The following is a 57,671-nucleotide window of genomic DNA, read 5'->3' as shown; positions in this document are numbered from 1 at the left end:
TGCTCGGGGTGCAGCTGGTACTCCTCCGACAGCGCGACCCCGATCCGCTCCGGCCGCAGCAGCGCGGCGATCTTGGCCCGGTCCTCCAGGTCGGGGCAGGCGGGATAGCCGAGGGAGTAACGGCAGCCCTGGTACTCGGTGCGCAGGATTCCCGCGAGGTCCGCCGGCTCCGAGGCGCCACCGATGCCCCACTCCGCCCGCACCCGTGCGTGCCAGTACTCGGCCAGGGCTTCCGCCAACTGCACGGACAGGCCGTGCAGTTCGAGGTAGTCGCGGTACGAGTCGGCGGCGAACAGTTTCGCCGTCTCCTCCCCTATGCGGGAGCCCACGGTGACGATCTGGAGAGCGATGACGTCGGTCTCGCCGGAGTCCTCGGCCCGGTGGTAGTCGGCCAGACAGAGGTGCCGGCCCCGTTCCTGCCGGGGGAAGGAGAAGCGGGTCCGTTCGCTCCCGTCCTCGTCCAGGACGATCAGGTCGTCGCCCTTGGACACGCACGGGAAGTAGCCGTAGACCACGGCCGCCTCCACCAGCCGGTCGGTCTGGATGCGGTCCAGCCAGCCGCGCAGCCGCGCCCGGCCCTCCGACTCGATCAGCTCCTTGTCCTTCAGACCCCACTGGCCCTTGAACAGCGCACCCTCGTCCAACCACGCGGCATACTCGCCCAGTTGGACGCCCTTGACGACCTTCGTCCCGAGGAACGGCGGCTTGGGTACGGGGTTGTCGGCGGCCACCTCGGAACGGCCCCCGGGAAGCGGCGCCTCGACGCGCGGAGTCGCGGTGGCGTTGGCGACCCGCCGCTGCTTCAGCTCCGGCAGTACGGCTCCGGGCACGCCCCGCTTCACCGCCATGAGCGCGTCCATCAACCGCAGGCCCTCGAAGGCGTCCCGCGCGTAACGGACCTCACCGTCGTACAGCTCGTGCAGGTCCTGCTCGACATACGCCCTGGTCAGCGCCGCACCGCCCAGGATCACCGGGTACCTGGCGGCCAGCCCGCGCCCGTTCAGCTCCTCCAGGTTCTCCTTCATGATCACCGTGGACTTGACCAGCAGGCCCGACATCCCGATCACATCGGCCCGGTGTTCCTCCGCGGCCTCCAGGATCGCCGAAACCGGCTGCTTGATCCCGATGTTGACCACGTTGTAGCCGTTGTTCGACAGGATGATGTCGACCAGGTTCTTTCCGATGTCGTGGACGTCACCGCGCACGGTCGCGAGGACGATCGTGCCCTTCCCGTCCTCCGCATCGGACTTCTCCATGTGCGGCTCCAGATACGCCACCGCGGTCTTCATCACCTCCGCCGACTGGAGCACGAACGGCAGCTGCATCTGCCCCGAGCCGAACAGCTCCCCGACCGTCTTCATGCCGTCCAGCAGCACCTCGTTGACGATCTCCAGAGCCCCCCGCCCCACCAGCGCCGCATCCAGATCCGCCTCAAGCCCTGCCCGCTCCCCGTCCACGATCCGCCGCTTCAGGCGCTCCTCCAGCGGCAGGGCGAGGAGCTCCTCCGCCCTCGACGCCTTCGCCGAGGCGGAGCTCACGCCGTCGAAGAGCGCGAGCAGCTGCTCCAGCGGGTCGTAGCCGTCCCGCCGCCGGTCGTACACCAGGTCAAGGGCGGCCTCGCGCTGCTCCTCCGGGATCCGGGCCACCGGCAGGATCTTCGACGCGTGCACGATCGCCGAGTCCAGACCGGCCTTCACGCACTCGTCCAGGAACACCGAGTTGAGCACCGCACGGGCGGCCGGATTGAGCCCGAAGGAGATGTTCGAAAGCCCAAGTGTCGTCTGCACATCCGGGTGACGGCGCTTGAGCTCCCGGATCGCCTCGATCGTCGCGATGCCGTCGCCCCGTGACTCCTCCTGGCCCGTCGCCAGCGTGAACGTCAGGCAGTCCACCAGGATCGAGGACTCCGCGATCCCGTAGGCGCCGGTCAGATCGGCGATCAAGCGCTCCGCGATCTCGACCTTCTTCTCCGCCGTCCGGGCCTGGCCCTCCTCGTCGATCGTCAGCGCGATCAGCGCGGCGCCGTGCTCGCGCGCCAGGGACGCGATCCGCCCGAAGCGGGTCTCGGGCCCGTCGCCGTCCTCGTAGTTGACCGAGTTGAGCACCGCCCGGCCGCCCAGCAGCTCCAGACCGGCCCGCAGCACCTCCGGTTCGGTGGAGTCGAGCACGATCGGCAGGGTCGACGCGGTGGCGAGCCGGCCCGCGATCTCCCGCATGTCGGCGACGCCGTCCCGGCCCACGTAGTCCACGCAGAGGTCGAGCAGGTGGGAGCCGTCACGGATCTGGTCGCGGGCGATCTCGACGCACGCCTGCCAGTCGCCGGCGATCATGGCCTCGCGGAACTTCTTCGAACCGTTGGCGTTCGTCCGCTCGCCGATCGCCAGGTACGAGGTGTCCTGTCGGAACGGCACCGCCTGGTAGAGGGACCCGGCCGCCGCCTCCGGCCGCGGGGCGCGCGGGGCCAGGGCTCGGCCCTGTACCCGCTCGACCACCGCACGCAGATGCTCCGGGGTCGTACCGCAGCAGCCGCCCACGAGCGCGATGCCGTACTCGCGGGTGAAGGTGTCGTGGGCGTCCGCGAGCTGCTCCGGCGACAGCGGGTAGTGGGCGCCGTCCTTGCCGAGCACGGGGAGTCCGGCATTCGGCATGCAGGACAGGCCCACCCCGGCGTGCCGGGCGAGATGGCGCAGATGTTCGCTCATCTCGGCCGGGCCGGTGGCGCAGTTGAGGCCGATGAAGTCCACGCCCAGCGGCTCCAGAGCCGTCAGTGCCGCCCCGATCTCGGAGCCGAGCAGCATCGTGCCCGTGGTCTCCACCGTCACCTGGGCGAAGACCGGCAGGTCCAGGCCGCCCCCCGCCTCGGCCAGGGCCTGCTTGCAGCCGAGGACCGCGGCCTTGGTCTGGAGCAGATCCTGCGACGTCTCCACGAGCAGCGCGTCCGCGCCGCCCGCGATCAGACCGGCCGCGTTCTGCCGGTAGCCCTCGCGGATCACGTCGAACGTGGTGTGGCCGAGGGTCGGCAGCTTGGTGCCGGGGCCGATCGAGCCGAGCACCCAGCGGGTCCGCCCGTCCCGCGCCGTGAACGCGTCCGCGGCCTCGCGGGCGATCCGGGCGCCCGCCTCGGACAGTTCGGCGATCCGTTCCGTGATCCCGTACTCGCCGAGTGCCGCGTGGTTGGCGCCGAAGGTGTTGGTCTCGACGCAGTCGACGCCGACCGCGAAGTAGGCCTCGTGGACCGCCCGTACGATGTCGGGCCGGGTCACGTTGAGGATCTCGTTGCAGCCCTCCAGGTCCTGGAAGTCCGCCGGGCTCGGGTCCTGCGCCTGGAGCATGGTGCCCATCGCTCCGTCGGCCACCACGACCCGGGTCGCCAGGGCCTCGCGCAGCGCCTCCGGTGCGCGTCCCATCAGCCGCCCACCTCCGCGGACCCCGCGTCGCCGGTGATCCCGCTGATCCCGGTGATCCCGCTGATCCCCGTGAGACCCGGGGCGATCTCATCGGCCGGACCGGTGCCGTACGCGGCGGCGAGGCGGTCGAGCAGGGCCTGCGCCGACAGCGGGTACTCCTGGGTGCCGACCGACTCCAGGACCGTGGTGGCCAGGGCACAGCCGAGGCGCGCCGAGCGCTCCAGCGGCCAGTCGCGGGCGATCCCGGCGAGGAAGCCGGCCCGGAAGGCGTCGCCGACGCCGGTCGGGTCGGCGACCGAGGCCGCCGGGACGGCCGGCACGCTGAGCACGGGCTGCCCGGCGCTGCCGATGGCGACGCCGTCGGCGGCGAGCGTGGTGACCCAGGTGCCGACCCGGTCGAGCACCTCCGCCTCCGTCCAGCCGGTCTTCTCCAACAGCAGCGCCGTCTCGTACTCGTTGGTGAACAGGAAGCGCGCCCCGTCGACGAGCTCGCGCACCTGCTCGCCGTCGAGGCGGGCCAGCTGCTGCGAGGGGTCGGCGGCGAACGGCACCCCGAGCTCACGGCACGCCCGCACGTGCCGCAGCATCGCGTCCGGGTCGTCCGGCGAGACGAGGACCAGGTCGAGCGGCCCGGTCCTCGCGATGACCTCCCGCAGGTCGATCTCGCGGGCCTCGGCCATCGCTCCGGCGTAGAAGGTGGCGATCTGGTTCTGGTCCAGGTCCGTGGTGCACACGAAACGGGCGGTGTGCAGGGTGTCGCTGATGCGGACGTGGTCGACGACCACGCCGTGCTGCTTCAGCCACACCTGGTAGTCGGCGAAGTCGAGGCCCGCCGCGCCGACCAGGACGGGCGCGAGCCCGAGCCGGGCCAGGCCGAAGGCGATGTTGGCCGCGACCCCGCCGCGCCGTACCTCCATGGCGTCGGCGAGGAAGGACAGCGAGACGTTCTCCAGGCGGTCGGCGAGCAACTGGTCGGCGAACCGGCCGGGGAAGGTCAGCAGATGGTCGGTGGCGATCGAGCCGGTGACAGCGATACGCACCGGGCTACCTCCAGTCGGGGAAGATCAGGCAGGGACGGGCGGAGTCGGGCGGGGGCGTGTGAGGGCCGGAGACGGTGGTCAGACGGCACGCGCCGCGGCGGCCAGCTTCTGGGCGCGGTCGGTGCGCTCCCAGGTGAACTCCGGCAGCTCGCGGCCGAAGTGCCCGTACGCGGCGGTCTTCGCGTAGACCGGCCGCTTCAGGTCCAGATCGCGGATGATCGCGGCCGGGCGCAGGTCGAAGACCTCCAGGACCGCGCGCTGGATCCGGTCGAGCGGGACGCTCTCGGTGCCGAAGGTCTCCACGAAGAGGCCGACCGGCTCGGCCTTGCCGATGGCGTACGCGACCTGCACCTCGCAGCGCTTGGCGAGCCCGGCCGCGACGACGTTCTTGGCCACCCAGCGCATGGCGTACGCCGCCGAGCGGTCGACCTTCGACGGGTCCTTGCCCGAGAAGGCGCCGCCGCCGTGCCGCGCCATGCCGCCGTACGTGTCGACGATGATCTTGCGGCCGGTCAGACCGGCGTCGCCCATGGGACCGCCGATCTCGAAGCGCCCGGTCGGGTTCACCAGGAGGCGGTAGCCGGCCGACTCGATCGACAGGTCCTGGAGCACCGGCTCCACCACCAGCTCGCGGATGTCGGGGGCGAGCAGCGAGTCCAGGCCGATGCCCGGCGCGTGCTGCGAGGACACCACGACCGTGTCGAGGCGGACGGCGCGGTCGCCGTCGTACTCGATGGTGACCTGCGTCTTCCCGTCCGGGCGCAGATACGGCAGCGTGCCGTCGTGCCGCACCTCGGCGAGGCGGCGGGAGAGCCGGTGCGCGAGGGAGATCGGCAGCGGCATCAGCTCGGGCGTGTCGTCGCACGCGTACCCGAACATCAGGCCCTGGTCGCCTGCGCCCTGGGCGTCCAGCGCGTCGGCGGCCCCCTCGACCCGGGCCTCGAAGGCGGAGTCGACGCCCTGCGCGATGTCGGGCGACTGCGCGCCGATGGACACCGACACACCGCAGGAGGCGCCGTCGAAGCCCTTGGCGGAGGAGTCGTAACCGATGTCCAGGACGGTCTCGCGGACCAGGGTCGCGATGTCGGCGTACGCGGTCGTGGTGACCTCGCCGGCGACATGCACCTGACCGGTGGTGATGAGGGTCTCCACGGCGACCCGCGAGGCGGGGTCCTGGGCGAGCAGCGCGTCGAGGATCGTGTCGCTGATCCGGTCGGCGATCTTGTCGGGGTGGCCCTCGGTGACCGACTCCGAGGTGAACAGACGACGTGTCACGGCAGATGCTCCTTGGGTGTCGGGAATCAGTCGGGAATCAGTCGGGAATCAGCGGGCGGGGACGCCGGCGGGCCGGAGCCGGTGCACGACCTGCGTGAGGCGCATCTCTCCGCCGGTGCGGTACGGCTGGAGGCGGCGCCGGTTGTCGACGTGCGCGGCGCTCGTCTCGAACGCGCGGAAGGCGGGCTCGTCGGTCCAGTCGGTGATGACCCAGTAGACGCCGGTGTCCTCCACGTCCCGGATCAGGGTCTGGCCGAGGTTGGCGGGCTCGGCGGCGATCCGCCGGCCGATGTCGAGCCAGGTGCTCTCGAACTCCCGCTCCGTGCCGGGGCGGATCTCCATCCTGAGCAGCACCCGGAAGGGCGGGCGCGGCCCGGCGCCGTGGTCGTCCATGGCGAACTCCTCGCTCGGTACGGTGACGTGGTCCGGGCACCGTTCCAACACCGCATCGAGGAAGGCTCAAGGCCCGAGCCAGCCCGCACCGCGATCCCCGCCCCCGTCCGTCACCAGCCGAGCACCTGGTCGCCCCGCCGGAACGTGCCGCTGGGGCCGCCGTCCGGCAGCAGCGCCGCGTCCGCGACGTCCACCGCGGCCTCCTCGGCGCTGCGCCGGCCGCCCGGCATCATCCGGGTCCGGGTCGGGCCCGGGTTGACGGCGTTGACAAGGACGCCCGTGCCCTCCGTGGCGGTCGCGAGCAGCTGCGTGAGCCCGTTGAGGCCCGCCTTGGACACCGCGTAACCGGGGCTTCCGGTGAACAGACCGTTGCTGAACGAGCCGGTGCCGCTCGACACGAACACCACCCGGCCCCACCCCCGTTCGACCATCGCGGGCACGAAGGCCTGCGCCACCCGCCACGAGCCGAGCAGATTCACTTCCAGGGTCCGCTCCACCACCTCCACCGGCACCGACAGCGGATCGCCGGCGCCGTCCTCCAGGAGCACCCCGGCGTTGCCGACCAGGACGTCCACCGGACCGACGGCGTCGCGGGCCCGCGCGATGCTCTCCGGGTCGGTCACGTCGAGCGCGCAGGCCCGCGCGTCCGGGCCGAGTTCACGGGCGGTGCCGGCCGCCGCGCGGGCGTCCCGGGCCGTCACCACCACCCGCAGCCCCCTGCCGAGCAGTTCGGCGGCCACCGCCCGGCCGAGCCCCCGGTTGGCCCCGGTGACGAGTGCCACGCGCCGATCCGTCATCACGTCTCTCCCCTCGACTGGCCAGTCCCAGATCCCCGGATGCTGCCGCCCAGGGCTCGACTGCCGCTGGTGCCAAGGGAGTTGACGTAGGAGATGGCGAGGTGGCCGCGGGCTCCAGCGGGCTTCGAGGCGGGTCATGAACCATCCACGCGTCCCGTCATCAGAAGAAAGGACTTCGTCGGTGACGACTCACACTTCCCTTTCGGATGCGTCCAGCCCCGAGGGTCTCATCCGGCTCGGTACCGCCTTCTGCGACGCCAAGATCCTGCTCAGCGCGTTGGAGCTGGACCTCTTCTCGACGCTCGCCGCGAAGCCCCGCACGCTCCCGGAGCTGTCCGACGCCGTCGGTCTGCACCCGCGCGGCGCCCGCGACTTCGTCACGGCGCTCGTCACGCTCGGCGTACTGGAGGCGGACGGCGAGCTCTACCGCAACAGCCCGGCCGCCGACCGCTTCCTCGACCGCGGCAAGAACTCCTACGCCGGCGGCTTCCTGGAGCGGGCCAACAACATGCTCTACCCGGCCTGGACCCAGCTCACCGACGCCCTGCGCACCGGCGAGCCCCAGGTCAAGGGCAAGGACGGCGACATCGTGGCGCAGATGGCCGACAGCCGTGAGCACCTCGACCAGTTCCTCACCATGATGGACTCCCTCAACAGCCAGGTCGCGCCCAAGCTGGCCGCGGCCTTCGACTGGGCGGGCCGCACCGACTTCGTGGACGTCGGCGGCGCCCGCGGCAACCTGTCCGCGCTGCTCATCGCCGAGCACCCGCACCTCACCGCCCGGGTCTTCGACCTGCCGCACGTCGCGCCCGCCTTCGACGACCACATGAAGAAGCTGGGCACCCAGGACCGGATCTCCTTCACCGGCGGCGACTTCTTCGCCGACCCGATGCCCTCCGGCCAGGTCCTCGTCATGGGCCATGTCCTCCACAACTGGTCCGCCGAGCAGCGCCTCGGTCTGATCCGCAAGGCCTACGAGGCGGTCGAGCCGGGCGGCGCGCTGCTCGTGTACGACCGGATGGTCGACGAGCGGCCGGCCGACCTGGTCAACCTGCTGATCAGCCTCGACATGCTGCTCGTCACCCACGGCGGCTCCGAGTACTCCGTCGAGGAGTGCCGCGGCTGGATGACCGAGGTGGGCTTCGCCCGCACCGAGGCGAAGGTGCTCAGCAACACCGACTCGCTGGTCATCGGCCACAAGGAAGGGTGACCCCGCCATGCGACTGGGGATCAACCTCGTTCCCGAGGACTGCGCCCGCACCGCGCAGGAGGCCGAGCGGCTCGGCTTCGACGTCGCCGCGGCCCCCGAAGGCTTCCGCTCCGACGCGATCTCGGTGCTCGGCTGGGTGGCCGCGCGGACCAGCCGGATCGGCCTGCTGTCCACGGTCATCCAGATCCCGGCGCGGACCCCGGTCGCCATGGCGCTCGCGGCGGCGACCCTCGACGGCCTGTCCGGCGGCCGGTTCCGGCTCGGCCTCGGCATCTCCAACAGCCATGTCACCGAGGGCTGGCACGGCACCCCGTTCGCCCGGCCGCTCGCCAGGACCCGGGAGTACGTGGAGATCGTGCGCCGCACCCTGGCGCAGGAGCCGGTGACGTACGAGGGACGGCACTTCGCCCTGCCGCTGCCGGGCAGCGAGGCCGGGCCCTTCCGGCACCCGGGTCCGGTCCGCGCGGACCTGCCGGTCTATCTGGCCGCGGTCGGCATCCGCAGCCTGGAGCTGACCGGGGAGATCGCCGACGGCTGGGTGGGCGTGTTCTGCACACCCGACCACGCCAAGCGGGCGCTCGACGCGATCGGCACCGGCCGCCGCCGGGCGGGCAAGGGCCTGGACGGCTTCGACGCCTTCCTGTCCGCCCCGGCGGCGGTCGGCGACGACGTCGAGGCCGCCGCCGCGCCGATCCGGCCGTACGTCGCCCGGTTCATGAGCCTCGGCGACCGGGAGAGCAACTTCTACTTCAGGCTCGCCACCCAGCTCGGGTACGGGAAGGCGGCGGAGGAGGTGCAGGACCGGTTCGTGTCCGGTGACGCGGCGGGCGCGGCGCGGGCCGTGCCGCTGGAGTTCATCGACTCCACCTCGCTCCTCGGCACACCCGCCCGGATCGCCCGCAAGCTCACCGAGTACGCGGCCGCCGGGGTCACCACGCTCGGCATCTCGCCGTACGCGGACACGACGGAGGCGCGGATCGCGGTCATGGAGACGGTGGCCCGGGCGCACCGCGAGGCGGGCCTGCCGGACGCCGTCCCGGCCGGTCCGACCGCCGGTCCGACCGCCGGTTCGCCGGTACGGGAGGGGTGAGGCGTCCGATGCGCGTGCTGTTCGTCAGCTGGGCCTGGCCGACCCACTTCTATCCCATGGTGCCGCTCGCCTGGGCCCTCCGGGCGGCCGGCCACGAGGTACGGGTGGCCGCCCCGCCCGGCATCGCGGCGCAGGTCACCGCCGCCGGACTGCCGTACGCGCAGGTCGGCCGGGACCTCGACGCGGTGGCCCGGATCCGCGACTACATTCCGGGCCGGAACCCCGGCCCGGCGGGCCGCGGGCCGCGCGCGGTGACGCTGTTCGCCGAGCTCGCCGAGGCCATGGCGGACGACCTGGTGACCTTCGCCCGGGCCTGGCGACCCGACCTGGTGGTGCACGAGCCCACCGCGTACGCCGGGCCGCTCGCCGCCGCGGCCTGCGGCGCCCGTGCGGTACGGCTGCCCTGGGGCGCCGACCTGATGCACCGGCAGGCCACCCAGGAGGCCGAGGAGCACGCGCTCGCCCCGCTGTACGCGCGCTTCGGCCTCTGCGGCCCGGCATCCGCGCCCGGGGGGCTCACCGTGGACCTCTGCCCGCCCGCCATGCAGGTGCCGGAGGAGTCCCGGCCGGGCCCGCTCGACCGGCTGCCGATGCGCTATGTCCCGTACAACGGCGCCGGCCGGACACCCCTGCCGCTGCCGCCCGCGGAACGCCGGCGGCCCCGGGTCTGCGTCACCTGGGGCACCACGGTCGGCCGGCTCGACCCCTCGATGATGCTCGCGGGCGAGGTCGTCGCCGCCCTCGACGCGCTCGACGTCGGGATCCTGGTGGCGGTCGCCGCCGAGCAGCGCCCGCTGCTCGGCGAACTGCCCGCCCGGGCCAAGGTCCTGGAGTCGGTCCCGCTGCACTGCGTCCTGCCGCACTGCGACCTGGTCGTCGCCCACGGCGGTGCCGGCACCATCCTGACCGGCCTCGCCGCCGGTCTGCCGCAACTGGTCGTGCCGCAGCTGATCGACCACGGCTTCAACGCGCAGCGGTTCACCGCCACCGGCGCCGGGCTCTCCCTCACCCGGGACGAGGCCGGCCCGGAGGGGCTGCGGGCCGCCGTCCTGGAACTCCTCGATCAGCCCTCGTACCGGAAGGCGGCCGAGGAGATCCGGGACGACAACGCCCGCCGCCCGAGCCCGGCCCGGGTCGCCGAGCAACTCGCCGCGTTCGCCGAAGGAGGCCGGCCGTGCTGATCGGCGTCGGACTGCCCGCCACCGTCCCCGGCACCGCGGGGGAGCGGATCACCGACTGGGCCCAGCGGGCCGAGCAGCACGGCTTCTCCACCCTCGGCGTGCTCGACCGGCTGGTGTACGACAACTACGACCCGCTGGTCGCGCTCACCGCGGCCGCCGCCGTCACCCGCCGGATCGGCCTCGCCACCACGGTGCTCACCGCCCCGTACCGCAACAACACCCCGCTGCTCGCCAAGCAGGCCGCCTCCCTCGACCGGATCAGCGGCGGGCGCCTCACCCTGGGGCTCGCCGCGGGCAACCGCGACGACGACTTCACCGTCTCGGGAGTCGACCCGGCCGCGCGCGGCAAGCTGCTCGACACCATGCTCGCCGAGCTGAAGGAGACCTGGAGCGGGGGAGCGCCGAGCGGCGTCGGTCCCGCCCCGCAGGGGGAGCTGCCGCTGGTCCTCGGCGGCACCTCCGCCGCCGCCTTCCGCAGGACGGCGGAGTACGGCCGGGGCTGGATCGCCGGCGGCAGCTCGCCCAGCGGCTACCGGGCCAACGCCGACCAGGTCGAGGCGGCCTGGCGGCGGCACGGCCGCACCGGCCGGCCCCATCTGATGACCCTGCTCTACTTCTCGCTCGGCCCGCGCGCGGACTGGCTGGCCCAGCGCTATCTGATGGACTACTACGCCTTCTCGGGCCGCGCCGAGTCGATCGTGACGATGGCGCTCACCGAACCGTCCCGGCTGCGGGCGGCGGTGACGGCCTATCAGGACGCGGGCTGTGACGAGATCGTCCTGATGCCCTGCGACGCGGGACCCGACCAGCTCGACCGCCTCGCCGACGCCGTGCTCTAGGGCCTGTCCGGACCTGTCCGGAAAGTCCCGGGCGCGCCGCCCCACCGGACGCCGTTCCGCTCGCGGAGCGGCGTCCGGTCGTGCTGACCACGCTCACCGTTCACAAGGAGGAGCCATGACCGCCGAGAGTTCCGCCGCGAGCCCTGCCGCGAGCCCCGGGCTGACGTTCCCGCTGCCCGTGCCCGACCCGCTGGAGCCCGCCCCCGCCTACGCCGAGCTGCGCGGCACCGAGCCCGTCGCGCCGGTGACGCTGCCGACCGGGCACCGTGCCTGGCTGGTGACCCGTTACGAGCTGGTACGGCAGGTCCTCGCCGACCCGCGGTTCAGCAAGGCGGCGCTGACCGAGCCCGACGCGCCCCGGCTGCTGCCGGTCGCCAAGGGCTCCAAGTCGCTGTTCACCATGGACCCGCCCGAGCACACCCGCCTGCGCAAGCTGGTCGCCCGTGCCTTCACCGCCCGGCACATCGAGCGGATGCGCCCGCACGTCCAGGAGATCACCGGCCGGCTGCTCGACACCATGGCCGCCGGCGGCGCGCCCGCCGATCTGATCGCGCACCTGGCGCAGCCGCTGCCGATCACCGTCATCTGCGAGCTGCTCGGGGTGCCGCTCGCCGACCAGGACCGGTTCCGGGTCTGGTCGGACGTGATGCTGTCGATCTCGGCGCACTCGCCGGACGCCGTGATGGAGGCCCGGCGCGGCCTCAACGGCTACCTCGGCGAGCTGATCGCGGCCAAGGCGAAGGAGCCCGCCGACGATCTGCTCACCCATCTCATCGAGGCCCGCGAGGAGGACGGCGACCGGCTGTCCGAGGAGGAGCTGCTCGCCTTCGGCCACACCCTGCTCGTCGCCGGCTACCACGCCACCACCGGCGAACTGGTCGGCGCGCTGATCACCCTGCTGCGCGACCCGGAGCTGTGGGCCCGCCTGGTCGCCGACCGCTCGCTGGTGCCGGGCGCCGTCGAGGAGCTGCTCCGCTTCTCGGTGGCGGGCGGCGGCGCCGGCGCGATGCGGATCGCCAAGGAGGACATCGAGCTCGGCGGGGTCGTGATCCCCAAGGGCGACGCGGTCCTTCCGGCGATCACCTCGGCCAACCGGGACGAGGAGGTCTTCGAGAGCCCCGAGCGGGTCGACCTGGCGCGGCAGAACAACCCGCACCTCACCTTCGGGCACGGTCTGCACCACTGCCTGGGCGCCCAGCTCGGCCGGATGGAGCTGCAACTGTCCCTGGAGGGCCTGCTCGACCGCTTCCCCGGACTGCGCCTCGCGGTGCCGACCGGGGAGCTGCGCTGGGTGGCCGGGATGGCCTTCCGCCGGCCGGCGGAGCTCCCGGTCGCCTGGTGACACGGCCCGGAAGGGCCCGTACGACACGAACCCGTACGACGCGAACCCGTACGACACGAAGAAGCTCCCCCGTCCCGGCCCGGACGGGGGAGCTTCCTCGTGTCGTACGGGCGCTCAGACCGCGAGGTCGAGCCCGTAGGCCGAGATCCACTCGTCGAGGTGCAGGGCCATGTCGATCTCGATCCGGGTGAGCCCGGCCGCGGCCGTCGCGTCCCGGCGCACGTCCTCGACGATCGTCGGGTTGAGCAGCGGAAGCACCGCCGAGTCCCCGCCGGCCACCAGCTTGGCGAACCGCTCCTGGACGTAGCGGTCGTAGGCGGCGTCGTTGGAGATCGGATAGCCCGTCTTGGGCCGGTTGAGCACCGCCTCCGGCAGCAGGTCCTTCGCCGCCGCCCGCAGCAGGCTCTTCCACTGCCCGTCGAAGGTCTTGAACTCGAACGGCGCGTTGAACACGTAGTCCTGCAGCCGGTGGTCGCAGAACGGCACCCGCACCTCAAGGCCCACGGCCATGCTCAGCCGGTCCTTGCGGTCGAGCAGGGTGCGCATGAAGCGGGTCAGGAAGAAGTACGTCGACTCCCGGAACTGCCGCGCCCGGCCGCTCTCCCCGGGCATCCGCGGCACCGCGGCCGCGGCCTGCCGGTACTGCTCCGCCTGGTAGCCGCGCACGTCGACCCGGGTGGTGACCGGGCCGAACAGGGCCGGCATGCCGAGGTTGTGCGCCAGGCTCCACGGCAGGGTGCCCGGCTGCCCGTACTCGGGGTGGTGGAACCACGGGTAGCCGCCGAACAGCTCGTCCGCCGACTCGCCGGTCAGCGCCACCGTGGACTGCCCGCGGATCGCCCGGAAGAGGAGATACAGCGAGATGTCCATGGAGCCGGGGCCCGCGATGAGCACCGGCCAGTCGAGCGCGTGGACCACCGCCCGGCGGGTCGGGGCGTCGATCATCTCCGCGTTGCCGAGCAGGATGTGCCGGTGGTCGGCGCCGACATGGTCGACGACCTGCCGGACGTACGGCGAGTCCGCCGTCGGATGGGTCAGGTCGGGCTCGAAGTTGTCGAGGTAGCCGACGAAGTCCACGTCGAAGGAGCGGACCTTGCCGCTGCCGTCCTGCTGCTTGGCGAGCGCCGCGAGCGCGGTCAGGGTGGAGGAGTCGAGACCGCCCGACAGCATCGTGCAGAGCGGCACGTCCGAGACGATCTGCCGGGTGACGATGTCTTCGAGCAGCTCACGCACCGTACGGATGGTGGTGGGCAGGTCGTCGGTGTGCTCGTGCGCCTCCAACCGCCAGTAACGGCGCAGCCGGTGCCCGTCGCGGGAGACCCGCAGCACATGCCCCGGGGCCAGCTCCGGCATCCCGGAGATCACCCCGGCACCCGGCGCCTTCACCCCGCCGAACAGCTCGCGCAGCCCGTCGGCGTCGACGGTGCGGCTCGCCCGCGGATGCGCCAGGATCGCCTTCGGCTCGGAGCCGAAGAGCACCCCGCCGCCCGGAAGCAGCTGGTAGTACAGCGGCTTGATGCCGACGCGGTCGCGCACCAGGAGCAGCTCCTCGCTGCGCGCGTCCCAGATCGCGAAGGCGAACATGCCGTTGAGCCGGTCGACGAAGGACTCGCCCCACTCCAGATAGGAGCGCAGGACCACCTCGGTGTCACTGCGGGTGCGGAAGCGGTGCCCCTTGAGGACGAGCTCCTCGCGCAGCTCGCGGAAGTTGTACACCTCGCCCGCGTACGTGAGGGCGGCCTGCACCCGGCCGCCCTCCTCGGCGACCATGGGCTGCGCCCCGCCCTCCAGGTCGATGATGGCGAGCCTGCGGTGGCCCAGTGCGGCGTGCGGAGCGATCCACACGTCGCCGGCGTCGGGGCCGCGCAGGGTCATGGTCGCCGTCATCTCCCGGACGACGGCGGCCTCCTGACGCAGATCGGCTGTGAAGTCCACCCAGCCGGCGATGCCACACATGCCAGCACTCTCCTTCGCTTCGTCCCGGCCGTGGCCGGTCAGCCGTCGACACCGAACCGGGTGCCGACCGCCGTGGACTGGACTTCCATCAGGACCGTGCCGCCGGCGTCGAGGGCCTGCCCCGTGCCGGTCGAGGTGAAGGTGCCGTCCGCGCCGAACCGCCCCGTGTGCCGGATCCGCAGTTCGCTCAGCAGCCCGCCGTCGGCATCCGGCCGCAGGCCCCGGGTCACGTACACGAAGCTGTCGTCGTCGGCCCACTCCCAGGTGCCGATGCCGGTGTGGGTGTGCCGGTGGGTCTGCAGGATCAGCTGCCCGTCGGCGCCGAACGAGTAGTGCGCGTGCTCGACGTCGGGCACGCCCTCGATGGTGACGACCACCGACCAGCTGCCGACCGGCGAGGGCCGCCGGTCCTTCCGGTGCCGGTCTCGGGCCTCGTCGTGCGCCGCGGCGGCGGCCGGGGCGGCGGCGCCGACGGCGAGCGCCGAGCCGAGGAAGCCGGCTCTTCTCAGCAGGGAACGGCGGGTGCTGCGCTGGGGATTCATGGTCTTACCTCTCTCGGTTCTCGTTGCTCTCGTCGTACGGCCGCCTCCGGGGCGGCGGCGACCGGCCGGCCGGTCGCCAGGTCGGTCAGGGTGATCGCCTCGGCCGGGCAGGCCTCCACGACGTCGATCAGCTCCGGGTCGGGGTCCACCGGACCGGCCGCCGGCCGGGTGCGGTGGTCCTCGCCCACGGAGAAGTACCGGGGCGCCGCCGCGGCGCAGATCCCGCTGCGGCGGCAGGTCTTCTGCACGGTGATCCGCCACTGCTCGCTCATCGCCGCCCCCACGTCACCAGGTCACCGGCAGATTGACGAGCGCGCGGGCGGTGAGCCCGGTCTTCCAGGTCAGCCAGTCGGCCGGCACCGCCAGCCTCAGCGTGTCCGGCACCCGCTCGATCAGCGTGCGCAGCGCGATCTGCATCTCCAGACGGGCCAGCTGGGCGCCCAGGCAGTGGTGGATGCCGTAGCCGAAGGAGAGATGCACGTTCGGGGTGCGCTCGACGTCGAAGCGCTCCGGCTCCGCGAAGACCTCGGCGTCGTGGTTGGCGGAGCCGAGCGCGGCGATCACCGCCTCGCCCTTCCTGATCGCGGTCTCGCCGATGGTCAGGTCCTCGGTGGCGACCCGCAGCTGGGTGCCGGTGAAGACGAACGGGTTGAACCGCAGCAGCTCCTCGACCGCGCCCGGGATCAACTCAGGCTTGTTGCGCAGCAGTTCCAGCTGGTCGGGGTGGTGCAGGAGGGTGAAGAGCGCGGTGCCGAGCGAGTTGGCGGTGGACTGGTGTCCGACCGTCATCAGGATCATCGCGAAGTCGAGCAGCTCGTCCTCGGACAGCTGCTGTCCCTCGTCCCGGGCGTGCACGAGCACACTCAGGAGGTCGTCGGCCGGCTCCTCGCGGCGCTGCTCGATCAGCCCGCGCAGATAGCCGATGATCTCGCCGCGGGCCTCCTTGACCTCCTCGACGCTGTGGCCGCCGAGGCTGAAGATGACCTCGCTCCAGGCGTGCAGCCGGTCCACGTGCTCGTACGGCACGCCGAGCAGCTCGAAGATCACCTTGATGGGCAGGCTGAGCGCGTAGCAGGACATCAGGTCGACCGGCCGCGGGGCGACCAGGACCAGACGGATCTGCTCCTCGGCGAGCTGCTCGATCCGGGGGCGCAGCGCCTCGACCCGGCGGGCGGTGAACGCCTGCATCACCAGGCGGCGCAGCCGCGAGTGGTCGGGGGCGTCCATGCCGAGGATGGTCTTCGGACCGGGGGTGGTGTTGCCCATCCGGGGCGCTTCCGGCGCCTCGGCGGCGGCCCGGCTGAGCCGCGGGTCGACCAGGGCGGCGCGCACGTCGGCGTAACGCGTCAGGAGCCAGGCCCGGTCGCCGGTGGGAAGGGTCACCCGGGCCACCGGGGCCTGCTCGCGCAGCCGGCGGAACTCCTCCGGCGGCTCGAACGTGTCCGGCGCCGGGAAGGGGAAGGCCGGCGGTGCCTCGTCGATCGACATCGGTATCCCTTCAGGGTGGTGCACGGATCGGTGTGGTGCATGGAGATGCACGCGCGGGCAGCCCCTCCGCCGCGGGATCGCGGAGGTGCCGCCCGTGACGCGTGGGCTGGGAGAAGCGGCCTTACTTCTTGCGGCCGATCACGAGGATGTCGTTGGTGTCGAGCAGCTCGGCGGAGGTCTCCGCGAAGCCGGCCTCCGTCATCCAGGCACGGCAGTCGTCGACCCGGTACTCGGAGCCGCCGTGCGTGACGACCAGCATGGTGAGGCTGGTCAGCAGGTTGTTCAGCGGGCTGAGCTCGTCGTCGAGCATGGGGTCGTAGACGAGCAGCGTGCCGCCCGGCTTCAGCGCGTCGAACGCCGACTTGATGAGCTGCTTGCGGCGCTCGGGCGACCAGTCCTCCAGGACGTGCCCGATGATGACGACATCCGCCTCCGGGACCGGGTCGGCGAAGAAGTCGCCGCCGTGGAAGGCGATCTTGTCCTTGAGGCCGAGGCCGCCGATGTGGTCCTCGTACGCCGGCTCGACGGCCGGCAGGTCGAAGACGGTGGCCTTCAGGTGCGGGTGGGCGTCGATCAGGGTCGCGGCCAGGTTGCCCCGGGCGCCGCCGACGTCCGTGACGGTCCTGACCTCGCTCCAGTCGTAGGCCTTGGCGAGCTCCGGGCCGACGGCCCAGTTGAGCGCGTCCATCATGGCGACGAAGTCCCGCATCTGCTCCTCGGAGCGGTACAGGTGCTTGAACATGTTGTCGTCGCCGTGGCCCTCGATCTGGGACTCACCGCTCTTCAGCGACTCGGTGAAACCGCCCCAGGCGCCGTACAGCACGCTGTCGGAGCGGCTGAGGAAGCGCCCGACGTACGTCCGCCGGCCCTTGACCAGGTGGGTGTCGGCCGCCTCGGTGTTGCCGTAGCGCCCGTTCTCCCGGGCCAGCAGGCCCAGCTTGACCAGGGCGTTGAGGAACTCGCGGGCACCGCGCTCGTGCAGGCCGAGCTTGCCGCGGATCTCCTCCTCGGTGGCGGGACCGCTGTCGCTCAGCACGGTGAACAGGTCGAGCTCGTTCGCGGTGAGCAGGATCTTCGCGCTGCCGAACGCCATGCCGAGCTGGATGATGCCGTTCAGGTCCAGTGATCCCTGCTCTTCACGGGTCTTGGTCATGCGCCGGTTCCTTTCCGGTGGTTCCGGTGGTGTCGAGGCCGCGCCCGGTCTGGTGAGCACGCCCGGTGAACTATCCGGACCGGACCTCAATCCGAACTGGATTCCCGATGGACCGGCGCTCGCGGCGCCGTGGTCCGCGTCTCGCGACCGGTGTTCGAGCGAGCGGCCCGGGCGCTCAAGCGACACTCCAGCCGTGATCTCCAAGCTGGGGTGCGGTGCCCGCGTGTGCGCGGCGCGGGCCTGACGTGTCGACACCGGCGCACCGCCGGAAAGGACGGGAGTTGCCATGGAACTCGGCCTGAAGGACAAGGTCGTACTGATCACCGGCGGCAGCGGCGGCCTGGGCCGCCCGCTCGCCCGCGCCTTCGCCGACGAGGGCGCCAAGGTCGCGCTCACCTATCTCAGCCGGGTGGAGAACGCCAAGGCCGTGGCCGCCGAGATAGCGGAGGCCGGCGGCGAGGCGCTGCCGGTCCGCCTCGACCTCACCGACGCGGACTCCGTGCGCGCCGCGGTCGCGGAGGTACGGGACGCCTGGGGCGGCATCGACGTCCTGGTGGTCAACGCCTCCGCCTCCGGCGGTCCCAGCCCGCACGCGCCCGCCTTCGACGACATCCCGGCCGAGCGGTGGCTGCCGCCGCTGCGCGCCGAGGTCGAGGGCGCCTTCCACACCGTGCAGGCGACGCTTCCGGCGATGAAGCCGCGCGGCGGCGGCCGGATCGTGTTCATGTCGGCGGCCATCGTGCAGCGCGGGCTGAAGGGCGCGGAGGGGTACGCGGCGAGCAAGATGGCCCTGCACGGGCTGAGCCGCACCCTGGGCACCGAGCTGTTCGAGCACGGCATCCTCTCCAACTGCGTCGCGCCGGGCCCGGTCGTGACGGAGGGGCTCCTGGAGAAGCTGCCCGAGGAGGTACGTGCCCGGGTCGCCGGCCTCGACCCGGAGGGGGCCCGCGCCGCGCTCAACAAGGCCATGCCCTTCCTGCACTTCTCCACGGTCGCGGACGTCGTCAACACCACGTTGTTCCTGGCCTCGCCGGCCAACGGCAACATCACCGGCAACGTGGTCTACGTCGACGGCGGGCACTGATGAGGCCGGATGACCGGGAAGCGGTCTTCAGCCCGCTGCGCGAGCTGGGGAAACTGGCGCCCTTCCAGTGGTCCGCCGGTCTGGTGGTCCGCGGGATGGCCGAGCTGCGGATCGCCGACGCGCTCGGCGACGACCGGCGCACCACGGACGAGATCGCGGAGGCGATCCGCGCGCACCGGCCGAGCCTGGAGCGCTTCCTGCGGGTGTGCGAGCTGCACCGCCTGGTCGCACCGGCCGACGATCCGGCGGAGGGAGGCGTACGGCACTGGGAGCTCACCCCGGCGGGGCACCTGCTCCGCTCCGACGTGCCGTCCCTGCGCGGCTTCGGCATCGCCGTCAACGCGCCCGGCATGACCCGCCCCTGGGAGCTGGTCGCCGATGTGGTCCGCACCGGCTGCCCGGCCACCCGGACGGTGTGGGGCATGGACCACTGGGAGTACTACGCCGCCCACCCCGACGAGGCCCGCAGCTACGCCGAGACCTGCGCCTCGCTCTCCGTCGAGGCGGCCGAGGCGCTGGTCGCGAGCCTGTCCCTGGCGGGGGAGCGGGAGATCGTGGACGTCGGCGGCAGCCCCGGCACCGTGCTCGCCCGGCTGCTCCGGGAGGTCCCCGGAGCGCACGGCGTGCTGCTCGACCTGCCGTGGGCGGTCGGCCACGCCCGCGAGACCTTCGAGAAGGAGGGCCTGGCCGGCCGGGTGGAGCTCGTACCCGGGGACTTCCGGCACGAGGTCCCGGCCGGCGGCAGCCTCTATCTGCTCAAGAACGTGCTGTGCGACCTCGACGACACCGCGGCCGCGCAGCTGCTCGCGAACGTCGCCAAGGCCGCGGAGCCGGGCAGCCGGCTCGTGCTGCTCGACTGGGAGTACACCGAGCACTCCTCCCATGTGCACGCCAACGACGTGGAGTTCATGGTGCTCACCGGCGGCCGGGCGCGCACCGGGGACGAGTACCGGGGACTGCTCGCGGACGCGGGCTTCGACGCCTGCCGCAGGGTGCCCCTGGCCGGCCACGAGCGGGCCCCCATCGCACTGATCGAATCCGTCCGGGCCTGACAAGGTCCTGGTGAATCAAGGTGGTTGAGGATGTCGGGTGATCTGACAGAGGACCGGGTGGACGACCGGGCCGACGAGCGGGTGGACGCCTGCGAGGGCGCGCCCGTGATCGGCCCGCCGCCCGCCCAGGCGGTGGCGGAGCTGGGCTGGGGCATGTGGGCGAGCGCCGTGGTGCAGGCCGCGGCCCAGCTGAAGCTGGCGGACGCGGTCGGCGACGAGCCGGCCACGGTCGAGGAGATCGCCGCCGCCGTCGGCGCGGACGTCCCCGCGCTGAAGCGCCTGATGCGGGCCCTGGTGGGCTTCCGCATCTTCCGGCAGGCCGCGCCCGGCCGTTACGCGCACACGGAGATGTCGCGGGCGATGCGCTCGGACGCGCCGGGCTCGGTGACGGACATCATGCTGACCGGCTCGCACTGGGGCTGGGAGATGTGGGGCAAGCTCGCCGACAGCGTGCGCTCGGGCGGCTGCGCCTTCCAGGAGACGTACGGCAAGGACCTGTTCACGTACTTCCACGAGGACGACAACGCGGCCGGCGAGACCTGCCTCAAGGGGTACGCGGCGCAGTCCCGGGCCATGAACCCGGGCGTGGTCGCGGCCCTGGACCTGGCGGGCGTGGACACCCTGTGCGATGTCGGCGGCGGCCACGGCAGCCTGCTGAAGTCGCTGCTCGAAGGCAATCCGGGCGTCAAGGGTGTGCTGTTCGACCGTCCGCACGCCATCTCGGCGGCGCTGCCCGAGCTGCGCGAGGGGGGCTCGCTGGGCGCCCGTACCGAACTGGTGACCGGCGACTGCTTCGAGGGCGTACCGGAGGCGGACGTGTACGTCATCCGCCAGGTGCTGCACATGTGGGACGACGACGCCTGCCACACGGTCCTGACCAACTGCCTCAAGGCGGGCCGGCCGGGCGGGCGCGTGGTGCTCCTGGAGCAGCTGGTGGCCGATCCGCCGGAGACGCCCTGGGACGCCCTGATGGACCTTCACATGCTGCTTGTCATGGGCGGCTGGGAGCGTACGGCCGAGGAGTACGGGGCGATGTTCGAGCGCGCCGGCTTCGAGTACGCCGGGGTCGTGCCGAGCGGCACGCCGCTGCGTCTGGTGGTCGGCCGAATACCCGGGTGACGGGGCGGCGGCTGGTGCGTACGCTCGTTACGCACCAGCCCGCACCGCAGCCCGCAACCGCCCTCGCAACCGCCCCCGCCCCAGGCTCACTTGGAGGCGGCGGCCCGCTTGGCACCCTTGGCGGCGTTCTTGCCGGCCCGGAGCTTCACCGCCTCCTCGTGGGTGATCGGCGCGGCCGACCGGACGAAGTCGAGGACCGTCTCCAGCTCGCTCTCGGTGAACCGCTCGCACAGCTCGGCGAGAGAGCTGCCGAGCGATTCGAACAGTGGGAAGACCTTCGCCTCCAGGTTGGGCATCGGCGTGACGAGGACACGCCGACGGTCCTTCGGATCCCGATCGCGACGCACATGGCCGGCCGCCTCCAGGCGGTCGATGACCCCGGTGATGGCGCCGGTGGTCACGCCGTTCTCCTCGGCCAGCTGCCCGGCCGCCATCGGGCCGCGGGCCACCAGCGCCCCGAGACAGTTCAGGTCGAGGACGCTCAGCCCCATCCGGTCGGCGACCGCCTGGTGGAAGAGCACCGACTGGGTCACCAGAGCGCGCAGCTCCTGATCCACGGCCGTGGCCAGTTGTGCACGTTCCGCACGTTCCGCGCTTGACATACGTCCCGTCCTTCCGGTTACCTTGCCTCATCGTTATCTCAGCAACTAAGATAACGAGTCGAAGAGACTCCTGCCTAGTAAGCATCCGAGTTGCTGATTGTCTGGTCAGTCTAGATCAAAGAGAGGTGCACCATGTCGAACCCGTCCGCGGCGGCCGCCCCGCCCGTCGAGGGGGACCCGAAGCGCAAGGTCGCACTGATCGTGGTGCTCTTCGCCGCGTTCATGGACCTGCTCGACTCCACGATCGTCAACGTCGCCATCCCGTCGATCCAGACCGACCTCACCACCGGATACGCCACCGTGCAGTGGGTCGTCGCCGGCTACCTGCTCTCCTTCGCCGTCCTGCTGATCCTCGGCGGCCGGCTCGGTGACATGTACGGCCGCAAGAAGCTGTTCCTCACCGGCGTCGCGGGCTTCACCGTCGCCTCCGCGCTGTGCGGCTTCGCCGGCAGCCCGGGGACGCTGGTCGCCGCCCGGGTGCTCCAGGGCGCGATGGCCGCGCTCATGGTGCCGCAGGTGCTGTCCATCATCACCGCGGCCTTCCCGCCCAAGGAGCGCGGCGCGGCCCTCGGCGCCTTCGGCGGCGTGGCCGGCCTCGCCACCGTCGGCGGCCCGATCATCGGCGCCCTGCTCATCGACGCCGACCTGTTCGGCCAGGGCTGGCGCATGGTCTTCCTGATCAACCTGCCGGTCGGCATCCTGCTGTTCCTCGCGGCCTCCGCCGTCATCCGCGAGTCGCGCTCCTCCGAGTCGATCAAGCTGGACGTCGTGGGCACCCTGCTGCTCACCGCCGGTCTCCTGCTGCTGCTCGTCCCGCTCGTCCAGGGCCGTGAGCTCGGCTGGCCGCTGTGGTCCTTCGTCGCCATGATCGCCTCGGTGCCGGTGCTCGCGATCTTCTGGGCGTACCAGCGCCGCCTCGGTGACCAGGGCCGCCCGGGCCTGATCGTGCCCTCGATGTTCCGCAGCCGCTCCTTCACCGCCGGCATCGTCGCCAACACGGTGTTCTTCTCGGTCACCATCGGCCACTTCCTGATCTTCATCCTCTTCCTGCAGAACGGACTCGGCTTCTCCGCCCTGCGGGCCGGTCTCACCGGAGTGCCCTGGTCCTTCGGCGTCAGCTTCGGCGCGGCCTTCTCCGCCACCGTCCTGACCGCCAAGCTGGGCCGCAAGGTCATGGTCATCGGCGCGATCCTGCTCGCCGCCGGCCTCGCCGGGATCTCCCTCACCATCGAACTGCGCGGCGCCGAGCTCGGCTCCTGGTCGCTGCTCCCGACGCTCCTGGTCGGCGGCCTGGGCATGGGCATGATCATCGCCCCGATCCTGGACTTCATCCTGACCGACGTCCCGCCGGAGCACGCCGGCGCCGGATCCGGTGTCGTCAACGCCTTCCAGCAGGTCGGCGGCGCCCTCGGCATCGCGGTCATCGGCGCGATCTTCATCGGCTTCCTCGGTGGCGGCGCAGACACCGCCGCCAAGGACGCCGGCGGTCAGCTGCGCACCGCACTCGTCCAGACCCACGTCTCCCCGGACCAGCAGGCCAAGCTGACGGAGACCTTCCAGACCTGCTTCACCGAGCGCACCAAGTCCAAGGACCCGACCGTCGAGCCCGCCAGCTGCGCGCCGCTGACCCAGGTCACCGACCCGCAGGCCGGCGCCGCCATCGGCGCGGCGGCCAAGGACGCCCGCCGCGAGGTCTTCTCCACCGCCCTGCAGCACACCATCTACGCCCAGCTCGGCCTGACCGCCCTGGTCCTGCTCCTGGTGCTCCTCCTGCCCAAGCAGGCCAGGCACCACGACGAGGCCTGGGAGGAGACGGCGGAGCCGGGCTCCGAGCCCGCCGGACCCGGCGTCGCCGAGCCCCGTACCGCCTGAGCCGGGTCCGTACGACCAGCCGGGTCCGTACGACCAGCCGGGTCCGTACGACCTGAGCACCGCCCGTACCGCCCGTCACGCCTGAGCACCGCCCACCGACCGGACGGCCGTCACCCCGCGGCGGCCGTCCGGACGGAACGGCCCACCGGCCCCCACCGGCCTACCGGCCCGCTGTCCCGAAAGGGCCCGGACGGCCCACCGTCCCGCACCTGACCGATCGTCCCGAACGGAGAGGTACCCATGACCCCCGCTCCCACCGAGCAGACGACGCAGACGACGCCCGTCCTCATCGTCGGCGGCGCCGTGGTCGGCCTGTCGGCCGCGCTGTTCCTGGCCCGCCGCGGCATCCGCCCGCTGCTCGTCGAGCGCCACCCCGGCGCCCTCGGCCACCCGCGCGCCCGGATCATCAACCCGCGCACCGTCGAGGTCTTCCGGGCCACCGGCCTGGAGGAGGAGATCTTCGCGGCCCGCTCCCTCACCTCCGAACTCAGCGAGAAGCTGATGGTCCGCGCCGAGACCCTGGCAGGACCGGAGATGTTCTCCGCGCCCATGCAGGACGAGGCCCCCGAGCTCACCTCCGAGGTCACCCCCTGCACCTGGTGCTCCATCGACCAGGACAAGCTGGAGCTCATCGTCGCCCGCCGCGCCGCCGAACTCGGCGCGGAGCTGCGCTGGTCCACCGAGCTCGTCGGCTTCGAGCAGGACGAGGACGGCGTCACCGCGACCCTCCGCGACACCGCGACCGGCGCCGAGTCGACCGTACGGACGCAGTACCTGATCGGCGCCGACGGCGTCCGCAGCCGCGTCCGCGAGGCCGCCGGCATCGGCGTCGAGGGCCCCGGCACCCTCATCCACACCGTCAGCGTCGTCTTCAAGGCCGACCTCACCGAACCGCTGCGCGGCCGCGACCTCGGCCTCGGCTACTTCGACCAGCCCGACACCGGCACCCTGCTCATGCCGCTCGACGGCTCCCGCTGGGTCTTCTACACCCCCTTCCACCCCGAGCGCGGCGAGCGCCTGGAGGACTTCGACGAGGCCCGCTGCATCGAGGCGATCCGCGCCGCGGTCGGCGTGCCGGACCTCGCCGTCGACGGCCTTGAGGTGCAGGTCGAGAAGACCGGCGAGAAGATCCTCGGTTTCGACATCTCCGCCGGGCTCGCCGAGCGCTACCGCGAGGGCCGGGTCTTCCTGGCCGGCGACGCCGCCCACACCATGCCGCCCACCGGCGCCTTCGGCGCCGCGACCGGCATCCAGGACGCGGACAACCTGGCCTGGAAGCTCGCCGCCGTCCTGCACCGCACGGCCGGACCGGCCCTGCTCGACTCGTACGAGGCCGAGCGCCGCCCCGTCGCCCGCTTCACCATCGACTACGCGCTCGCCGAACTCCAGGAGCGCTCGCACGACCAGGACGACGACGGCCGGCCCAGCTACGCGGCCGCCATCCTCGGCCAGCTCTACCCGGCCGGGGCGCTGCTCCCGGAGCCGGGCGAGCCGGGCGAGGCGGGCGAGGCGGGCGAGGCCGGCGCCGGGCTGCCGCCCGCGCTCGACCCGCGCGTACTCGGCCGGCCCGGCACCCGCGCCCCGCACACCACCGTGCGCTGCCGCGGCAAGGAACTGTCCGCCCTCGACCTCTTCGGCGAGGCCCCGGTGCTGCTCACCGGCCCCGAGGGCACCGGCTGGGAGCACGCCGCGGGACCGGCCGCGCAGCGGCTCGGCATCGACCTCGACGTGTACCGGATCGGCGGCGAGTTCGTCGCCGACCCGACCGGCGACTGGGCCTCCCGTTACGGCGTGGACGCCGACGGCGCGGTGCTCGTCCGCCCCGACGGCTTCGTGGCCTGGCGCTCGGCCGGCGCCGCCGACGAGCCGCAGGCCCGGCTCGAAGAGGTCCTGACCCAGGTCCTCGACCGCGCCCCGGGCATCTGAGCAGCAAGGGAACCAGCACCAACAGCAAGCGATGCGTGAACCGCACGAACGGAAGGAACCACCGATGACCACTCAGGAGAAGACCTTCAGCAACGCGCTCGGCGCGGCCACCACCGGACTGCTCAAGTTCGTCGGCGGCGCGTCCGAACTGACCCTCGCCGCCGAGCCCAAGGACAGCGACCACCTCTACCAGGGCAGCTTCTCGGGGCTCGTGCCGGAGATCGACACCGCCGGCGGCGTCGTCACCGTCCGCTACCCGCGCCGCCTCCACCCGTTCTCCGTCCGCCGCCACAGCGGCAGCCTCACCCTCCACCCCACCGTGGCCTGGGCGATCGAGGTCGACGGCGGCACCGGGCGGCTGACCGCGGACCTCTCGGGCCTGGTGCTCACCCGGCTCGACCTCGGCAGCGGCGCCAGCCATGTCTCCGTCTCGCTGCCCCGGCCGCGCGGCACCGTGCGCATCCGGGTCGCCGGTGGCGTCAGCAACGTCAGCCTGCGCCGTCCCCAGGACGTCGCCGCCCGGATCGCCGTCCGGGGCGGGGTCTCCCAGCTGACCTTCGACGCCCAGCACCTGGGCGCCGCGGGCGGCGGGGCCACCTTCGCCGGACCGACGTACGACACGTCCGAGGACCGCTACGACATCGAGGTGCTCGGCGGCGCCAGCGCCCTGACCGTCGACCGGGCCTGACGAACCGTCGACCGGATCCGACGGACCGTCGGCCCGGTCTGGCGGACCTCTTCACCCCACCCGTCGAGGGACCTGCCCGGGGGCCGTGAGCGCCCCCGGGCACGCCCCGCTGATCGGAGCAAGGAATGTATCTGACGATCTCCATTTTCGATTTCATCATCTCTCTGGTGCTCTTCCCGGTCTGGCTGCTGGCCGCGCTCACCGTCCGGCGGCTCGCCACCCGCCCGGACACGCGGCGGCTGCGCCGCGGAGCCCGTATCGCCGTCCTGTTCACCCTGCTCGGCTTACTGCTCGCCGCCGGACGGCTGCTGACCTTCTCCCAGATGGCCGGCATCAATTGGGCCCTGGTCGGTGACCGGCGCGTCATCACCACCCTGCTGCTGCTCCTGCCCGGCGTCCTCGCGACCCTGGTACTGAGCCTTCCGAAGGTGTGGTCGGCGGCCCGCCGCAGCGGCCCCGAGGAGCCCACGGCCCTGGCCGCGCCGCGGATCACCGTGCCGCCGCAGCTCGCGGCCTTCGGCGCGGCGGGCGGCTTCTTCGAGAGGTTCCTGCCGCCGGACCGCTCCGCCGCGCTCAACCACACCGTCTACGGGCTGATCCTGGTCGCCGGCGCCTGCTGGCTGGCCTTCCGCGCCCGCCGCCGGGCGGACCTGCTCACCGGCCGTACGACCGCCCCGCGGCGCTCCCGCGGCCGGCGGGTCGCGGTACGGCTCGGCACGACGGTCGTGATCCTCGGCGTGCTCGGCACCCTGGTCACCCTCGAAGCCCAGCGCAGCCGCTTCCCCGACACCTTCTCCATGATGAAGGGCACGATGGACTACGGCGGCGGGACGACGTTCGCCGCCGACCACTCCGGCCACGACGGCCACGGCGGCCACGACGCCCAGGGGGCGCACGCCGGGCACGGCTCCGGCTCCGGCACCACCAACGCCCTCGGCACCACGGGCCATGCCGCCGGTCACGCCACCACCGGCGTCGCGGCCAAGACGGTCGGCGTGGACACGCTCAGGGGCCCGAAGACCGGCACACCGGACCGCCGGTTCACCCTCACCGCCCAGGAGGCCACGATCAAGCTGGCCTCCGGCCGTACGGTCGAGGCCTGGACGTTCAACGGGCAGATCCCCGGCCCCGAACTGCGCATGAAGCAGGGCGAGCTCGTCGAGATCACCCTGGTCAACCAGCTCAAGGACACCCCCGTCAGCACCCACTGGCACGGCCTCGACGTCCCCAACGGCGAGGACGGCGTGGCCGGCGTCACCCAGGACGCCGTGCAGCCCGGAGGCACGTACACCTACCGCTTCCGCGTGAAGGAGCGCGGCACCTTCTGGTACCACTCCCACCAGTCCTCCTCCGAGCAGGTGCAGCGCGGCCTGTTCGGCCCGATGGTCATCGACCCGGCCGAGCAGACCCGCCCGGCCGACCAGGACGTCACCGTCCAGGCCCACTCCTGGGACACCGCCCAGGGCCCCACGCTCGCCCTCGGCACCTCCGACACCCTGGACCGCCGCACCGCGCGCCCCGGACAGAAGATGCGCCTGCGGCTCGTCAACAGCGACGTCCAGACACGCACGTTCAGCCTGACCGGTGTCCCGTACAAGGTCACCGCGATCGACGGCATGGACATCAACGAGCCCGGTGAGCTGACCGGCCGCCGCCTGGTGGTCGCCGGCGCCGGCCGTCTCGACGTCGAGTTCACCATGCCGGGCACCCCGGTCCGGCTCGCCGCCGAGGACGCCCCGAAGGCGGGCATCGCCTTCTCCGCCGACGGCAAGGGCACCCTCGAACCGCGCTTCGACGGCGCGGAGTTCGACAAGACGGCGTACGGCAGGCCGGCCGCCCAGCCCTTCGGCGTGAACAGCACCTTCGACCGCACCTTCGACCTGACCCTCGACGAGTGGCTCGGCTTCTACAACGGCAGTTTCGCGCTCCGCCAGACCATCAACGGCAGGGTCTTCCCGGACGCCCCGATGCTCATGGTCAAGGAGGGCGAGACCATCCGCGTCCGCTTCCTCAACCGCGGCCAGGAGGACCACCCGATGCACCTGCACGGCCACCATGTGCTGGTGCTCAGCAAGAACGGCAAGCCGGTGACCGGCAGCCCGCTCTGGCAGGACACGGTCCTCGTCCGCCCGGGCGAGGCGTGGGAGGTCGCCTTCAAGGCCGACAACCCGGGGATCTGGATGGACCACTGCCACAACTTCACCCACGCCCAGCTCGGCATGGTCATGCACCTCGCGTACGAGAACGTCACCACCCCGTACACGGTCGGCGGCAAGAACGCCAACCGCCCCGACTAGCCCGTGGGGGAGGGGCCGGCCCAACAGGCCCAGCAGGCCCAGCAGGACGCGAGCGAGTTCCGAGGACGGCCCGCTTTCCTGCCGTCGAGAGGGAAACGGCTCCCGGACCGGCTCCCAGGGGGCCGGGGTGCGGCCCGGCCCCCCGGAGCCGTACGACCTGCGCCCCCCCGCGCGGCGGCCCGTCCCCTCGATCCGCGGCGCCCGGTCCCTCCCCCGGCCGGGCGCCGCGCACCTGCTCCCCTCCCCGTCCCGTACGCGGACCCCGTCCCGTACGCGGACCCCGTCCCGTACGGCCCGGCCCGAGCGATCCTCGAGCCGTCCCCGAACCGGCGCGGCCAGATTCTGCGGGCGCCCGTCCGAGACATCCGCGTCCGCAGGGAGGAACCCATGGCCGCCCCGATCAGACCGCCCGCCGCCGGCGAGCGGGCACAGGAGACCACCGCCGCTTCGGTAGCCGTGGGCGACACCGGCCGCCGCTCCGGCCGCCGCACCGGACCGGCCGGCAGGCCGCGCTGGTTCACCACCCTCTTCCTCACCGACGTCTGGGAGCGGTTCAGCTTCTACGGGATGACCGCGATCCTCGTCCTGTACGCGACGGAGGACACCGCGCGCGGCGGCCTCGGCCTCGCCGCGGGCGACGCCGGCATCCTGTTCGGTGCGTACATGGCGGCCGTCTTCCTGTCCTCCCTGCCGGGCGGCTGGATCGGCGACCGCGTCCTCGGCACCCAGCGCGCCGTCCTGTACGGCGGGGTCCTCATCGCCCTCGGCCATCTGACGATGGCGGTCCCCGTCACCGGCTCCGTCTACCCCGGACTGCTGCTCGTCGCCTGCGGCACCGGCCTGCTCAAGCCCAACATGGCCGGACTGCTCAGCGCGTTCTACGACCGCGAGGACCGCGCCGGGCGCGACGCGGGCTTCGCCGTCTTCTACATGAGCGTCCAGGTCAGCGCTCTGATCTCGCCCATCGTCGTGGGCCTGCTCGGCGAGGGCGTGAACTGGCACCTCGGCTTCGGCATCGCCGCCCTCGGCATGGGCGCGGGCCTGCTCCAGTACGCCCGCGGCATCCGGCACTTCGGCGAGACCGGCCGTGCGCCGGAGCGCGCCGCGACCCCCGCCGAACGCACCCGGGTGCTGCGCGTGGCGCTCACCGGCGTCGCCGTCGTCGTCCTCGCGTACGGCACCGATGCCGCCCTCGGCACCTTCCGGCTGCCCCACGTCATGATCCTGGTCGGCCTGCTCGCCGTGGCGTCCCCGGCGATCTGCTTCTGGCGGCTGCTGCGCAACCCGGCGCTCACGGCCGAGGAGCGGATCCGGGTCCGTACGTACATCGTGCTCTTCGTGGTCTCGGCGGTCTTCTGGGCGCTGTTCCTGCAGGCCGGCTCCGCCTTCTCGCTGTTCGCCAAGCACGCCACCGACCGTGAGGTCTTCGGCCGCACCCTGCCCGCCAGCTGGTTCCAGTCGGCGATCCCGTTCTTCGTGCTGGTCCTCGCGCCCGTGTTCGCGTGGCTGTGGACCCGCGCGGGCGACCGGCTGTCGACCGCCGCCAAGTACGCCGTCGGCATGGGCGCCGTGGCCGCCGCGTACCTGGTGATGGCCTCCGCCGCCGCCCTCGCCGCCGACGGCGGTCAGGTGTCACCGCTCTGGTTGCTGCTCGCCTTCCTGCTGCTCGCCGCCGGCGAGGTCTCCTTCGGCCCGGTCGGCATGAGCGCCTCCACCGCCATCGCCCCGGCGACCTTCGTGAGCCAGATGGTGGGCCTGTTCTGGCTCTCCGGCGCGCTCGGCGGCGGCATCGGCGCCAACGCCCTGAAGGCCTCCGGCGACCAGGTCCCCGGCCCCGGCTTCTTCCTCCCGCTCGCCGCCGCGGCCCTGGTGACGGGCACGATCCTGCTGCTGCTCCGGCGTCCGCTGACCCGCCGTCTGGGCGTCTGACCTGCGGCCCGGGCGCCTGACCTGCCCCCTGGGCGCCTGACCCGGCCGGTCCCGGCCCCCGGTCCGCGACGACGGACCGGGGGCCGCCCCCGCGCCCGGACCGGCGGGCGCGGGCGGTGCGCCGGGAGATCATCGAGACGGTTCGTGTCGGTGTTGGGCCGAACGGGTGAGTAACGGGAGGATGGGCGCATGAGTAGGTACGAGAGGTACGACGTCACCGACGAGCAGTGGGAGGGCCTGGCGCAGGTCGTGCCCCTGCGCGGCCGGGACGAATGGCCGTCCAGGGTCGACCACCGCACGATCCCCGAGCAGTACGGGTCCGCCGAACAGCGCCGCATGGTCGTCCTGCGGGTGCAGGTCTTCGCCGATGCCCGCGAGGTCGCCGAATACCTCATCGCCCAGATCCCCGTGCTGCTCGACCTGACCAGCGCGGACACCGAGGTCGCCAAGCGGATCCTCGACTTCAGCAGCGGTGTCGTCTTCGGTCTCGGCAGCGGCATGCACCGCGTCGACCGCAATGTGTTCCTGCTGGCCCCGGCCGGCACCGAGGTCGAGGGCGCCGCCGACGAGAACGCCGACGACGACGCTGTCGAGGGCGCGGTCCCCCGTTCGTAGGAAGGTCGTTCAGCCGTAACGGTTCGGCGTACGGGCGGCTGCGTACGGTCCGGACATGACCACCACCGGCGGCACCGCCCCCGACCGCGCGTACCACCCCCCACAGGGAACGGCGGCCCGTCCCGCGGGTGCCGCGCGCGGCAGGGCGCCGGTGCTGCCCGGGCTCGTCCCCGCGCAGGGACGGGCCCGGCGCCCGGCCGCCGCCATCCTCTCGGGGGCGGGGGCGAAGGCGGGCGCCGGCGCGGGGCTGCCGCCCGCCGGCCGGGCCGCCGTCACCGAACTGCGCCTCTCCGCCTTCGGCCCGCACCGCGGCACCGTCCTGCCGCTCGGCGCCGTCACCCTGCTGCGGGGCCCCAGCGGCAGCGGCAAGACCACGGCCCTGCGCGCCTACGAGGCCCTCGCGCTGCTCGCCTCCGGCGCCGGACTCGCCGAAGCCCTGCCCGCCGCCGCCGACCTGATCCCCGAACGCGCCCGCCCCGACGCCCAGGGGCGGCGCGGCCTGCGGATCGGCTGCACCGTCGACGGTCCGGCCGGACCCGTCGCCCTCGACCTCGCCGTCCAGGTCGAACCCGCCCTCCGGATCGCCGGCGAACGTCTCACCGGCCACGGACGCACCCTCCTCGCCACCGCGCTCCGCGACCCCGGCCGCGGCACCGTCCACGCCGAATGGCACACCGGGGGCAACGCACTTGTCACCCGCGCCCCGTTCCCCGACGACCTCCTCGGCACCGCCCTGCTCCCGCTGCGCGTCGCCGGCCGGACCCCGGGCCAGCGGCGCGTCCTCTCCGCCGCCGAACAGGTCGTCGTCGGACTCCGCTCCGTCTTCCCCTGCGACCCCCGGCCCGCGGCGATGCGCGAACCCGTGCCGGTCGGCGCCGGCCGGCTGCACGGCGACTGCCGCAACCTCGCCGAGGTCCTCCACCGCACGGCGACCGAATGCCCCCGCCGGCACGCCCGCCTCGCCGAGTTCGCCGCCGCGGGCTGCGCCGGGCCGGTCACGGCTCTCGGGTTACGGGAGACGGCGCACGGCACCCTGGTCCACGCCGTCCTGGAGCGCGCCGCCCGCGGCCCCGCCCCCGCTACCCCGCTCGGCCGCCTCGGCGACGGCGAACTGCGCTACCTCGCCCTCGGGCTCGTGTTGCTCACCGGGCCGGCCGTGCTCACGGTCGACCCGGTCGACGAGGTCCCGCAGGCTCTGCAGGCCCTCACCGTCCTCGCCGACGGCCTCGACCGCGCCCTCGACACCCGGCAGACGCGCGCCCTGCTCGCCCTGGCCGGGGAGATCTGCGGCACGGGCCATATGCGGCTCGTGGCGACGGCGGGCGAGAGTGCGGGGGGCGGGTGGATCCCGGAGGGCGCTGGGGAGAGCACGGCGGAGCACGTCCCGGAGGGGGCGGGCGTGACGGTGGTAGACCTGGGACGTGACCGAACATGATCTCCCCGGACTCCAGCGCCGCCTCGCGGACTTCGCCGCCGCCCGCGACTGGCAGCCGTACCACACACCGAAGAACCTGGCCGCGGCGCTCAGCGTCGAGGCCGCCGAACTCCTGGAGATCTTCCAGTGGTTGACCCCCGAGGAGGCCGGCCGGGTGATGGCGGACCCGGACACCGCGCACCGGGTGCGCGACGAGGTCGCCGATGTCCTCGCCTATCTGCTGCAGTTCTGCGAGGTGTTGGGAATCGACCCGCTGACGGCTCTTTCGGCCAAGATCGACCGGAACGAACTCCGCTTCCCGGCGCGGCGGGGCCCGGCCGAGGAGGACGATCGTCACTCTTCGGAGTGATCGAGTTTTCCCCAACGCGATTCCTGTCCACAGATTTCCGAATTCCCCTGGTGTTTGGACTCAGGCCGCCTCACGCTGGGTAATGGAATGAATGAGCGGTAAGTCAGGGGAACGGGGGCGTCGTTGATGGAAGCGGAGCGATTGATCGCGACAGGGCGGCACGCGCTGGCGGAGAGCCGGGTGGCGCTGGACATCGTGGCGGAGGCCTGGCAGGCGCAGGCCCTCGCCCAGGCGATGGGGAGCCGTCTCGCGCTCTCCGGTCCGATGGAGCTGCGGGGCGAGGCGCGGGGCCTGAGCGAGATAGGCGGTGCGCGTGGGGCGGCGGGCGTGCCACGAGCCGCCCAGCTCACCGCCATCGGGGACGCCCGCGTGGCCCTGACCGCGCTCGGCGCGCTCCTCGGCGAGGTCGGCATCGCCCTGGTCGGCGTCGCCTGCGCCACCGACGAGGAGGGACTCTACTGGCAGTGCATCGAGGCCATCGACGCCGCCGACGAGGCCGGCGACCGGGTCCGCGCCATGCTCCGCCGCCTCGCCGTCCGCGAGCGCGAACGCGAACGGGACCGCCCGCCCGACCCCGCCCGCGGCCGCGCGGGCCCGGGGTCCGGCTAGGGCCTGTCCAGCCCCGATCCGCCGGACAGGCCCTGGGGAGGAATGAGGGAGCGGGGAGCAGGGGTACGGTGCAGGTGGGGGCCGATGTCGCAGGGGAGTGCCGATGAATTCCGACCGCACGCTCTCCGCCGCACTCGCCGACGAGGTGCTCGTGCTCGACGGCGGTCTCTCCAACCAGTTGGAAGCTCAGGGCTGCGATCTGTCCGACGCGCTGTGGTCCGCGCGGCTGCTCGCCGACGCGCCGGAGCAGATCGAGGCGGCGCACGCCGCGTATGCGCGGGCCGGGGCGCAGGTGCTGATCACCGCCAGCTATCAGGCCACCTTCGAGGGCTTCGCCCGGCGCGGGATCGGGCGGGCGGAGGCGGCGCGGCTCCTTGAACGCAGTGTGGAGCTGGCCCGGGCGGCGGGGGAGAAGACCGCGCGGGGGGTCTGGGTGGCGGCGTCCGTCGGGCCGTACGGGGCGATGCTCGCCGACGGCAGCGAGTACCGGGGGCGGTACGGGCTCTCGGTCGCCGAGCTCGACCGTTTCCACCGGCCCCGGATCGAGGTCCTCGCAGGGGCCGGGGTCGATGTCCTCGCCCTGGAGACGGTGCCGGACGCCGACGAGGCCGAGGCGCTGCTGCGGGCCGCCGGCCGGTGCGGGGTGCCGGTGTGGCTCTCGTACACGGTGAGCGGTGTCCGCACCCGGGCCGGGCAGCGCCTGGAGACCGCCTTCGAGGTGGCCGCCGGCGTGGACGAGGTGATCGCGGTCGGTGTGAACTGCTGCGACCCCGACGACGCCGGGCCCGCCGTGGAGATCGCCGCCGCCGTCACCGGCAAGCCCGTCGTCGTCTACCCCAACAGCGGCGAGCGCTGGGACGCCGGCACCCGCCGTTGGCACGGCGGCGCCACCTTCGCCCCCGCCACCACCGCCGGCTGGCGCGCCGCCGGCGCCCGTCTCATCGGCGGCTGCTGCCGGGTCGGCCCCGCCTCGATCAGCGCCCTGGCCTCCACGGTCGCCGCAGGCGGCGCCACCGGCGACCGGACATGAAATACGTTGTGACGGGGTGGCACGAAAGGTCATCCTTGAGCGCATGTTCCTGACGATCAGCACCACCGGCACCGCCGAGAAACCCGCCACTGACCTGGGCTTTCTGCTGCACAAGCATCCCGGCAGGGCGCAGTCCTTCTCGACCTCGCACGGCACCGCGCACGTCCTCTATCCCGAGGCCGGCGAGGAGCGGTGCACGGCCGCGCTGCTGCTCGACGTGGACCCCGTGGCGCTGGTGCGCCGCGGCAAGGGAAAGGGCCGCGGCGGCGCCCCGGACGCCGCGCTCGCGCAGTACGTCAACGACCGCCCGTACGCCGCCTCCTCCCTCCTCGCCGTCGCGCTCGCCAAGGTGTTCAAGAGCGCCCTGAACGGCAGCTGCGCCGCACTGCCGGAGCGGGCCGCCGAGCCGCTGCCGCTGCGGATCGAGGTGCCGGCGCTGCCCGCCAGGGGCGGCGCGGAGCTGGTGACCCGGCTGTTCGGGCCACTCGGCTGGACCGCCGTGACCGCCGAACCGGTCGCGCTGGACCCGGAGTTCCCCGCCTGGGGCGAGTCCCGTTACGTACGGCTCGTCCTGGAGGGCGAGCTGCGGCTCGCCGACGCCCTTAACCAGCTGTACGTGCTCCTCCCGGTGCTCGACGACGCCAAGCACTACTGGGTCGCGCCCGACGAGGTCGACAAACTGCTGCGCGCCGGGGACGGCTGGCTCGCCGACCACCCCGACCGCACCCTGATCACCAGCCGCTACCTGTCCCGCCGTTGGGGCCTGACCCGGGAGGCGACCGAACGCCTGGAGCTGGTCCGGCTCGCCGAGGCGGACGGCCTGGACGTCGAGGACGTCGACAACGCCGTCGACGAGACCACCGACACCGCCGAGAAGCCCGTGCCGCTCGCCGAACAGCGGCGCACGGCGATCCTCGCCGCCCTGCGCGCCGCCGACGCCGCCCGTGTGCTCGACCTCGGCTGCGGCCAGGGCCAGCTGGTGCAGGCGCTGCTCAAGGACGTGCGGTTCACCGAGATCGTCGGTGTCGACGTCTCCGCGCGCGCCCTGTCCATCGCGGCGCGCCGGCTGCGCCTGGAGCGGATGGGCGAGCGGCAGGCCGCCCGCGTGAAGCTGCTCCAGGGCTCCCTCGCGTACACCGACAAGCGGCTGACCGGCTACGACGCCGCCGTGCTCAGCGAGGTGATCGAGCACCTCGACCTGCCGCGGCTGCCCGCCCTCGAATACGCGGTGTTCGGCTCGGCCCGGCCCCGCACGGTGGTCGTGACCACCCCGAACGTCGAGTACAACGTGCGCTGGGAGTCGCTGCCCGCCGGGCACGTCCGGCACAGCGACCACCGCTTCGAGTGGAACCGCGCGGAGTTCCGGGAGTGGGCGGCGGCCGTGGGGGAGCGGTACGGCTACACGTGCGCGTTCGCGCCTGTAGGACCCGACGACCCGGAGGTCGGCCCGCCCACGCAGCTGGCCGTCTTCACCCGTACCGACAACGCCCACGACACCGACGACAACGCCGATGTGACCGAGCAGAGCCCGAAGGAGGACGCGGCATGACCGACGACGACACCACCACCCCGAAGACCGGGCGGCGAGTCCTGCCCGTCACCGATCTCTCCCTCGTGGTCCTGATCGGCGCGACCGGGTCCGGCAAGTCGACCTTCGCGCGGCGGCACTTCAAGCCGACCGAGATCGTGTCCTCCGATTTCTGCCGCGGGCTCGTCGCCGACGACGAGAACGACCAGAGCGCCAGCAAGGACGCCTTCGACGTCCTCCACTACATCGCCGGGAAGCGGCTCGCCGCCGGGCGGCTCACCGTGGTCGACGCCACCAGCGTGCAGCGCGAGGCGCGCCGCCAGCTCGTACAGCTCGCCCGCGAGCACGACGTGCTGCCGATCGCCGTCGTGCTCGACCTGCCGGAGGACGTGTGCGCCGCGCGCAACGCGGCCCGCCCCGACCGGGCGGACCTGCCCCGGCACGTCATCCAGCGCCACCGCCGCGAGCTGCGCCGCTCGCTGAAGGGCCTGGAGCGCGAGGGCTTCCGCAAGGTGCACGTGCTGCGCAGCGAGGCGGAGGTGGAGACGGCCGAGGTCGTCCTGGAGAAGCGGTTCAACGATCTGCGGCACCTCACCGGTCCCTTCGACATCATCGGTGACATCCACGGCTGCCGTTCCGAGCTGGAGACCCTGCTCGCGAAGCTGGGGTACGTGGACGGGCACCACCCGGAGGGCCGGACCGCCGTGTTCGTCGGTGATCTGGTCGACCGTGGCCCGGACAGCCCGGGTGTGCTGCGCCGCGTGATGGGCATGGTGGCGGCCGGGGACGCGCTGTGCGTGCCCGGAAACCACGAGAACAAGCTGGGCCGCTGGCTGCGTGGCCGCAAGGTGCAGCAGACCCACGGACTCGCCGAGACGATCGAGCAGCTGGAGCGCGAGCCGGAGGAGTTCAAGGCCGAGGTCGCGGCCTTCGTCGACGGGCTGGTCAGCCACTACGTCCTCGACGGGGGCCGGCTGGTGGTCTGCCACGCCGGTCTGCCGGAGAAGTACCACGGCCGGACCTCGGGGCGGGTGCGCTCGCACGCGCTGTACGGGGACACCACCGGCGAGACCGACGAGTTCGGCCTTCCGGTGCGCTACCCGTGGGCGGAGGACTACCGGGGCCGGGCGGCGGTGGTGTACGGCCACACTCCGGTGCCGAACACCTCATGGATCAACAACACCATCTGCCTCGACACCGGTGCTGTCTTCGGCGGGAAGATGACCGCCCTGCGCTGGCCGGAGCGCGAGCTCGTCGACGTACCGGCGGAGCGGGTCTGGTACGAGCCGGCCAAGCCGCTCACCTCCGAGGTGCCCGGCGGACACCAGGGGCGGCCGCTCGACCTGGCCGATGTGCACGGACGCCGGATCGTGGAGACGAAGCTGATGGGCAACGTCGCCGTACGGGAGGAGAACGCGGCCGCGGCCCTTGAGGTCATGAGCCGGTTCGCGGTCGACCCGCGGCTGCTCGCCTACCTTCCGCCGACCATGGCGCCGACGGCGACTTCCCGGGTCGAGGCCCGCGGCGGAGCCGCTGATGAGCACTTCCTGGAGCACCCGGCGGAGGCGTTCGCGCAGTACGCGGCCGACGGGGTCGAGCGGGTCGTGTGCGAGGAGAAGCACATGGGTTCGCGGGCCGTCGCCCTCGTCTGCAAGGACGCGGCCGTGGCGGCGGAACGATTCGGCGTCGGCGATGGCGTGACCGGCACCGTGCACACCCGTACCGGGCGCCCGTTCTTCGACGATCAGGGGACCACCGAGGAGGTCCTCGGCCGGCTGCGCGCCGCGATCGGCGCCGCCGGGCTCTGGGAGGAACTGGACACTGACTGGCTGCTGCTCGACGGCGAGCTGATGCCGTGGTCGCTGAAGTCGGCCGGTCTGCTGCGCTCGCAGTACGCGGCGGTCGGCGCGGCCTCCCGGGCGGTCTTCCCCGGCGCGCTGGGGGCGCTCGAACAGGCGGCCGCACGCGGGGTGCCCGGGGCCGACGCGCTGCTCGGCCGGCAGCGGGAGCGGGCGGCGGACGCGGCGGCGTTCACGGACGCGTACCGGCGCTACTGCTGGCCCACCGAGGGCCTGGAGGGCGTGCGGTTCGCGCCCTTCCAGGTGCTGGCGGCACGTGGGCGCTCGCTGGCCGCCGTACCGCACGACGAGCAGCTCGGGTGGCTCGACCGGCTGGTCGAGCACGACCCGACCGGACTGCTCCAGGTCACCCGGCGGCTCGTGGTCGACCCGGCCGACGAGGCCTCGGTACGCGCCGGTGTCGACTGGTGGCTGGACCTGACCGCGGCCGGCGGCGAGGGCATGGTCGTCAAGCCGCTCACGGCCGTGGCCACCGGGAAGGACGGACGACCGGTGCAGCCGGGCGTCAAGGTCCGCGGCCGGGAGTACCTGCGGATCATCTACGGCCCGGAGTACACCCGTCCGGACAACCTGGAGCGGCTGCGCAACCGGTTCCTCGGCCACAAGCGCTCGCTCGCCCTGCGCGAGTACGCGCTCGGCCTGGAGGCGCTCGACCGGCTCGCGGCCGGGGAGCCGCTGTGGCGGGTCCACGAGGCCGTGTTCGCGGTCCTCGCCCTGGAGTCGGAGCCGGTCGACCCGCGGCTGTGACCCGGCCGGCGGCCGTGGTGGCTGCCGGCGTAGTGACCGGCCCGTGGAACCCGATCGTCCCGGTCGGGTTCCCGGCCGTTCACAGCAGGGACACAGGGGGCGCAAGGGGGCGGAAGACAGCGCTCCCTTGCGCCCCCTCTGATCGCCCCCGGCCGCGTTGACGCGATTCTTCGGGTGGCCCTAGCGTTCTTCACCCCACGGAGTGACGCAGTGTCAATTCTGTGACTGTGGTTGCTCGTTGATGTGGGAACAAGCACGCGAATGCGCGAAGTCGTGCGGGGGTGTGAGCGACCGTTGAGTCTTTTCGGCCAGGACCGGGCCTTCCTCCACGCCCTCCCCGCGACCGACCGCCGTGCACTGCTCGCCGAGGGCGCCCCGCGCACGTACCTGCCCGGTGACGTCATGATCCGGGAGCGGGACACCACCGCGTACGTCCTCGCCCTGCTCTCCGGCTGGTCCGTCGTCTCGGTCGGCACCGAGCGCGGCGCCCGGCTCATCCTGGCGCTGCGCGGGGCCGGCGAGGTGGTCGGCGACCTCGCCGCCGTCGACCGCCGGCCGCGCAGCGCCACCGTCACCGCGCTCGGCCGGGTCGAGGCCGTCGCCGTCTCCGGCGACCGGTTCCGGCGCTTCCTCGCCGCCCGGCCGCACGCCACCTCGCTGATCATGCGCCAACTGGCCACCCGCCTGCGCAGCGCCGACGTCGAACGGCGCTCGCTGGCCTCCGAAACCGTCCTCCAGCGGCTCGCCGCCCGGCTCGTCGAACTCGCCGAACGGGCCGGCCGGCGCGCCGAGTCCGGCACCGTACTCGAACTGCCGCTGCCCCAGCACGATCTGGCGGCGGCCATCGGGGCGACCCGCGAAGCCGTGGCCAAGGCGCTGCGGCTGCTGCGCGAACAAGGGGTCGTCCGTACCGCCCAACGCACCGTGATCGTCGTCGACATGCCCCTGCTCGTCCTGCTCGCGCAGGGGCGCGCACACCCCGGCGCGCATTCGTCCGACTAACCACCCCGGGCTGTGTAAACCGCTACATCGCCGGCGCGCCGAAGCCGCCAGGCTGGACACGTGACCACATCCAGCGCAAGGGCACCGAGTCGCATCGCGTCTCGACGCCCGCACGACGGAACCGCCTGAACGACATCAGAGGAGTCCGAGTGACCAGTACGGGAGCGAGCGCGGGAGCCGACGTGGGGGCGAGTGCGGGTGCCCTCCACCGGCTCGTCGTCTTCGGGGACGTCGTCGGCTCCGGACGTCTCGGCATGGACGAGAAGCGGCTGACCCGCGCCGCCATGTACGAGGCCTTCGGCGAGGCGTACGCCTCCGTCGGCATCGAGCCCGGCACCGTCCACCAGGAGGACCGCGGCGACGGCATCCTCGCCGCGCTCCGCCCGGACGTGCCTCCGGCACTCATCGTCGGCCGCTGGATCGCCACCCTTCACGCGAGCCTGCGCGCCTACAACGCGGCGCACGGGGGCGGGGGAGGGGCCGGGCGCGGGGGCGGCGGCAGGAGGCTCCGGCTGCGGGTCGGCATGAACGCCGGTCTTGTCCTGGACGACGGCCGGGGGCTCGTCGGCCGGGCCGTGGACCTGGCCTGCCGGCTGTGCGACAGCACTCCCGCCCGCCGGGTCATGACGGACGCGCCGGACGTCGAGCTGCTGATCGTCGTCTCGGACTGGCTCTACCGGAACGTGGTCGTCGAGGGCGGCCGCTTCGTCGAGCCGGACCGGTACCGGCGGGCCGCCGTGGTCGCCAAGGAGACGCACGAGGACGCCTGGTTCCATGTGCCGGGCCTGCCCGAGCCGCCGGCCCTGGCCGGCGCGGCGCGCGCCGCGAGTACGGGGCCGCGGCCGTCGGGCGGGACACCACGGACCGCCGGGACACCACAGACCGGCGGTGGGCCGTCGCGGGGGGACGGCTCACCGCCCGGAACGCCCCCGGTCCGGGCCGCGGCCCGGACCGGGGCACCCGAGACCCCTGCGGGCCACCGGAGTTACCGGGCCGGCCGCGACATGCAGGTGATCGAGGGCACGACCATCCACGGCCCGTTCACCGGCTTCCGCAACGAGACGCGGACCGAGGCGCGCGACGAGGCACTCCGGGGCGGCCGGCCCGGCCGGACCCGGGTGCGCGCGGGCGACGAGGACCCGGAGGAGGACTGGGAGCCGGACTGGGACGACGACCCGGACCCCGACGACCCCGACCGGGACCTGGACCCGCTCCCGGACGAACGGCGCGCACCGCACGAGCGGCACGAACGGCACGAGCACACGTACGGCTCCGGCGACGGCGGACGGGAGGAGCGGGCATGAGCGACGACGACCTCGAACAGGGCGGTGGCGCCGCCGACGCGGAGCCCCAGCCCGAACCGGCCCAGGGGAACGCCGGCGGCGGGGGCAAGGGCGGCGAAGGCGCCGGTGCCGGCACGGCGCCCACCACGGGCGACACCGGGTCCGGCGACGCGGCCGCCCGGGAGCCGAGCCCGTTCGAGCGGGCGGACCGCAGCCCGCTCGGCGGCGCGGGCACCACCGGCGGCGCCGGTACCGCGCGCGCCGCACGCCGGTCCCTCGGCCAGGGCTCGACGGGCGACCACCGGATGGCGGCCGGGAGGGACGCCTATGTCCACTACGGCGACCGCTACGACCTCCTGCTCGGCGACCGGACGCAGTTCGTCCGGGGCCCGGTCCCGGCCGAGACCCTGGACCATCTCGACGACGTGTACTGCGAGACGGCCGGCTACCAGCGCATGAAGGAGCGGCTGCGCAGCCACCGCGTCCTGGTGCTGTGCGGCGAGCCGGGCAGCGGCCGCAAGACCACCGCGCTCGCCCTGCTGGCCGAGGTGACCGAACGACGGGTGATCCGGCTCGACCCCCGGCACGGGGTCGACGAGATCACCGCCGACGCCCTCCACGAGAAGGCCGGGCACCTGCTCGAACACCGCCCCGAGGACGTCCGCGCCGAGAGCGGCCGGCGCCGGGCGCGCGGGGAACGCGACGAACCCGCCCGGCACGCGCCGGTGCGCCTGTCCGAGCTGCACCTCGACCGCTTCGCCGACCTGCTCGCCGGTGTCGACGGCTACGCGGTGATCGTCCTCGGCAACGGAGACCTCGCGGACCGGCTGCTGCGCGGGCGGTACGGGATGTACTGCGCGCCGCCGCCCGCCGCCGACGTGCTCCACCGCCATCTGCGGCTGCTGCTGCGCGGGGCGTCCGGGGAGGCCGCGGCCGAGGCCCGGGCGCTCGCGGTCCGCCCCGACGTGGTCGCGGCGCTCGGCCTGGAGGAGCTGCGGCCGCGCGAGGCCGCCCGGCTCGCCGACCACCTCGCCGGACACCGGCGCGGCACCCTGACCGACCAGCAGCTCCTCGCGGAGTGCGCCTCCTTCGTACGGGGCCAGGCGCGCGAGTGGTTCGCGGGCGCCGACCGGCCGGGCACCCTGCCGGAGGCGCTGCCGCTGCTCAACGCCGCCGCGTTCCGGATCGCCGTGGCCGTCTTCGACGGCTCCGCCTACAGCATCGCCACCGAGGCCGCCGAACTCCTCGCCTGGGAGCTCGCCGTCACCCTCGACCCCGAACACCCGGCGGGACGGCGTCTGTTCGGCACCCACGCAGAGCACCGCCCGGTGCTCGCCCGGTCCGTCCTGGAGGACGGAGAGCTGGACCTCGGCCCCGCGAAGGTGCCGGTGCGCGCCGTGCGCTTCCAGGGCGCCGCGCTCGCCACCGCCGTGCTCGCCGAGGTCTGGCACGGCTACCACAACGTGCGCGGCCCGGTGGCCCGCTGGCTGCGCGGCCTGTGCGACGACCCGCGCCCCGAGGTGTGGGTCCGGGCCTCCATCGCGGCCGGGGTGCTCTGCTCCTGGGACTGGATCCACGGCTACCACGAGCTCGTCGCCCCGCTCGCCGGCACCGACGACCCGGTGGCCCGGATGGCCGCGGCGACCGCCCTCGCCGAGGCCGCCCGCGACCCCGGGGTGCGGCCGGCGGTCGCCGCCACCGTCAAGGACTGGGCCGCGTCGGACGACGAGCGGCTGCGGAACACCGCCCTGCTCACCCATGGCTACGAGTACGCGGCCGGCGGCCTGCGCGGCTCGCTCGACGCCCTCGCCCGCGTCGTCCGGGAGCACGACGCGAACGACATCGACGTGCTCGTGGCCGCCTCCTTCAGCGTCACCCGGCTGCTCGCCTCCGGCGACCCCGAGCCGGTGCTGCGCCGGATGCGGCGCTGGCTCGCCGACGGGCGGCACAGCCTGGCCAATGTCGTGCACGTCGCCGTGATCCGCAGCCTCACCACCCGCACCACCTACCTCTGGGGCCTGCGCGACGTCCCCGAACTCGACGAGCACGCCTCCCGGTCCCTGATCGTCGCGCTGCTCGCGACCCGGCCCGACCTCGCACCGGCGCTCGGCGCCCTGCTGCGGCACACCCTCAACACCGCGCGGGCCGGGGAGACCGCCCTCGACGGCCTGGGCACCCTGCTGCGCCGCGCCGCCAAGGACGCCACCGCCCTCGGCCTGGTGTGCGGGCTGCTGCCGCTGATCTCCGTCGAGCGCCGCGACCGCGACCGGCTCCGCGGACTCCTCAACGACCTGGTAAGGGACCGGGACCGGCCCCTGGACAAGAGCGCGGCGCGCCGGATGTGGGACGCCGTCGCGGAAGGAGCGCAGCGATGAACGGGCCGCAGCAGGAGGGGCAGGGCCGCCGCGAGCCGGACGACCTGCGCGAGCGCCGCGAGCGCGGCGACCGGCAGGACCGGCGGGAGCGGAACGAGCGGCGTGCGCAGCGCGCCCAGGGGCCGCAGGCCGTACCGCGCGAGGCCCCCGGCGCCCCCGGGCAGGAGCAGCGGCGGAACGGGCCCGGGGAGCCGCGCGGGCCGGAGGCCGGGGCCTCGCCCGGCGGGGCCGGGGAGAGCACGGGCACCGGGCCGCTCGGACCGCTCCTGCGCGAGTGCGCCCCGCCGTACCGCCGCAGGAGCGGACAGATCGCGGCGGTCCTGCTCTACCGCAACGGCGGCCACCGGATCGTCTGGCCGGACCGCACCGAGGACGTCGACAAGCCCCTGCTCCGCACCCCGTACACCGTGTTCGAGGTGCAACTGGGCCGCAACATCACCGACTTCGCGCTCCGGCTGCCGGCGGCCGGCGACGGCTCCTGGTTCGACGTCCGGGTACGGGTCCAGTGGAAGGTCGAGGACCCCCATCTCGTCGTCCGCGAACAGGCGTGGAACGTCGCCGAGCTGCTGCACGACGACCTGCTCGACGGGCTGCGCTCGCTGTCCCGCCGCTTCCGCCTCACCGAGGCCCAGCGCGCCGACGAGGCCGTGCGGGACGAACTGTCCTCGGGCCGCCTCGTCATCGGCCGGGACCTCGGACTGCGCACCCAGGTCTATGTCTTCTTCGACCTGGCCGAGCAGACCAGGGAGGAACTGGCCCGCGGCGACCAGGCCGGGGTGGCCACGACCGCCGACGCCCGGGTCGCGGAGCGCGAACTGCTCCAGGAGGAGAGGGAACGCGAGCGGATCGAGGCCCGCGCCAGGGCCCTGATGACCGTCTTCCGGAACGGCGACCTGGCCCAGATCGCCCACTACATGGCGAAGAACCCCGACAAGGAGTGGGAGATCCGCACCCAGCTCCAGCGCGAGAAGCGCGAGGGCCAGGCCGACCTGCTCGCCGTCTTCAACAAACTCCTCGACTCGGGCGTCCTCGAACGCCACGAGATCGACGAACAGGCCTACCAGATCCTCCAGCACCTGCGCGGCAGCACCGGCGCCATCCTCGGCGGCGTCGCCGACCGGGTCCTGCAGACCACCGGCCGCACCGGCCGCCGCGCCCTGGAGTCCGTCCGGCCGGAGCCCGCCGCGCCCAACTGGGACGACGAGCCCGCACCGGCCGCGCCCCCGGACCCGCGGATCTACGAACCGACCCGGGTCCAGCCCGCCGCGGACGACCCCCACGACCCCCACGACCCCCACGACCCCCACGACGCCTACGAGGACCGCGAGGCCGGCGAGGCCCGCGGCGCCCGGCGGCGCGCCGAGCCCGACCCGTACGACGACCCCGATCCGTACGACGCTCCCCGGCGGTCCCGGCCGAGCGCCGAGTTCGACGACTGGGACGACGAATGAGCACCCCCACCGGCGGCACCGGCCCCCGGCCCGCACCCCCGCCCGCAGCCGTACCCACCCCTGCCCCCGCCCGCGCGGCCCGTCCGGCCGAGGCGCCGGAGGCGGGCGAACTGCGCCGGATGGCCGAGCAGTTGCTGAACACCGTCCGCGAGGACATCGGCCGGGCCGACACCAAGGCGGCGATCCTGCTGTCCGGCGCGCTCGCCTTCCTCGCGATCGTGTTCTCCAAGGACCACGGCCCGCTGCCCGGCGGCGCCGGGCGCGCCCTCCTGGTCGCCGCCCTGGTCCTGTGGACCTCCGGCGTGCTGATGCTGGTCTCCGTCGTCCTGCCCCGCACCCGGCCCGGCGCCGAACGCACCCTGCTGCGGGCCCTGGTCTCCGGCACCTCGGCGGACGTGCTGCGCACGCGCCTGGAAGCCGCGGGCCCGGACGCCACCGGCTGGCTCCTGGACCAGGCGAGCGTCCACGGGCTCGTCCTCGCCGCCAAGTACCGATGGCTGCGGTTCGGCGTCGCCGCCCTCGTGCTCGGCGCCCTCCTTGCCCTCCTCAGCGAACTGTGGTGACACACCCATGAAGGTGACCGTGCTGTCGAACCTCCGGCGGAAGACCCCGCCGAACACCCGGCCGGGCCTGCGGCGCCGGATCCGGCAGGGCCTGCGCCGCGGCGTCCGTACCGGCGGGCCGCTGCTCGCCGGGGCGCTGCTCGTCGTCTCCGGGCCGCTCGGCGGGCCCGCCGGAGCGGTGTCCGCCGCGCCCGCGCGCGCGGTGGCGGCCGACCCCGCCGAGGACGTCGAACCGATCGACTTCGTCGTCCTCGTCGACCAGTCGGAGAGCCTGGCCGACCAGGACCTGGCCCGGGAGACCGAGGCCGCCGCGCTCATCGGCCAGGGCGAGATCTCCCCGCGGTCCAGGGCCGCCGTGATCGGCTTCGGCAGCTCCGAACAGCCCGGCCAGTCGCCGGTGAACGAGGTGTGTCCGCTGGCCCTCGTCGACTCCGCCGGACGCCAGCGCCTCAGCGACTGCGTCACCGGGCTCACCCGCCGCGACCGGAAGAGGCTGGGCCCCGGCACCGACTTCCCGGCCGCCGTCCGGCAGGCCGTCACCCGGCTCACCGAGGACGCCTCCGCGGGCGGACCCGCCCCGGCGAAGACGCCCAAGGTGGTCTTCCTGCTGACCGACGGGCGGCTCGACGTCAGCGACAGCCCCGAGTACGGCACCGACGCGTCCAGCCGCCAGTCCAACGGCGAGAGGCGGCTCACCGAGGAACTGGCCCGGGCCCGCGCCGCCGGGGTGCAGATCTGGCCGCTGGGCTTCGGCGGCGAGATCGACCGGGCCGCGCTCACCGCGATGGCCGAGGGCGGCTACCGGGGCGCCTGCTCCGACGTGCCCGGCTCCGTCCCGCGGATGCGGGTGGTGGCCGGCTCCGGCGAGATCGACAAGGCGCTCCATGACGCCTTCGCCGCCGCCCGCTGCGCCAGCGTCGCGGAGGGCACCGTCGGCAAGCCGCCCGCCGACCTGTTCGTGACCATCCCGCCGATCGCCACCGACGGCTCCCTCACCGTGGCCAAGCACGACCCGAAGGTACGAGTCACCTACTTCGACCCGCAGAACCGGCCGGTGCCCACGCGCGGCGACTTCGACGGCTCGTCCTTCGAGGTCAGCGGCGCGGACGGGCCGGTCGAGGCGCTGCGCGTCCGCAACCCGCTGCCCGGCCGCTGGAAGGTGCACATCGAGGCCCCCGAGGGACACCGGGACCGCGAGGTCGCGGTGCGGGCCATCTGGCAGGGCCGGCTGCGGTCCGCCGTGGTCCTCGACCCGGTCGCGCCGCGCCCCGGCCAGGAGGCCGTGGTCGAGGTGCGGATGCAGACCCGGCGCGGCGTCGTCATCACCGACCCGCGCCAGCTGAAGGGCGTCACCGTGAGCGCCCGGCTCACCGGCGACGGCGGCTTCGCCCCGGTCACCGTCCGGCTCGCGGACGACGGCAGGGCGCCCGACCGCGCGGCCGGTGACGTGCGCTTCACCGGCCGCCTCACCATTCCCGCCACCGCCTCCGGCGACCTGGAGATCGTCGCGGACATGGCGGCGCCGGGCGTCACCTCCGACCGGCGCCCGTTCCACACCACCGTCACCCGGGGCACCCCGCTCCTGGAGGCCCAGGTCTCGGTCGACCGGGTCACCGTGCACCCCGGCGACACCGTGCGCGGCTGGGTCGACCTCACCAACCACGACACCGCCCCGCACACCCTCCGCCTCGCCCTGGAGGACGAACAGGCCGCCGGTGCGGGCGCGTCCGGCCTCACCATCGCCCCGGCGACCGTCGTCGCCCGGCCCGGCCCGGCGGGCCGCGCCGAGTTCACCGTCACCGTCGGCCGGGACGTACCGCTCGGCGAACTCGGCGGCCGGCTCGTCGTCCTGGACACCGAGCGCGGCGACACCAAGCTCGACGCCGTCTTCCTCGACGTCCGCGTCGAGGCGCCGCCGACCTGGTGGGACCGCTGGTGGCCGTACGTCGTCGGCGCCGCCGCCGTCCTGCTGCTGCTCGCCGCCGTGGCCGCCGCCCGCATCGCCGTGCGCCGGCGGACGAAGGACCTGACCGGGGTGCGGATCGAACTGCACCGGGACGGACGGGTCCTGGACACGTTGGTCGTGCGCGCCGGACAGAGCCCGGGCGGGGAGTACGCGTTCGGGGTCGACGAGCCGCGCGGCTCCGCGCCCACCCTGCGGCGGGCCCGGGGCGGCAGCGGGCACCGGCTGCGCCGGACCGGCGCGGGCGCGCTCCTGTTCCGCCCGCACCGGGGCCGGGAGGCACCGATACGCCCGGGCGAGCCGGTCGCCGTGGACGAGTGCGAGCTGATCGTCCGGGACGGGCGCCGCCCGGCCCGCGGCCGCGTACCGTCCGCCGGCCGGCTGCTTCCCGGACCCCGCCGCGGCGGCGGAGGCACCGGCCTCTTCGCCCGGCCGGGACGCAACGGCCGGCCCGGCGGGTCCGCCCCGGGAGGCGACGCCCTGCCGCCCCCGGTGGGCGGCCCGCACGGTCCCGACGCTCCGGGCGCGCCCACCGCCACGACGCCCGGCTGGGACCCGGACTTCTGACCCACCAGCCCTGGCCGGAGCCACCGGCCCGGCCGACGGCCCGGGCCGCCCGCACCCCGCACCGGGACCCGCCCCCGCACCCGTACCCACGCCCGACACCCACGACCGACGCCCCACGCACGTACGAACGAAAGGTCCTCAGGGGCCCCAGGGGAGACGACATGAAGATCTACCAGCCCATGCTGTTCGTGGGCCTCGGCGGCACCGGCGGCCGCATCGGCAGCGAGCTCGAACGCAGCCTGCGCCGCGAGCTGTGCGGCCCCGACGGCACCGAACTCGTCGACGGCGGGCGGCGGCTGCCGTTCCAGCTGCCCGACTGCCTGCAGTTCGTGTACGCGGACTTCAGCGAGGCCGAGCTGACCAGCCAGCCCCAGTTCAAGGCCAAGGGCACCGAGAGCGCCGCCTACGCCCACACCTCCCACATGATCCGCGACCTGCTCCCCACGGACTACGACTCCTCGCCCGAGGTCACCCGGATGCTCCGGGTCGCCCTGCACGAGGAGACGAGGCTGTGGCTGCCTCCGCAGGCCCGGCAGCCGCGCGTCGCGCCGCTGAACAACGGCGCCGGCCAGCTGCCCACGGTGGGCCGGGCGGCGCTGTTCGCGACCATGCGCTCCGGGCTCGACCCGGTCGTCCGGCAGCTGCGCCAGGCGATCGGCGCGATCGGCAACTCGGCCGGCGACCTCCAGCGGGTGGGCGGCAGCCGGATCCGCGGCTGTGACGTCTTCGTCGCCTTCTCCGTCGCCGGCGGCACCGGCGCCGGCATCTTCTACGACTTCATCCACCTCATCGGCCACGAGTTCCGCAAGGGCAAGGTGCCCGGCGTCAAGATCTATCCGCTGGTCGTCATGCCCTCCGCCTTCCCGCCCGAGGCGGGCGGCGGCCGGGAGGCCGAACTCAACTCCGCCCGCGCCCTCGTGGACCTGTCACGCCTGGTCGACGACCAGAACGTGCCGGACGCCCTGGACGAGGTCGGCGACGTCGAGCAGCGCGGCCGGATCAGCGTCCACTACCCGGTCGACGGGGTGGTCGCGCTGCGCCCGTCCACCGTGCAGACCGCGTTCCTGTTCTCCAAGCCCGCCGTCATCGGCCCCGAGGACCTGCGCCGCTCCATCACCGCCATGGTGATGTCCCTGATCGGCACCGAGCTCAGTCAGGAGACCGGCGCCGCCGGCCGCTCCGAGGACGACTACCAGTCCTTCGCGGCCAGCTTCATCAACAAGGCCGTCGAACGCTCCACCCCGGCCCGCACCGGCATCGGCTACCGGGGGATGTCCACCAGCCTGGCCGCCTCCCTCACCGTGCCGGTCGACGACCTCGCCGAGATCGTCGCCGCGCGGCTGCTCGCCCAGGCCGTCCGCGGCCTGGAGGACAAGGCCCGTCGCGCAGGCCCGGAGGACAAGAACCAGGTCCAGGACATGTTCACCCGCTCCGGCATCGGCCGGCTGTGGACCCGCGAGGCCCCCGACGTGCCGCTGCCCGAGCAACTCCCCAAGGGCAAGGGGGCGATCACCCAGGAGCTGCGCAACCGGCTCGGCGACATGGAGGACGCCCTGCGCCGTCTTGAGGCGGACCTGGCCCGCGAGGTGCCCCGGCTCACCGAGGAGTTCAGGCCGGCCACGGCGGTGCGCGAACTCCTCGCCTTCCTCAGCCCGTTCCGCGTCGAGTCGGTCCTCAACGGGCACCCCGGCCACCCGGACCGGGTCGCCGCCGCCGGCTTCACCGGCATGCTCGACAACCGGCGCAACGAGGCCGAGCGGCCCCCGGACGTCCAGAACCTCGCCCCCGCCATCCCGCACATCCGGCGCGGCGCCGGCGGACTCGTACCGGCACGCTGGAGCGACCCCGACGTGCAGGACGCCCTCGCCGCCCAGGACGCCTGGTACCAGTGGCGGGCCCGCTCCCTGTGGCACCGGGCCTGGCAGGTGGGCGAGAACCAGTGGCGGCCCGCGCTCACCAAGGTGCTGCACGAGCTCGGCGAGCTCGCCAAGGGACTGCGCGCCCACGAGCAGAACGAGGCCAAGCAGTTCGCCGACCAGCGCCGCAGGCTCTACCGCGACGACCGCACCGGCATCTCCTACCTCCTGCCGCCGCAGAACAGCCTGCGCGCCTTCTACGACGACGTGCTCGACCGGCTCGTGCAGAGCGAGGGCCTGCCCGAGGCCACCGACGCGGCCGGCCTGCTCGAACGCCTGCTCCGCCCCGAGGAGTGGCGCAGCGCCCTCGACGCGGTGCGGACCTCGCCGGGCGCCGCCGTCAAGGAGATCAAGCAGGTCGTCGAGCGCCGGGTGAAGAAGCTGTTCGGCGAGGCCAACGACGACCGGTTCACCCGCCCGCTGCTGCCCTCGATGGGCCTGCTGCTGCGCGCGGCGGCAGGCGACGACTTCGCCGAGTCCAAGGTCGACCGGCGCTGGCTCGAGCAGTTCCGGTCCGCGCTCGCCGGACTCCTCCCGGTCGGCTTCAGCCCGGACGGCGGCGGCCCGCTGAAGATCCTCATCGTGCACCCGGCGAGCGAGGCCGACGGCCGCGCCTCCGACTATCTGCGCCAGGAGCTCAACCTGCCCTCGCGCGCCACCCAGGAGTACCGGGCGGTCGACACCGAGTCCATCACCGTGGTGCTGTTCCGCAGCGGCATGAACCTCACCGACATCTCCGAGGTGCGTTCGGTCCTCACCCTCTGGGCCGAGGCCCGCGACACCGGCGGCCAGGAGGACTTCCTGCACTGGCGGCAGCGGCTCGGCCACCAGGACGACTGGCTGGTCTCCACCGAGGAGGACCGGCGGCGCATCCTGCACCGGCTGCTGTGCGCGATGTGGAACGGGCACATCCACACCGAGGGCCCGGACGGCTCCCCGCACCTGGTGCGGATCCGGCTCCAGGAGGGCGACGGCGCGACCATGTCGCTGCGCCTGGAGGACTTCGACGGCGCGCTGTCCAGCTGGGCGGGCCTGCTGCGGGCCTACGAGCGGTGGGCCCTGCTCGACGAGGGGCAGATCATCGAGGAGTTCTGCGGGCGCCTGATGCAGACCCTGCCGAAGGGGCTCGCCCACACGCCCGTCGGCCCCTCGCCGCTCTTCGTCCGCTTCGTCGAGGAGATCGCCCCGCTCCAGCGGAAGCGTCTGGAGGAGATGGCCGAGGAGTACGGGCCGGAGGACGCCGAATGGCTGGCGCCGCTGCGGGACTTCTGGGAGGTCACCTACCCGGCGGCCCTGGAGATGCGCTTCGCCGGCGCGGGTCGGCCCACCCGGCCGAACCTCCGCGCGCTGTACGAGCGCCACGCCCCGTCCATCACTTCTGTGGCCCCCCGGCCCCCCGCCGCCGCCCCGGCGCCCGCGCCGGCCCCCTCGCCCGCTCCCGCGCCCCCTTCCGCTGCCGCTCCCGTTCCGCCCCCGGCCCGCGCGCCGGAGGCCGTGCCCGAGCGCTGGGACGGCGGCTACCCGTGGGACGACCAGGACGGTGAGGACGAGTGAACCCGAGCGTCGTCCCCGTACCGCCGGCCCCGGGCCACGCCGTCTGCCTCGACCTGCGCGCCGAGGCGTACGACCCGGACGACCGACACGCTCCCGAGGACGCGGTGCGCCGCGCCCTCGCCGTACCGCAACCCCCTGGGGAGCGCCGCTTCCTGGTCGTCGACGACGCCGACCGGCTCGTCGGCCACCAGCTCCTGCACGAACGCCTCTCCTCCTACGGCCCCGCCCAGGTGGTCTGTCTGGCCGTCGGCGCGCCCGGCGAGCGGACCCTGCGCCGCACGCTCACCCTGCGGCCCCCCGCCGCCGGGGTGCTGTGGCTGCTCGACGGCTTCCGCGGCCCGGACGCCGCCGCCCTGCGCCCCCTGGTGGAAGTCCTCGCCACCCCGGAGGTGTTCGACGCGGTGCTCCGCGCCCTCGGCCGGGTAGCGGGCGGCGTCGCCGTCCCCGCCGTACGGATCGTGGAGCACGACCTGAGCGACGAGGCGCGCGCCCGGGCCTGGCGGCAGGCCGTCGAGGCGCTCACCGGCCCCGACGTCCCCGCCGCCGGCACGGTCGGCACCGTCCCCGGCGAACTCACCCTGCTCCTCGACGAGTCGGTGCCCCGCTCGCTCTCCGGGCACGAGTGGCTGCCCGTCCGCGGGCGGGCCGGGGCCGAGCTGCGCGCCTGCAAGGAGGCCCTCGACGACGCCCTCGACGGCTACGAACGGGTGCGCGGCCCCGCCGGACTGCTCACCTCGGCGGGCCGTGACCTCGACCTGCCCGGGGACATCGAGCGGCTCGCGGGCGCCCTGCGCCGCTTCCGCGCCACCGTCGCCGACGCCTTCGCGCTCGCCGGTGGCAGCCGGCCCACCGTCGAGGAACGCGGCCTCCTCGCCGACCGGGGCGTCCAACTCCCCGAGATGCCCCGGGAGATCACCCGCACCGGCATCGTTCCGGCCCTGCGCGACCACACGCAGCAGCTGATGGACGGCGGCCTTCCGCTGCGCTCGGTCGCGGCCCGGCTCGCGGCCCTCTCCGCCCGCACCGCGCCGGCCGGCAGCGCCGCCCGGCTCGCCGCGCTCGACGCCGTCTGCGGACCCGGCCGCCTCGACCGGCTCACCGCGCAGCAGCCGTTCCTGGCGGGCGGCGCGCGCTCCGTCGCCGCCGTCGTCACCGGAGTCCTCGCGCTGCTCGCCGGCCTGTGGCCGGGCGCGGGCTGGGTGCTCGGCCCCGTCGCCGGCCTGCTCGCGGCCGCGCTCGCGCTGCTCATGCTGCGCCGCCGCCCCAACCGCTCGCCCGACGGACGCCTGGACGGCGGCGGCAGCACCGGCTCGGCGCCCCGGCTGTTCGGCGGCGTCGTCGGCGGGCTCACCGGAGCGGCCCTCGGCCAGGCCCTCGGCCCGCCGGTCTGGGCCGCCGCGGCGGCGCTCGTGGTGGCCGTCGCCGCGGTTGTGCTGCTCGCCCTGCGCGACTGGACCCGTGGCGTGGACGACTGGTGGCAGCGCGTCGATCCCGAGGACGGCGACCGCGCCCTGCGGGAGGTCCACGGGCTGCTCGTCACGGCCGCCGTGCACGACTGGCTCTTCGCCGACGTACGGCACCACTGCTCGGACGGCGCCGGGGCGGTGGCCCGGCTGTTGCGCGGCCTCGCCACGACGGCGGAGGCGTACGAGGGGCCGGGCGTCCCCGGCACGTACGGCGGTACGACGACGGGGGCGGCGGGACCGGGCCCGGACGCGAACGCGTACGGCCAGGGCGCGAACGGCGGCTGGGACTGGGACGACTGGTCCGACGGCGGCGGGCCGGGCGACGGCGGGGGCGCGGGCGACTCCGGCCGGAACCCCGGCCGGTCGTCCGGAGCGGCCGACTGGAACGACGGCGCCTGGTCCGACGGTTCGTGGTCCGACGCCGTCACCGGCGCGTGGGCGGATCCCGATCCCGAGCCCGATCCCGGTGACGCGGCCGACGCGGCCTGGTCCGACGCCCCACCGGCCTCGGCCCCGGCGGCCCCACCACCGCCCGCACCCGCACCCGTACCACCGGACCCAGCCGCCCCGGCGGCGGAACCCGCGCCCGCGCCCGCGCCCGGGCACGGTCCCGCCGTCGTGCCGCGCTGGCTGGAGCGGCGGTACGGCGACGGGGGACCGGCCCTGGTCGACACCCTGCTCGGCGACCTGGCCGAGGGGGTCGCCGGGCTGCTCGGCGGCTGCTGGGCCGGGATCGAGCGCGACCCCGGCAACGCCGGACGGCTGCCCCTCGACGCGCCGATGACCGCGCTGCTCGACGAGACCCGCGCGCGCCTCGAACGCGACGCCGCCGCGTCCCCGCCGCCCGGGCGGGAGCGCGGCGACCGGCCCGACGCCGCCCGGCTCACCGGAGTCGCCCCGGACGGCGTGGCGAAGCTCCTCGCCGCCGACGACGAACCGGGCCTTACCGTGCCCCTGTGCGGGCCCGAACACCTGCGGCTGCTCTCCCACGAACCCGGCGCCGTCCGCCGGGTGCGGTTCGTGCCCGAGACCATGCGCCGCGGCACCACCGGCGACGACATCTGGCGCGGCACCACCGAGGACGTCGTGTGGACGGACGCCGGCCGGCACGCGGGCGTGCTGCGCCTCGTACCGCTGCGCGCGGACGTCGTGCACACGGTCCGGGCAGAGGAGGACGGAGCACCATGACCGCCGAGCGCCCCACCGACGCATCCCCACCCCCCTCCCCACCCACACCCGGACCCGGATCCGGGCCGGAGCCCGAAGGGGCGTACGAGGAGCTGGAGTTCCTCACCCCGAACGAGGACCCGGTGCGCTTCGCCGTCCGCTACGGCGAGGACGCCCGCCCGCCCGGCCGGCCGCACCTCAGGACCCGCCCGGTCACACTCGGGGCGGGCTGGCCCGTCGTCCAGTTCCGGCTGCCGGTCTCGTCCCAGGCCGACCCCCGCGCGTACACGCTGCTCGAACGGGAGGTGTCCGCCGCCGTCGTCCTCGAACGGCGGTACGGGAACGAGAAGTTCGCCGAACTGTTCACCCGGATCGTCGGCTTCGACCTCGACTGCGCCGAGCCGTTCGTGCTCTACCGGCGTGCCTCCGGGGCCCCGCTGGCCGAGTGCCTGCCCCGTCTCGGTGCCGACGAGCAGCAGCGGATCACCGGCCAACTCGCCCTGGCCGTACGGCTCCTGGCCGACACCGGGCTTGTGCACCGGGCGCTCGGCCCGGACACCGTACGGTGGGACGGCAGTCATGTGCGCCTGGCCGAGCCGTACGCGGCGCTGCGCGCCGGGGAGCCCCGCGAGCCCTTCGGCACCGCCCCCTGGGCCTCGCCCGAGCAGCGCGCGGGACACGGCGCCGCCGACCCCCGCGACGACCTCTGGTCGCTCGCCCGGATCGCCTATCTGCTCCTGTCCGGGCATCCCGGCCCGCCCGGGCGCACCGACCTGGCCGACGGGCCGCCCGAGGACCTGGCCGACTACCGGCGGCTCGCCGCGCTCGCGCAGAGCGGTCTGTTCGCGGCGACGGCCGCCGCCCGGCCCGCGCCCGCCGAACTCCTCCGGCTGCTCCGGCTGCCCGATCCGCTCGCCCACGCCGCCGGCACCGCCGACCCGCTCGCCGCCGGCCGGGCCCGCTACGACGCCGAGCTGGCCCGCCGCCGGGAGGCCCGGCGCGCCGCCCAGGACGCCCTGGACGACCCGGACAGGCGTCCCGTACCGGGGTCGCCGCCGCGGCGCGGACTGCGCGCCCGGCTCTTCGGCGAGCCGCCGGAGCGTCCGCCCGCCGCCGACGACGACCGCCCGGCGGATCCGTACCCCGGCTCGTACCCCGGCTCCTCCTCCGACCCGGCCGCGGAACCGCCGGAGGGCGGGCCGCCGGCCCGGACCTGCCCGCACTGCCTGCTCCCCGTCGTCTACGACGAGCGCCTGCTCGTCACCATCGACAACAAGGGCAACCGCATCCCGCTCGACCTGTCCGCCGAGCACCGCCCCGCCCGCCGCCAGGACCTGCTGCGCACCGCCCACCACCTGTGCCCGCACAGCGGCGAGGACGACGAGGCGCACGAACTCCCCGTCCCCTACCTCACCAACGGACGCCCGCTGTCCATCGCCTTCGTCGGCAGCTCCGCCGTCGGCAAGACGCATCTGATGGCGGCGATGCTCGGCGAGGTCGAACTCGGCGGCCTGGAGCCGTACGGGCTCAAGTGCCTGCCGCTCAACCCCGAGGCGCACCGCACCTATCTGCGCGAACGGGTACAGAGCCTCCAGCAGGGGCGGCAGCTCGGCCGCACCGGGCAGCAGACCTTCGCCCGCTTCGCCGACGGACTGCTCGTCGCCGCGCCCGGCCGCACCCCGCGCCCGGTCGTCTTCTTCGACCTCGCGGGCGAGGACCTGGCCCAGGACGGACCGGTGACCAGCTTCCTGATGGGCGTGGACGCCTTCGTGTTCGTCGTCGACCCGCTGCGCGCCCTGCGGATGTCGGCCCTCGACCCGGTCCGCCGGCGGTACGGGCTCTCGCGCCGCGACCTCGGCGACGAGGCGTTCACGACGGTGCTCAACCGGCTGCCACGGGCCGCCGACGGGCGGGTCGCCGCGCCCGCGGCGCTCGCCGTCAACAAGAGCGATCTGATGCGCTTCGAACCGGCCGTGGACCGGTGGCTCGGCCGGGCGCTGCCCGGGCGGTACGACGCGGCGGCGGAGACGGCGGAGAGCCGCGACGCCTACGCGTTCCTCGACCACCACGCCAGCCAGGCCTGGCTGCGGCCCTTCGACGACTGCGCCCGCTGCACCCTGCACTTCGTCGCCGCGACCGGCGGGCAGGCCCGCGGCGACCGGTTCCCGCACGGGGCCCGGCCCCGGCGGGTGCTCGCACCCCTGCTGTCCGTCTTCGCCGCGTGCGGGCTGCTTCGAGGAAGGGACTGACCGGATGGCTCCGACGGCACCGAGGGGAACGAATCCAACACCTGGCGGGGGCGCGGGCGCGGGTGGCGCCGCCGACGGGCTGGTCGACCAGATCGTCTTCCGCTGGGACGGCACGAACGCCACCGGCAGCACCGGTTTCGGACCGGTCGCCTGGTCCGGCCGCCGGGCCCATGTGGCCGACGTGTTCCGGGTCGCCGGGCCGCTGCTGCGGGCCAGCGGCGACGAGATCCGGACCGCGCTGATCCGGATGCAGAGCGAGACCGAGGCGCTGCTGATCCGCCGCATGCCCTGGACCGACCCCGGCGGTTCCACCGCCACCATCTGCCATGCCCTGGTCGGCCCCGCCGGCCTCCTCGACCCGATGACCTGCCTCGGCCTGCACGAGTGGCTGTGGCAGGGCTCCCGCCTCGACTTCGCCGGGGTGCGCGGCGCGGTGCTCGACCGGATTCCCGAGAACGTGCTCATCGCCTCACGCGACGCGGGACTCCGCGCGCTCGACGCGGACCTCGCCCGGGTCGAGATCGAACTCGGCGGCGCGGTCGCGGAGTTGCTGCGCCACCAGGGCGGTCGCTACATGTTCCTCGACGAGCACGGCGACACGGCCCTGCCCGTGCTGTGGGGTCTCTACGGCGTGTTCGGAGACCTCCTGGAGCGCCGCTGGTCCTTCGCCACCCACGACACGGCCGAGAGCAACCACCTCAACTTCGTGTTCGTCGGCCGCTGGGCGGGCGCGGCCAGCCGCAACACCGACCGGCACCGCAGCGACCCGGGTGAACGCCTCGGCGACGAGGCCGAGACGCTCGCCGCCCGGCTCGTCGCCCACCACCTGCGCGGCGTCGCGGCGGGCGACGGCGAGTACGCCGTCTCCTCCCACCTCGACGCCGCCCACCGCAATCGCCCCCACGCCACCCTCCTCGAATGCGCCCGTGCCGCCCTGTACGCCCTCGGTCGGGAGAGGGAGAGGGAGAGGGAGAAGGAGCGGGAGCGGGACCGGGAGAGTGAGCGGGAACGGGAGTCGCGCCCGCAGAGCCGGCCGAGGCCCGCGACGCCGACGGACCCGCCGGTACGGCGTGAGCCGGAGCCCGAGCCCGTACGGGAGGCCGAACCCGAGCCCGTACGCGCGAGGAAGCCCGTGCTCGCGCCCGTACCCGTACCCGTACGGGAACCCGCACCCGCACCCGGGTCCGTCCCCGTACCGGAGCGCTCGGAGCAGCCGGCGCCCCGGTCCGCGTGGGGCGGGCCGCGGCGGAACCGGCGTGGGCTCGTGCCCGGGGCACGGCGGCGGGCGCGAGGGCACAACACCGGGCCGGGGGACGCGGAGTTGCTGGCCGCGCTGCGGGACCGGGGGCGTTCGTACGCCGACACCACGGCCCTCGTGCAGGAGGCGGCACGGCGCTTCCCCGGCTGGGCGCGTCCGTTGCAGGGCGAGCTGAGGGACCTGGTGATCGGCGAGGAGTACTTCGTCACCCACCCCTTCGCCGACGAGTGGATCGCGGCCGCGCAGCGCGGCGCGGACGCCGCCGCGCTGCACGACTGGGCGGTGCGCCCGCTGCTCGGCATACGGGGCGCCGATCCGGCCGCTGACCGGCTCGGCGACCTGCTGTGTCGGTTCGCGGTCCGCACGGCGCCGGAGGGCCGGGCCGTGCTCCGCGCGATCGTCG

At 74.0% G+C, this 57,671-nt stretch carries 41 protein-coding genes (2 of these 41 cut by a window edge); 30 read left to right on the top strand and 11 right to left on the bottom strand.

Annotated features, from left to right (window positions below):
• From metH to AB0C73_RS12815, 5 genes are all read right to left on the bottom strand, one after another.
• Positions 1-3,407, bottom strand: the 5' portion of a protein-coding gene (gene metH, locus AB0C73_RS12835) for a methionine synthase (protein WP_362528244.1). Its footprint begins 67 nt before the window's first position; 3,407 of the gene's 3,474 nt are visible here — the first part of the coding sequence; the start codon lies at positions 3,405-3,407; its stop codon lies beyond the left edge, outside the window.
• A complete protein-coding gene (locus AB0C73_RS12830) occupies positions 3,407-4,447 on the bottom strand; it encodes a carbohydrate kinase family protein (RefSeq protein WP_362528242.1) in 1,041 nt (346 codons plus the stop codon). Before AB0C73_RS12830 ends, metH begins: the two co-directional genes overlap by 1 nt.
• 78 nt (positions 4,448-4,525) lie before the next feature.
• Positions 4,526-5,722, bottom strand: a complete 1,197-nt coding sequence (metK, locus tag AB0C73_RS12825) for a methionine adenosyltransferase (RefSeq protein WP_362528239.1) — start codon at positions 5,720-5,722, stop codon at positions 4,526-4,528.
• A 48-nt stretch (positions 5,723-5,770) separates the two neighbouring features.
• Positions 5,771-6,115 carry an antibiotic biosynthesis monooxygenase family protein gene (locus tag AB0C73_RS12820; protein ID WP_362528236.1) on the bottom strand — a complete coding sequence of 115 codons (345 nt, stop codon included), beginning with the start codon at positions 6,113-6,115 and terminating at the stop codon, positions 5,771-5,773.
• Positions 6,116-6,225: 110 nt separating this feature from the next.
• The gene (locus AB0C73_RS12815) at positions 6,226-6,912 is read right to left on the bottom strand and encodes an SDR family oxidoreductase (RefSeq protein WP_362528234.1); all 687 of its coding nucleotides are present in this window, start codon (positions 6,910-6,912) and stop codon (positions 6,226-6,228) included.
• Positions 6,913-7,093: 181 nt separating this feature from the next.
• On the opposite strand from AB0C73_RS12815, the gene AB0C73_RS12810 reads away from it, so the two are divergent.
• The 5 genes from AB0C73_RS12810 (at position 7,094) to AB0C73_RS12790 (ending at position 12,574) form a co-directional block, all read left to right on the top strand.
• Positions 7,094-8,122 (top strand): methyltransferase, encoded by a 1,029-nt coding sequence (locus AB0C73_RS12810; protein ID WP_362528232.1) that lies wholly within the window; start codon positions 7,094-7,096, stop codon positions 8,120-8,122.
• Positions 8,123-8,129: 7 nt separating this feature from the next.
• Positions 8,130-9,212 carry an LLM class flavin-dependent oxidoreductase gene (locus tag AB0C73_RS12805; protein WP_362528229.1) on the top strand — a complete coding sequence of 361 codons (1,083 nt, stop codon included), beginning with the start codon at positions 8,130-8,132 and terminating at the stop codon, positions 9,210-9,212.
• An 8-nt stretch (positions 9,213-9,220) separates the two neighbouring features.
• Positions 9,221-10,393 (top strand): nucleotide disphospho-sugar-binding domain-containing protein, encoded by a 1,173-nt coding sequence (locus tag AB0C73_RS12800; protein WP_362528226.1) that lies wholly within the window; start codon positions 9,221-9,223, stop codon positions 10,391-10,393.
• Positions 10,387-11,232: an LLM class flavin-dependent oxidoreductase gene (locus AB0C73_RS12795; RefSeq protein WP_362528225.1), complete on the top strand. Its 846-nt coding sequence runs from the start codon at positions 10,387-10,389 to the stop codon at positions 11,230-11,232. Before AB0C73_RS12800 ends, AB0C73_RS12795 begins: the two co-directional genes overlap by 7 nt.
• 115 nt (positions 11,233-11,347) lie before the next feature.
• Positions 11,348-12,574: a cytochrome P450 gene (locus tag AB0C73_RS12790; protein ID WP_362528223.1), complete on the top strand. Its 1,227-nt coding sequence runs from the start codon at positions 11,348-11,350 to the stop codon at positions 12,572-12,574.
• A 114-nt stretch (positions 12,575-12,688) separates the two neighbouring features.
• Here AB0C73_RS12790 and asnB read toward each other — a convergent pair whose 3' ends face one another.
• The 5 genes from asnB to AB0C73_RS12765 all read right to left on the bottom strand — a co-directional run bounded on the left by asnB (position 12,689) and on the right by AB0C73_RS12765 (position 17,713).
• Positions 12,689-14,530, bottom strand: a complete 1,842-nt coding sequence (gene asnB, locus AB0C73_RS12785; RefSeq protein WP_362528220.1) for an asparagine synthase (glutamine-hydrolyzing) — start codon at positions 14,528-14,530, stop codon at positions 12,689-12,691.
• Positions 14,531-14,568: 38 nt separating this feature from the next.
• Entirely contained in the window at positions 14,569-15,072 is a 504-nt protein-coding gene (locus AB0C73_RS12780; protein ID WP_362528218.1) for a hypothetical protein, read from the bottom strand.
• The gene (locus AB0C73_RS12775) at positions 15,069-15,344 is read right to left on the bottom strand and encodes a ferredoxin (RefSeq protein ID WP_362528215.1); all 276 of its coding nucleotides are present in this window, start codon (positions 15,342-15,344) and stop codon (positions 15,069-15,071) included. Before AB0C73_RS12775 ends, AB0C73_RS12780 begins: the two co-directional genes overlap by 4 nt.
• A gap of 13 nt (positions 15,345-15,357) precedes the next feature.
• The gene (locus tag AB0C73_RS12770) at positions 15,358-16,560 is read right to left on the bottom strand and encodes a cytochrome P450 (protein ID WP_362528213.1); all 1,203 of its coding nucleotides are present in this window, start codon (positions 16,558-16,560) and stop codon (positions 15,358-15,360) included.
• A gap of 121 nt (positions 16,561-16,681) precedes the next feature.
• Positions 16,682-17,713 carry a methyltransferase gene (locus AB0C73_RS12765; protein WP_362528210.1) on the bottom strand — a complete coding sequence of 344 codons (1,032 nt, stop codon included), beginning with the start codon at positions 17,711-17,713 and terminating at the stop codon, positions 16,682-16,684.
• 286 nt (positions 17,714-17,999) lie between these two features.
• On the opposite strand from AB0C73_RS12765, the gene AB0C73_RS12760 reads away from it, so the two are divergent.
• The 3 genes from AB0C73_RS12760 to AB0C73_RS12750 are packed head-to-tail and all read left to right on the top strand — an operon-like array spanning position 18,000 to position 20,968.
• Complete coding sequence (locus tag AB0C73_RS12760) at positions 18,000-18,797, top strand: SDR family oxidoreductase (protein ID WP_362528208.1); 798 nt, start codon at positions 18,000-18,002, stop codon at positions 18,795-18,797.
• Positions 18,797-19,849: a methyltransferase gene (locus AB0C73_RS12755; protein ID WP_362528206.1), complete on the top strand. Its 1,053-nt coding sequence runs from the start codon at positions 18,797-18,799 to the stop codon at positions 19,847-19,849. The genes AB0C73_RS12760 and AB0C73_RS12755 overlap by 1 nt, the downstream gene beginning before the upstream one ends.
• A gap of 30 nt (positions 19,850-19,879) precedes the next feature.
• Positions 19,880-20,968: a methyltransferase gene (locus AB0C73_RS12750; RefSeq protein ID WP_362528203.1), complete on the top strand. Its 1,089-nt coding sequence runs from the start codon at positions 19,880-19,882 to the stop codon at positions 20,966-20,968.
• An 86-nt stretch (positions 20,969-21,054) separates the two neighbouring features.
• Here the strand turns inward: AB0C73_RS12750 and AB0C73_RS12745 are convergent, their stop codons facing one another.
• On the bottom strand, positions 21,055-21,570 hold the full coding sequence (locus AB0C73_RS12745; protein ID WP_362528200.1) for a MarR family winged helix-turn-helix transcriptional regulator: 516 nt from the start codon (positions 21,568-21,570) through the stop codon (positions 21,055-21,057).
• 132 nt (positions 21,571-21,702) lie between these two features.
• Here AB0C73_RS12745 and AB0C73_RS12740 point away from each other — a divergent pair, with 132 nt between their 5' ends.
• From AB0C73_RS12740 to AB0C73_RS12635, 22 genes are all read left to right on the top strand, one after another.
• A complete protein-coding gene (locus AB0C73_RS12740) occupies positions 21,703-23,442 on the top strand; it encodes an MFS transporter (RefSeq protein WP_362528199.1) in 1,740 nt (579 codons plus the stop codon).
• Between the two features lie 240 nt (positions 23,443-23,682).
• Positions 23,683-25,368, top strand: coding sequence for an FAD-dependent monooxygenase (locus AB0C73_RS12735; RefSeq protein ID WP_362528197.1), 1,686 nt, complete (start codon positions 23,683-23,685; stop codon positions 25,366-25,368).
• Positions 25,369-25,432: 64 nt separating this feature from the next.
• Positions 25,433-26,056: a hypothetical protein gene (locus AB0C73_RS12730; protein WP_362528195.1), complete on the top strand. Its 624-nt coding sequence runs from the start codon at positions 25,433-25,435 to the stop codon at positions 26,054-26,056.
• Positions 26,057-26,181: 125 nt separating this feature from the next.
• Positions 26,182-28,353 (top strand): multicopper oxidase family protein, encoded by a 2,172-nt coding sequence (locus AB0C73_RS12725; protein ID WP_362528192.1) that lies wholly within the window; start codon positions 26,182-26,184, stop codon positions 28,351-28,353.
• Positions 28,354-28,740: 387 nt separating this feature from the next.
• On the top strand, positions 28,741-30,282 hold the full coding sequence (locus AB0C73_RS12720) for a peptide MFS transporter (protein WP_362528190.1): 1,542 nt from the start codon (positions 28,741-28,743) through the stop codon (positions 30,280-30,282).
• A gap of 189 nt (positions 30,283-30,471) precedes the next feature.
• Positions 30,472-30,897, top strand: a complete 426-nt coding sequence (locus AB0C73_RS12715; protein ID WP_362528188.1) for a cell division protein SepF — start codon at positions 30,472-30,474, stop codon at positions 30,895-30,897.
• 55 nt (positions 30,898-30,952) lie between these two features.
• Positions 30,953-32,332: an ATP-binding protein gene (locus AB0C73_RS12710; protein ID WP_362528186.1), complete on the top strand. Its 1,380-nt coding sequence runs from the start codon at positions 30,953-30,955 to the stop codon at positions 32,330-32,332.
• On the top strand, positions 32,319-32,681 hold the full coding sequence (locus AB0C73_RS12705; RefSeq protein ID WP_362528185.1) for a nucleotide pyrophosphohydrolase: 363 nt from the start codon (positions 32,319-32,321) through the stop codon (positions 32,679-32,681). Before AB0C73_RS12710 ends, AB0C73_RS12705 begins: the two co-directional genes overlap by 14 nt.
• Before the next feature lie 126 nt (positions 32,682-32,807).
• Positions 32,808-33,290, top strand: coding sequence for a DUF6099 family protein (locus AB0C73_RS12700; RefSeq protein WP_362528183.1), 483 nt, complete (start codon positions 32,808-32,810; stop codon positions 33,288-33,290).
• A gap of 103 nt (positions 33,291-33,393) precedes the next feature.
• Positions 33,394-34,320, top strand: a complete 927-nt coding sequence (mmuM, locus tag AB0C73_RS12695; RefSeq protein WP_362528181.1) for a homocysteine S-methyltransferase — start codon at positions 33,394-33,396, stop codon at positions 34,318-34,320.
• Positions 34,321-34,363: 43 nt separating this feature from the next.
• Positions 34,364-35,869 carry a 3' terminal RNA ribose 2'-O-methyltransferase Hen1 gene (locus AB0C73_RS12690; RefSeq protein WP_362528179.1) on the top strand — a complete coding sequence of 502 codons (1,506 nt, stop codon included), beginning with the start codon at positions 34,364-34,366 and terminating at the stop codon, positions 35,867-35,869.
• Positions 35,866-38,454: a polynucleotide kinase-phosphatase gene (locus AB0C73_RS12685; protein ID WP_362528177.1), complete on the top strand. Its 2,589-nt coding sequence runs from the start codon at positions 35,866-35,868 to the stop codon at positions 38,452-38,454. Before AB0C73_RS12690 ends, AB0C73_RS12685 begins: the two co-directional genes overlap by 4 nt.
• A gap of 294 nt (positions 38,455-38,748) precedes the next feature.
• On the top strand, positions 38,749-39,456 hold the full coding sequence (locus AB0C73_RS12680) for a Crp/Fnr family transcriptional regulator (RefSeq protein ID WP_362528175.1): 708 nt from the start codon (positions 38,749-38,751) through the stop codon (positions 39,454-39,456).
• Positions 39,457-39,605: 149 nt separating this feature from the next.
• Positions 39,606-40,760 carry a hypothetical protein gene (locus AB0C73_RS12675; protein WP_362528173.1) on the top strand — a complete coding sequence of 385 codons (1,155 nt, stop codon included), beginning with the start codon at positions 39,606-39,608 and terminating at the stop codon, positions 40,758-40,760.
• The gene (locus tag AB0C73_RS12670) at positions 40,757-43,114 is read left to right on the top strand and encodes an ATP-binding protein (protein WP_362528171.1); all 2,358 of its coding nucleotides are present in this window, start codon (positions 40,757-40,759) and stop codon (positions 43,112-43,114) included. The genes AB0C73_RS12675 and AB0C73_RS12670 overlap by 4 nt, the downstream gene beginning before the upstream one ends.
• The gene (locus tag AB0C73_RS12665; RefSeq protein ID WP_362528168.1) at positions 43,111-44,565 is read left to right on the top strand and encodes a hypothetical protein; all 1,455 of its coding nucleotides are present in this window, start codon (positions 43,111-43,113) and stop codon (positions 44,563-44,565) included. Before AB0C73_RS12670 ends, AB0C73_RS12665 begins: the two co-directional genes overlap by 4 nt.
• Positions 44,562-45,128, top strand: a complete 567-nt coding sequence (locus tag AB0C73_RS12660) for a Pycsar system effector family protein (protein WP_362528165.1) — start codon at positions 44,562-44,564, stop codon at positions 45,126-45,128. Before AB0C73_RS12665 ends, AB0C73_RS12660 begins: the two co-directional genes overlap by 4 nt.
• Before the next feature lie 7 nt (positions 45,129-45,135).
• Positions 45,136-47,658, top strand: a complete 2,523-nt coding sequence (locus AB0C73_RS12655) for a vWA domain-containing protein (protein ID WP_362528162.1) — start codon at positions 45,136-45,138, stop codon at positions 47,656-47,658.
• Between the two features lie 161 nt (positions 47,659-47,819).
• Positions 47,820-51,128, top strand: a complete 3,309-nt coding sequence (locus AB0C73_RS12650; protein WP_362528160.1) for a tubulin-like doman-containing protein — start codon at positions 47,820-47,822, stop codon at positions 51,126-51,128.
• Positions 51,125-53,782: a hypothetical protein gene (locus tag AB0C73_RS12645; RefSeq protein WP_362528157.1), complete on the top strand. Its 2,658-nt coding sequence runs from the start codon at positions 51,125-51,127 to the stop codon at positions 53,780-53,782. Before AB0C73_RS12650 ends, AB0C73_RS12645 begins: the two co-directional genes overlap by 4 nt.
• Complete coding sequence (locus AB0C73_RS12640) at positions 53,779-56,010, top strand: hypothetical protein (RefSeq protein WP_362528154.1); 2,232 nt, start codon at positions 53,779-53,781, stop codon at positions 56,008-56,010. Before AB0C73_RS12645 ends, AB0C73_RS12640 begins: the two co-directional genes overlap by 4 nt.
• Positions 56,011-56,014: 4 nt before the next feature.
• A protein-coding gene (locus AB0C73_RS12635) for a hypothetical protein (RefSeq protein ID WP_362528151.1) crosses the window boundary here: on the top strand, positions 56,015-57,671 show its 5' portion. It continues 317 nt past the right edge of the window; 1,657 of the gene's 1,974 nt are visible here — the first part of the coding sequence; it begins with the start codon at positions 56,015-56,017; its stop codon lies beyond the right edge, outside the window.

This window comes from Streptomyces sp. NPDC048623 (genome assembly GCF_040650755.1).
In the GTDB taxonomy this organism is placed as follows: domain Bacteria; phylum Actinomycetota; class Actinomycetes; order Streptomycetales; family Streptomycetaceae; genus Streptomyces.
The sequence above is the reverse complement of the archived record's forward strand: the minus strand, read 5'-3'. Positions and strand labels throughout refer to the sequence as shown.

Coding starts and splice junctions, on each gene's coding strand:
- mmuM (WP_362528181.1), top strand. CDS start 33,394: ATGAATTCCGACCGCACGCTCTCCGCCGCACTCGCCGACGAGGTGCTC.
- AB0C73_RS12730 (WP_362528195.1), top strand. CDS start 25,433: ATGACCACTCAGGAGAAGACCTTCAGCAACGCGCTCGGCGCGGCCACC.
- AB0C73_RS12650 (WP_362528160.1), top strand. CDS start 47,820: ATGAAGATCTACCAGCCCATGCTGTTCGTGGGCCTCGGCGGCACCGGC.
- AB0C73_RS12710 (WP_362528186.1), top strand. CDS start 30,953: ATGACCACCACCGGCGGCACCGCCCCCGACCGCGCGTACCACCCCCCA.
- AB0C73_RS12720 (WP_362528190.1), top strand. CDS start 28,741: ATGGCCGCCCCGATCAGACCGCCCGCCGCCGGCGAGCGGGCACAGGAG.
- AB0C73_RS12685 (WP_362528177.1), top strand. CDS start 35,866: ATGACCGACGACGACACCACCACCCCGAAGACCGGGCGGCGAGTCCTG.
- AB0C73_RS12715 (WP_362528188.1), top strand. CDS start 30,472: ATGAGTAGGTACGAGAGGTACGACGTCACCGACGAGCAGTGGGAGGGC.
- AB0C73_RS12800 (WP_362528226.1), top strand. CDS start 9,221: ATGCGCGTGCTGTTCGTCAGCTGGGCCTGGCCGACCCACTTCTATCCC.
- AB0C73_RS12775 (WP_362528215.1), bottom strand. CDS start 15,344: ATGAGCGAGCAGTGGCGGATCACCGTGCAGAAGACCTGCCGCCGCAGC.
- AB0C73_RS12740 (WP_362528199.1), top strand. CDS start 21,703: ATGTCGAACCCGTCCGCGGCGGCCGCCCCGCCCGTCGAGGGGGACCCG.
- AB0C73_RS12780 (WP_362528218.1), bottom strand. CDS start 15,072: ATGAATCCCCAGCGCAGCACCCGCCGTTCCCTGCTGAGAAGAGCCGGC.
- AB0C73_RS12670 (WP_362528171.1), top strand. CDS start 40,757: ATGAGCGACGACGACCTCGAACAGGGCGGTGGCGCCGCCGACGCGGAG.
- AB0C73_RS12700 (WP_362528183.1), top strand. CDS start 32,808: ATGGAAGCGGAGCGATTGATCGCGACAGGGCGGCACGCGCTGGCGGAG.
- AB0C73_RS12655 (WP_362528162.1), top strand. CDS start 45,136: ATGAAGGTGACCGTGCTGTCGAACCTCCGGCGGAAGACCCCGCCGAAC.
- AB0C73_RS12750 (WP_362528203.1), top strand. CDS start 19,880: ATGTCGGGTGATCTGACAGAGGACCGGGTGGACGACCGGGCCGACGAG.
- asnB (WP_362528220.1), bottom strand. CDS start 14,530: ATGTGTGGCATCGCCGGCTGGGTGGACTTCACAGCCGATCTGCGTCAG.
- AB0C73_RS12660 (WP_362528165.1), top strand. CDS start 44,562: ATGAGCACCCCCACCGGCGGCACCGGCCCCCGGCCCGCACCCCCGCCC.
- AB0C73_RS12765 (WP_362528210.1), bottom strand. CDS start 17,713: ATGACCAAGACCCGTGAAGAGCAGGGATCACTGGACCTGAACGGCATC.
- AB0C73_RS12815 (WP_362528234.1), bottom strand. CDS start 6,912: ATGACGGATCGGCGCGTGGCACTCGTCACCGGGGCCAACCGGGGGCTC.
- AB0C73_RS12770 (WP_362528213.1), bottom strand. CDS start 16,560: ATGTCGATCGACGAGGCACCGCCGGCCTTCCCCTTCCCGGCGCCGGAC.
- AB0C73_RS12735 (WP_362528197.1), top strand. CDS start 23,683: ATGACCCCCGCTCCCACCGAGCAGACGACGCAGACGACGCCCGTCCTC.
- AB0C73_RS12760 (WP_362528208.1), top strand. CDS start 18,000: ATGGAACTCGGCCTGAAGGACAAGGTCGTACTGATCACCGGCGGCAGC.
- AB0C73_RS12640 (WP_362528154.1), top strand. CDS start 53,779: ATGACCGCCGAGCGCCCCACCGACGCATCCCCACCCCCCTCCCCACCC.
- AB0C73_RS12790 (WP_362528223.1), top strand. CDS start 11,348: ATGACCGCCGAGAGTTCCGCCGCGAGCCCTGCCGCGAGCCCCGGGCTG.
- AB0C73_RS12805 (WP_362528229.1), top strand. CDS start 8,130: ATGCGACTGGGGATCAACCTCGTTCCCGAGGACTGCGCCCGCACCGCG.
- AB0C73_RS12820 (WP_362528236.1), bottom strand. CDS start 6,115: ATGGACGACCACGGCGCCGGGCCGCGCCCGCCCTTCCGGGTGCTGCTC.
- AB0C73_RS12725 (WP_362528192.1), top strand. CDS start 26,182: ATGTATCTGACGATCTCCATTTTCGATTTCATCATCTCTCTGGTGCTC.
- AB0C73_RS12665 (WP_362528168.1), top strand. CDS start 43,111: ATGAACGGGCCGCAGCAGGAGGGGCAGGGCCGCCGCGAGCCGGACGAC.
- AB0C73_RS12745 (WP_362528200.1), bottom strand. CDS start 21,570: ATGTCAAGCGCGGAACGTGCGGAACGTGCACAACTGGCCACGGCCGTG.
- AB0C73_RS12755 (WP_362528206.1), top strand. CDS start 18,797: ATGAGGCCGGATGACCGGGAAGCGGTCTTCAGCCCGCTGCGCGAGCTG.
- AB0C73_RS12690 (WP_362528179.1), top strand. CDS start 34,364: ATGTTCCTGACGATCAGCACCACCGGCACCGCCGAGAAACCCGCCACT.